This window comes from Alteromonas sp. R7 (assembly GCF_055755235.1).
Genome location: NZ_JBVTQX010000013.1, coordinates 57,672 through 115,342, shown reverse-complemented (window position 1 = coordinate 115,342; position 57,671 = coordinate 57,672). Strand labels below are relative to the sequence as shown.

The following is a 57,671-nucleotide window of genomic DNA, read 5'->3' as shown; positions in this document are numbered from 1 at the left end:
ACCATTAAGAAAGCCTCATAAATACAGAGAGCATTTTTATTTCTTAAGCGGTCGACTTATTATTGCATCAATAAGGTATAAGCCAAGCAAGGTAGAAGCAAAAATGAAGTTTAACCGCTTAGGAAATAGCGACTTACAGGTGTCGGATGTGTGTTTGGGCACAATGACATGGGGCATTCAAAACACCCAGCAAGATGCAGACGAGCAAATAGCGTTTGCCCTGGATAAAGGTGTGAACTTTGTCGATACGGCGGAAATGTATCCTGTTCCCCCAAATGTAGATACCTATGGCGATACAGAGCGCATTATCGGTAATTGGATTTCGCGGAACGAATCAAAGCGCTCTGACATTGTTTTAATGACTAAAATTGCTGGCAGCGGTTTGAATTACATTCGAAACGCAGGGCCCATTACAGCTGACGCTATCGCAAACGCACTCACCTATTCATTAGAACGCTTAAAAACGGATTATATCGACGTTTACCAGCTTCATTGGCCGAATAGAGTTACACCTCATTTCGGTAAGCATTGGCCGGATGGTGCTGATCCAACCAAAACCAATCGAGAGAAAGAACTGGATGGTATGCGTGATATCCTTTCAGGCATTAAGCGCGCGCTGGATGAAGGGAAAATTAGACACTGGGGGCTGTCAGATGACACGCCTTGGGGCATTCACGCCTTTCTTACACTTTGCAAAGAGCTGGATATGCCGCTTCCAGTTTCTATCCAAAATGAGTTCAGTTTACTTCATGCGAAAGACTGGCCTTATTTAATTGAAATGTGTGAACTAGAGAACATTGCTTACCTTCCGTGGTCGCCGTTAGCAACGGGTATGTTAAGTGGTAAGTATCAGGATGGAGCCAGACCGGAAGGTAGTCGTTGGACACTAGCTCAGCGTATGGGGTTATTTAGAGATAAAGCGCCAGCGCAGGCAGCTACAGCTGAATATATGAAGATTGCAGAAAAAGCAGGAATAACACCTTCGCAGCTCGCGTTGGCGTGGTGTAAGCAAGTGCCTGGTGTTACCTCAACAATTATTGGCGCTACCACTGTGCCTCAACTTAAAGAAAATATAGACGCGTTTGATATTTCACTTTCGAAGGAAACATTAGACGACATTCACGGTGTACTAAGGCAGTATCCTTTAGGCTTCTAAGCGAATTTTTTCTTCCTAAGAATGGCGGGGTAGCACTTCACTCCCCCGTCATTTTTGTGTAATACGCACGTCATATTATGTGTTTTTCAAGTATGAATTTGTGCGTATTATGTCAATGATTGACCCTCAACTAGCCCAGAACAGCGTGCTAGAAAAAGCACATAACTGGCGTAAGTGGCTTCTTTTAGCCTTGTTAGTCTATGTGATGTTATTAGCTGTCAGCATGATTGGCAGCGGATTCAAATTTGCTACTGGCGACCACGCGAAATCTCTTTTTAGTTTTGCTTCTAATCCTGTCATGGGATTGATTATTGGTATGGTGTGTACCGCACTTATTCAGTCTTCAAGTACGGTTACCTCTATTATTGTCGGAATGGTAGCGGGTGGTTTACCCATAACTATCGCTATACCCATGATGATGGGCGCCAACATTGGGACCAGTATTACCAACACCTTGGTGAGCCTTGGTCATGTTGCAAAAAAAGATGAGTTTCAAAGAGCCTTCAATGCGGCCACTATTCATGACTTCTTCAATGTACTGTCGGTACTAATTTTCTTACCTCTTGAAATGGCGTTTGGTATTTTGGAGTTTTTAAGTGCCCAATTGGTTGCGCTTATCCATACAGGTGAAGCCATCGGTGTGTCTGGTGTTAATCCTATTAAAGCGATGACGCAACCGGTAACAGACATAGTTACACAAGCATTCTCCTTTTTACCTTCTATTTATCCGGGCGTAGCGAAAATAATTCTTGGTATCGGCCTTATTATGTTTTCAATTACCTACATGGGTAAAATTATGAAATCACTTATGGTAGGCAAGGCAAAGGCGTTATTGCATACCAGCATAGGAAAAGGGCCACTCTCTGGAATAACGTCGGGTGCTGTGATGACAGTGCTAGTGCAATCCTCGTCAACCACCACATCGCTCATGGTTCCTTTGGTTGGCAGTGGAATTTTAAAAGCTAAGGATATCTATCCGTTCACATTGGGCGCAAATATAGGCACATGTATCACTGCGCTTATCGCAGCGTTGGGTGTAGTGGGGGTTAATAGTGGATTTGCACTACAAATAGCGCTTGTGCACCTGATTTATAACGTTCTGGGCGTTACGCTTATTTACGGGCTGCCTTTATTGCGCAATATTCCGCTCAATTTGTCTTATCAATTATCAGTGATAGCGGCAGAGCGGAAAATGTACGGCGCAGCTTATATCGGTGGCTTATTCTTTATTATGCCTTTGGGTATTATCTTCACTACTATGTAGCTAATGTAGCGCGCCATTCTATTTTTCTGTATGCACAAAAAAACGGCGCTGATGAGCTCAGTGCCGTTTCTCTTTTTTAACTTAGTGCATGTATTAGAATGCGTATTTTGCTGAAACTTGGAAGCGGTTCATGTCGCCTTCAAGGCCGGCTTCAATTTCACGCTTTGCGAAAGCGTATTCAGCGCCAACGGTTAGCGCTTTAGTTGGCGAGTACAAGTAGTTTACACGTGTGCTATAAGTGCTTTCAGTGGTAGCTAAACCCGTTAATGATACGTCATTGTCTGCTTCAAACGCCGAGAACATGATGCTACTGCGCGCTTTTTCGCTCCACTTGTGACGATACGCAACGCCGTAACCTGTTGAGTCTATGGCTTCAAGGTCGCCGCTTTCGGTAAGTACTGCACCATTAACTGCGTTTAGCGCAGAGTATCTGCCTAAACCTTTACCCGTGTTGAACGTGAAGCGAATATCGTCGCCATTAGACAAATTGTATTTACCGGTTACCGATACACCAAAGCTGGTTTCGTCCGCATCAATGCCAGCGGCATTATCGTAAGACAACTGTCTTAATAAGCCCGCTACTTTTACATAACCCCAGTCATACTTTGACGTATAGGCAGCTACAAAGTCTGGAACGCTGCTGTCGTCACTCGTAATTCGGCTACCACCGCCAAATGGCGTAATGGTTGATTCTGGGTTTTCAAGCGCAAGCTGTAGGCCGCCGTTGGTATATCTCACCATAACTTGACGGGCAAAGGTGATGCCGTCAGTGGTACCAATAAAATCAAGTGATTCTGGTAATGAACCTACGTCCATAAAGGTCGTCCATGTTTGGCCCACCAACCAATTCTTGTAAGTTAAGTACGCGTGGCGTACTCGCGGAGTGTAGGAGTTACTGATGCGCTCATCGCCGCCATCGGTCACTAAAAAGTCGAGCTCGAAAACACCGTTAATGGTATCGCCTTCAGCGGTTGGTGTTGAAGTAGCAAAGCGGAATCGCGATGTTCTAATGTGAGCATCAAATTGTGGATCTTCGTCAACGCCACCAACAGGTGTTAGTGAAGGAATATAGAAATCGCGACCTACGCTACCCGATGCAATGGTGCCATCTGAGTAGTCACTGACCATAGCGTCGACTTTAATGTAGCCTGTGAATTTCACACTTGTGTCGCCGATTGTTGCTGCTTGCGCTGCACCGGTAGATGCTGCTAGGCACAGCGCTACTGCTGTAGCCGTATTTTTTATTTTAGCTTTCATCGTGTCTGTTCCAAAAAAGTGGTTAAATAAATGTAAATTCAACGTTAACATTGCTGATTGTGTACTTATTATCTCAAAATTAAATAAGCCAATGGTCGCATAAGACTATAGTCGTAATACTTTTCTAGTAGAACCTTAGTTGTATGCTGCTAAGACCAAAGTCTCATTTTGCTTTGTGGGTGAATGGCTAGAGTGTTTCACCATACAACAAGAATTTACATCATTGATATTGGAGGCAATCTATATGACCGCCAGCAAAACTTATCCTGTGCCTGAGAACATTCTTCAGTCTACCCATTTAACCGCATCTCAATACGACGAGATGTACAAGCAATCTGTAGAGCAACCTGAAGCGTTCTGGGCTGAGCACGCATCCATGCTTGAGTGGTATCAAAAGCCAACCAAAATTAAAAACACGATGTTTGGCGAAAACGATGTGTCGATAAAATGGTTTGAAGATGGTGAGCTAAATGCCAGCTATAATTGTATTGACCGCCATCTGGCTAACAATGCCACAAAAGTTGCCTTTCACTGGGAAGGCGACTCACCAGAAGATAGCCAAGATATCACGTATCAACAAGTACACTACGAAGTTTGTAAACTAGCGAATGCACTTAAAGATATGGGCGTAACAAAGGGTGACCGTGTCGCCATTTACATGCCTATGGTACCTGAAGCTGCCTATGCCATGCTAGCGTGTGCCCGCATTGGTGCAGTACATTCGGTGATTTTCGGTGGTTTCTCACCAAACGCAATTGCCGATCGTATTAATGATAGCAACGCGAAAGTGGTCATTACGGCAGACGAAGGCCGCCGTGCTGGAAGAAGCATTCCGTTAAAAGCGAATGTAGATAAAGCGCTGGCTGGCGATGCATGTCCATCTATCACTCACGTTTTAGTTCACAAGCTAACGGGTGGAGATGTTGATTGGAATGACAAGCACGATGTGTGGTGGCACGATGCTGTAGAGGGTAAATCTGCGCAATGTGAGCCAGAGGTTATGAATGCGGAAGACCCGCTGTTCATTCTTTACACATCAGGTTCTACCGGAACACCAAAAGGTGTAGTACATACCACAGGCGGTTATCTACTATATTCCGCTATGACCTTCAAATATGCTTTCGATTACAAAGACGATGACGTTTACTGGTGTACCGCTGATGTAGGCTGGATCACTGGCCACAGCTACATGGTTTATGGCCCAATGGTGAACGCCGCATCACAAGTGTTCTTTGAGGGTGTACCCACCTATCCAGACGTTAAGCGTATTGCTCAGGTAGTGGAAAAATACAAAGTAAATAGTTTATATACCGCGCCAACTGCGATCCGCGCATTAATGGCCCACGGAGATGTTCCAGCTGAAGGGTGTGATGTCTCATCGCTTCGTCTGTTAGGAACAGTAGGTGAACCTATTAATCCTGAAGCATGGGAATGGTACCACCGCGTAATTGGTATGAGCCGTTGTCCTATCATCGATACATGGTGGCAGACAGAAACAGGTGGACACATGATCCTGCCTTTACCTGGCGCTACGGAGTTGAAGCCTGGCTCAGCGACTCGTCCATTCTTCGGCATTCAGCCTGCGCTATTTGACGCTGACGGCAAAGAGCTTGAAGGCGTAGCAGAAGGTAACCTAGTAATTAAAGACAGCTGGCCAAGCCAAGCGCGTACGGTTTACGGCGATCACCAACGCTTTATTAACACCTACTTCAGCGCATACAAAGGTGTGTACTTCACCGGTGACGGTGCTCGTTGCGACGAAGATGGCTTTTACTGGATCACCGGTCGTGTAGATGACGTGTTAAACGTTTCTGGACACCGTTTGGGCACCGCTGAAATCGAAAGTGCACTTGTTGCCCATCCTAAAGTGGCTGAGGCTGCCGTTGTTGGCTTCCCACATGATATCAAAGGGCAGGGTATCTACGTTTACGTAACGCCAAATGAAGGGGTTGAAGCAGATGAAGCCCTTACTAAAGAGCTTAAGGCGTGGGTGCGTCAAGAGCTAAGCCCGATTGCTACACCTGATATGATCCAATGGTCTCGTGGATTACCTAAAACCCGCTCTGGTAAAATTATGCGCCGTATTTTGCGTAAGATTGCCGCCAATGAGCATGAGCAATTAGGTGACACATCTACGTTGGCGGATCCATCGGTTGTTGATACACTGATAGAGGAACGTCTAAATAAGTAGAAACTAAGGATATAGACAATGATAACCCTTCTAATCGCTGATGATCATCCGCTGTATCGCGATGCACTAAGAGGCGCGTTGTCGTTGTCACTTCCAGCCTTAACCCTCAAAGAGGCGGGAGACCTTAACACTACAGTCGATATTCTCAACAACGAGGATATCGACTTATTGTTGCTTGATTTGCACATGCCGGGTAGCAATGATTTGTTTGGTTTGCTGCATATTCGAAAACTCTTTCCCGAACTTCCTGTTGCCGTAGTCTCTGGCACAGAAGACACCACACTTATTTCAAAGATTATTAGCGTGGGCGCGCTAGGGTTCATCCCAAAAACTGCCAGTGCCCAGGATATTGCAAACGCCGTAGAAGCAATTCTGGATGGCGATGTATGGCTACCTGATAACTTAAGCGAAGACGTTGATGAGGTGAATGAAGAGTTCTCTGAATTAGCGGACAAAGTTGCCTCGCTAACACCTTCGCAATACAAGGTGCTTTGTTACATGCGAGACGGCTTGCTTAACAAGCAAATTGGCTTTAATTTAGATATCGCAGAGGCCACGGTTAAAGCGCATGTTACTGCTATCTTTAAAAAGTTGGGCATAAACAACCGCACACAAGCGGTACTTATTGCTTCACAACTTGAGTTGGAGCCGCCGGTTCAGTAACGTCGAACTTAAGCACGGCTTCTGAGGTAGCAAATTCCGGTAAGAACTTTTCCAATGCCAAGCGGCTTTGTTCACTTAGCAAAGGGTTGTCAATTTCAATAACCGTTCGCCCTTCGCTAAGTGCCATACCTTCTCTAAAGTTATCGTGAGCTAACAGTAGCTCCTGAAACTTACCCGTTTCGAAGAGCCTTAACAGGCCTTCAGCTATCCGCCCGGCTAATGCCTGATTGTCGCTTCCTACAAAGAAAAAGATGGGGCTTGGATACGATATTATAAGGTGTTCATCAATAGTTAGGCCGCGAGAAAGGGTTTTGTCTGAAAGCTCCTCTTTGATTTCCATTACGCTTCTTGGAAACATATCGGCGAAGCCTTCTGAAACAATGCGAAATGACGCCCGGTAGGTCGTTTCTAACACTGGGATATCGTTTGCGCGAAATATCTTCGTATCGGGCCAGTCGTAGCCCAAAACCGCGCGGTATGCTCGTAACGCGTTTAATGACTTTACTTCTTTAAGTCGCGTATCGCCTTCTCTGACCAGCAGTGCACGCTTACCAAAAAGACCCGCCATAATGGGAATGCGAATGGGCAGGAACTGACGTTCACGCTCTGTCGAGGTAACGCTCCACGTCACGTCTAGCATGTTGTGTTCAAGGCTGCGTAGTTGACGCTCTTGCGCCGTTTCTTGGTCGCTGACAATCAGTTCAAAAGAGCCGTATTGAGGTTCAGTAACGCGCAGTGATTCTGTGAGAAGACGTTTAGCGTAGGCGTATACGGCGTCTCGCCCAGGATGAATATTTGGCAGGCGGAGAACGGTGTGAGGTAAGTCAGTACTTACCTCGTTTGTGTTTTGCTGCTGCGCATTAGCACTCAATAGTGTAAATACACTCAACAGCAGAGAGGCAACACTTAGGGCTTTTTTCGTAACGTCCATATTTTGTATTTCATGCACTAAACGCATGCCTTACTGCAAGTTGCCGCAGGTATTAACGCTGAATATCCATTGGCAAACTTGTATTGCTAGTCTTTTCCCGTCAGCAAAAAGTCGTGCTCGGGGTCTACAATAAATTGACCCCTCATCGCTTCTCTTCCGAGCAGCATCAAATAGGTCATTTCAGAGCGGTCCGTTAGGGTTAACTGAATATCCCACTGGTACCCGTCCATTATTATAGGCGTAATTATAACATAGCGCTTCTCAAGTGTAGCCGTTGAGCTTTTTACGCGTTTTTGCCCTTCTACACGTGCTTCTCTGCGAACCACGCGTTCAACGTTGTGAATGTCCGGATGAATATCAAATTTAATCCATAATTCACCGTCTTGATCAAACTCTTCAATGTTGTCAACATGAAGTGAAGACGTTGCCGCCCCTGTATCAACGCGTACGTTCAAATCAGAGATGGCGAGTTTTGGTAAATCGCACAGCTCTACCGCACCAACAATTTTTTTATTGTTCATCAGTTTTTCTACCAATATTATAAAACAGGACCCTGTTCTGGTGGCAATAAATTGTCTTGTAATAATTCTACGTGTTCTGCAACAGTATCAGGCTCTGAAAAGTATGCAATGTGGTATACCGCTTCACCTTCTTGGGTAAGCGGAATATTTTGTTTACCAATTACAACACCTTCTGCAGGGCTTTCAAGGCTGTCTAAATAATTGCCAAACGGATCAGCAATAATGGCCAGTTTGTCACCTTTCTCAACATGGTCACCTAGCTGTGCTAGATGCGTCACAAAGCCACTTTCTGGCGCGCGAACCCATCCACTTTGGCGCGCTATAAAACGCTCGATACTGTGGCCCTTGCTGCGGCTTTTATTCAGCATGCCCAAATGACGCATGGTATTAATAATGCCTCTTACGCCGGCACGAATAGAAAACTCGTCATAACGTAACGCTTGGCCTGCTTCGTAAAGCAGAATTTTAACGCCACTTTCACTGGCCGATTCGCGCAAAGAGCCATCGCGTAACTCTGCGTTAAGTAGTACAGGTACGCCAAACGCTTTTGCCATTTCCAGTACTTCTGGGTCGTCTAAGTCAGCGCGAATCTGTGGCAAGTTACTACGGTGTATAGCGCCGGTGTGAAGGTCAATGCCGACATCGCACTTACTTACCACTTCTTTGAAAAACAAGTTGGCTAACCTACCAGCAAGCGAACCTTTTTTACTCCCTGGAAAACTGCGGTTCAAATCGCGTCTATCGGGTAAATAACGAGACTGGTTTAGTACGCCGTACACATTAACCATAGGCACCGCGATAAGGGTTCCTCTTATCCGCTCAATCGCTTTTGAGCGGATAAGTCTGCCTACTATTTCGATGCCATTTAATTCGTCACCGTGAATGGCTGCGCTGACGAACATAATGGGACCTGGTCGCTTTCCTCGTTTAACGTAAACCGGAATGCTCATATTGGTGGCCGTGTACAGCGGCGGCATTTCTAACTCAATCTTTTTTGTTTCGCCAGGAGCAATGTTTTCACCCCCAATTCTTAAAACATCATTTACCACTAACGTTTTCCTATATTTACGTTATTGCATAGCAAAGGGTAAAGGGCGCTAGCCCTTTCCACGGGTTTTTGTTTTGTGCGGCTCTGCACTTTTTTCAATGAACTCAATGATCATACTGGCGACATCTTTATTGGTCGCCTTCTCAATGCCTTCAAGGCCCGGCGAAGAGTTTACTTCCATAACGACTGGACCGTTGTTCGAACGAAGAATATCTACGCCACAACAATTTAGTCCCATCGTTTTAGCCGCATCTACCGCTGTTTTGCGTTCCGCTGGACTTAGGCGAACTAAACTTGCATGACCGCCACGGTGAAGGTTAGAGCGGAATTCCCCAGGTGCTGCTTGGCGCTTCATCGCTGCTACAACTTTTCCACCTACCACGAAGCAACGAATATCTGCACCGCCCGCTTCTTTAATGAACTCTTGCACTAAAATACTGGCGTTAAGGCCCATAAAGGCTTCAATGATCGACTCTGCCGCTTTTTGCGTGTCGGCCAATACCACGCCAATACCTTGCGTGCCTTCAAGTAACTTAATAACCACTGGGGCGCCGCCAACCGTTTTAATAACATCGTCGATTTTGTCAGGGTGGTGTGCAAAGCCTGTTCTAGGCATACCTATGCCTTTACGTGATAAAAGCTGCAATGAACGCAATTTATCTCGAGAGCGGCTGATAGCAACCGACTCGTTAAGGCTGTATGTGCCCACCATTTCAAATTGGCGAACGACCGATGTGCCGTAAAAGCTAACCGATGCGCCAATTCGCGGGATCACTGCATCGTAATAGGGTAGTCGCTTACCGTTATAGCGAACTGACGGTCGCGCACTGGTGATATCCATGTAGCAGTGCATGGTATCGATAACGTCAACCTGATGCCCGCGAGCCTGCCCAGCTTCGACTAAGCGTGAAGTAGAGTAAAGACGAGGATTTCTAGAAAGAATTGCAATGCGCATTATAAAAAAGCCTGTAGTTTGTGTTTTATTTTGTCGTTTTATCGACCAATCTATTACCACGTTAGAACGTGATGATACCAATCCGTATAGATAATTGCCCATTCAGAAGGCGCTGGCAAGTTTCCTAGCGAAGCGTGGGAATGCAGGAATGGCTGTTCCCTTTCAAATTCCCAGAATGAAGCTAGGAAGCTTGCCAGACCTTCCCGAAGGGCGAGTTTAAAATGTCCGTACTCTTTGTTGTGTCACCTTGATGTAGAACCACTATACCTGCGGTAACACGCCGCGATTACGAACATTTTAACTCTCGCTGAGTGGGTAATTATCTATGCGGACTGGTATTAATTAGACAAGTCATTTTTGCGCGCATACTAATGTAAGTGTTCGGGGGTGTCTTACGAATAATTCTTGTTGTGTCGATTGCTTTTAATGCATGAACTTGAGTGTTTTTCACGTTAGCATTAGAGCGCGTTGGCCTTTCTAACGTAAAATCAGAATTTAAGGTCAGTCTGCTTAACGAAAAAATGTAAGGATTTGGGTTAATGAATGAGTGGTGGCATGGGTTTTTGGCGTGGTTAACTCAGTACCAGTCAAATGTCGTGTGGAGTGGTTTGGTTTTACTAATTTATTTGGCGATGTCTCGTAAGTTGCTACCAAAATTAGAAACCAACATCGTAAAGTCAAAGCTAAAATCAAATAGTGCTATTAAAGGACTTTTTGCTGCACGGGTTATTGTCGCTACAGTATCGTTAGCCTTGTTGTTGCTAGCATGGGGGATCGATTTTTCTGGGCTCTTAGTGCTTTCCACTTCTATCATCACGGTAACCGGTGTTGCGCTTTTTGCTAGTTGGTCACTCATCAGTAACATCACTGCGTATTTTATTTTGCTCACAAACGTAGCGTATCGCAGAGGTAATTATGTGCGCATTCTCGACGGCGATAACTTCATTGAAGGTGTGATTGCCGATGTAGGGCCGTTTAGCACGCGCTTGCTTACCGCTGAGCGTGAAACCCTCATGTATCCTAATAACCTGATTTTAACCCGTCCTGTTTTGCTCAACCCTAAAGAGAAGTGGGGAGCAATGGGAAAAGTGGTGGCGAAGTCGAGCGTAGAAACGCAGGTGGTTAAAATTGAAGAAAGTAAACCACACGACGAATTACTCTAGACGTCTTTCTTTGCTTCCATATAGCGAAAAACCTGCAGCGAGCTAATAGCTACACGTTTTTCGCCTCCCTGATGTAGCGCGTCATACTTTGAAGTAGTGCACGCAGTTTCGCTGGTTTTAGCGGTTTGGCTAAGAAGTTTACGCCTTGGGCTTTACACTGTGTAACTAAGCTTTCATCTGGTGTCGCCGTTATAAGCGCTGCTGGCACCACAATGTTAAGTCGATGTCTTATCTCTTCAATCAAAGCCAGCCCATTTTTTTCGCTGTCGTGACTGAGCTGATAATCCATAAGTAAGATTTGAGGCTGAATAGTCTCACAGACTTTCAACGCGTCATCCCAATTGTTCGCAAGCACCACATTGATTCCCCATTTCTGTAATAGGGTCTGCATGGCATCTAAGTTCTCTCTTTGATCGTCCACGCAAAGCACGTCCATGCCTGTAAATGTTGTACTGCGGGGCTTTGCTGTAACGTTGGATACCTGTTTTGGCTCAGCTTTATCCAAGCTAAACGCAAAGCAGCTGCCTTTGCCTATTTTCGAGGTAACACTAATATCGCTGTTCAACTGCAGACTTAAACGTCGAACAACCCCCAAGCCAAGACCAATACCGTGTTCCTTACTTTCGTTTGCGCGGAAAAAGTCACCAAAAATGCTGTCTTTTTTATCGGTAGATATGCCAATGCCCGTGTCGATAACTTTGAAATAAACGGTGTCTTTGACAGGCTTGATAATGAACAAGACGCGGCCATTTTCCGTGTATTTCACCGCATTTGAAAGCAAGTTTTGCGTTATTCGATATAAGTACGTTTTGTCAGCTTTTACCCAGCACGGGCGTATAATCGCTTTAAAACCAAGTCCTTTTTCCCGCGCGCGCATTGCCATTTCGTCCACAAGTGGTGACAGCAGGGTCCTTACATCAATAGGCTCAATATCGGGTTTCATTTCACCTTGATCTAAGCGTGCAATATCCAGCAAAGTGCCAATGAGTGTTTCGCTAGACGTCACGCTATGGCTAAGCTTTTGAATAATGGCTAGCGCTGACTCAGTCAGTTCTTGTTCTTCAAGGGCGCTCACGTAGAGCTTGGCCGCATTTAGCGGCTGCAAAACATCATGGCTTGCGAGCGCCAAGAAGCGGGTTTTACTGGCATTGGCATCTTCTGCAGCCTTTCGTGCCCTTATCAGTTCTTTCTCGGCATCAGAGCGCCGTTCTATTTCAAGTCGAAGCTCGGCGTTTATGGAGTGTACTTCTTCAGTACGCTTCTTAATACGAGCCTCAAGATCAATGTTTGATTCTTCAAGCGCTTGCTGTATTTCCACGTGTCCGGTGATGTCGTTGAAGCTTGTTACGAAGCCTCCGCCAGGTAAAGGATTACCTACCATCTCAATAACCCGTCCATCCATTCGTTGTCGCGTGAAACGATGGGGCATACCAGAGCGCAAATGAGCCAGCCTTTTTTCTACTTCACCGTCTACGTTATCTGTGCCGAACTCACCTTGTGAAGCGTTATACCGAATAAGCTTTTCTATGGGCGTACCTACTGCCAACAAGTTATCTGGGTAAGGGTAGAGGTTGGCATAGCGTTTATTCCACGCTACTAAATTTAAGTGTTTGTCGACTACGCTAATGCCTTGGTCCATGTTTTCAAGTGACGTGAGTAGTGCAGTCATATTAAATTGCATGGCTTGCGTTGTGTCATCGAAGAAGTTGATAACCTCGGTAAAGTCCATCTTCTTACCACGCAATGCGCTGTCTAGTAGTACTTTGGCACTCGACGCGCCAATAACGCCACCCAAGGCGCGTTCGCAAAATGATAAAAACGACTCATTTGGCGTATCGTCGTGCTTTAATTGGCAATTATTGAGTTGCTGATATTGTTCCAACAATTGTTCACAACGACCGGATCCCATAAAGGTCGACAATAGCGTTATAAGATCGGAGACGGTCACGTTAGTTGCCTGCGCTTTAACGGTATTGTTAGTGGAAATGGCAGGAGACACAAAGGCTTCAGCTTGCATTCTGTCGATAAGACGCTGCGGTGCAAAGTGTGAAAAGAGTATGTAAACAAAGCTGTTTGCCGCTAAGCTAATCATAGCGCCTTGGCTAATGAGTTCGTTTTGTTCCATTTGTGAAACTTGCTCGCTCACGATGGGAAGTACAAGCCACAACACCCAAATCACTAGTCCCACCATTAGCCCTGCGTAAACCCCGTGCGCATGCGCGCGCTTCCAGTAAAGTCCGCCAACAATGGCTGGCATAAGCTGGATAACTAACGAGAACGCAATAAGCCCAATTGAATGAAGCGAGCGGCTGCTGGTCATTTGCTGGTGGTACAAAAACGCCATAAGCAAGATAAACGCGATGACGATACGGCGAATAAGCCTGATTTTGCTCGACACGTCCTGTTTGTCATCGGTATTGCCTGTAAATGCAAGAATACGCGGCAGAATCACATCGTTGGTGAGCATAGTACTCAGTGTGAGTGTTGCCACAATGATCATAGCTGTTGCGGCAGAGAGCCCGCCTACAAAAACAATCACTTGAAGAAGAACTGACTCTGAAAATACAGCCAGCGACAGTACGTAAGAGTCGGGCTCGATATTAGCGCCAGCAAAAATGGCTTTGCCTGCAATGGCGATAATAGGAATTACCGCTGAAATAATGGTCAGGTAGAGAGGGAATAACCACCTTGCCGTGCGCAGATGACCTAGGCTTAGGTTATCAATAATGGCAACGTGAAACTGCCTAGGCAAACAAACAATGGCCGCTGCCGCCATGATAGTTTGAGCGATGAAAGTAAACGAACCAAACTGCGCCAAGGCTATTTCATTGGTGAAACTTTCGAAGAATGGACCAGACTGGGTGCGCTTCCACGCACTATAACCAACAATGGCAACCAGCACTAACGCCAGCAATTTAATGGTCGACTCGAAGGCGATAGCCAGCATCAAACCCCGTCGGTATTCGGTGACGTCCGTTTGCCGGGTACCGAAATATATTGCGAATGCCGCGATGAAGCCAGTGGCGGCAATAATAATGCCGTTGCTGTTAGGCTGCTGAGTAAGAAGTTGGAAAGTAGCGCCCACTGCTTTTAATTGAAGCGCGATATAAGGAATAGTGGCAAGGAGCGCGATAAGCGTAACTACCAAAGCTACGGTTTGGCGCTTTCCATAGCGCGACGCGATGAAGTCGGAAATGGTAGTGATGTGTTGCTTCTTGCTGACGAGGGTTAACTTGTAAATAAACTTATAACCCAAGACGTAAACGAGAATAGGCCCAAGCATGATTGGCAGGTAAATCCAGGTGTCTCTACTTGCTTGGCCTACCATGCCGAAAAAAGTCCATGCGGTACAATAAATAGCGAGGGCCAGCGAATATATAGCGGGATGTGACGTTAGTGCTCTAGCGGTGGGCGAGTTCTTTTCACCCCAACTCGCCAGTGAAAACAGCAAGAAGAGGTACAGTACTGCAAGTGTTACCCAACCAAAAACCATAACGTTCCTTTTAACTTAGTTTTAACAATGCTGTCGCTATTATAATCATTTCGACCATGGTCTACCTACGACCATGGTCTCATTTTGAATTTTTCAAGGCAGGTCTAGAGTAATACGCGAGCTCCTAAATGCTTGACTTTGCTGCTTGTGATTGTCTTTCCTCAACCACGTAACACGCAGCAATAACGTTAACAAAGCCGGGCGTTAGGAATATGTAAAATCATAACAATCAATTAACCTGACATGAGGGTGAAACAATGGCATTTAGAAACGAAGAGGACAAAAAAGCGTATTGGAGGGAGAATCTCGCTCTTCTCGCCAAGCTTTTAGTCGTTTGGTTTATCGTATCATTCGGTGCCGGCATTATTTTTGTCGATATCTTAAATGAAATCCAATTCTTTGGCTTTAAATTAGGCTTCTGGTTTGCGCAGCAGGGCGCAATTTACGTATTTGTTGCATTGATCTTTGTCTACATGGCGAAGATGAACGCCATGGACAAACGCTACGGCGTAGATGAGGAGTAAATCATGGACGTTCAAACTTTAACGTTTATCATCGTTGGCGCATCGTTTGCGCTTTATATCGCTATCGCTATTTGGGCTCGCGCAGGCTCAACTAACGATTTTTACGTTGCAGGTGGCGGTGTACCTCCCGTTATGAATGGGATGGCAACGGCAGCAGATTGGATGTCGGCAGCCTCGTTCATTTCAATGGCGGGTCTTATCTCATTTATGGGGTATGACGGTGCAGTATATCTAATGGGGTGGACAGGTGGTTATGTTCTACTTGCGCTTTGTTTAGCTCCCTATTTACGTAAATTTGGCAAATTCACGGTACCTGACTTTATTGGGGATCGTTATTACTCACAAACCGCGCGTACGGTTGCTGTATTTTGTGCAATCTTCGTTTGCTTTACATACGTTGCAGGTCAAATGCGTGGCGTAGGTGTGGTATTCAGCCGCTTCTTAGAGGTTGATATTGTGTCTGGCGTGGTTATCGGTATGGTTATCGTGTTCTTCTACACGGTACTTGGCGGTATGAAAGGCATTACTTACACGCAAGTTGCACAGTATTGTGTAATGATCTTCGCCTACATTGTACCAGCGGTATTTATCTCAATGATGGTAACAGGACATATCCTGCCGCAAACCGGCTTTGGTGCAACCTTAGCAGACGGTTCGGGGGTGCATATGCTGCAGAAACTCGATAATTTGTCTGTCGAGTTAGGCTTTAACGAATACACCTCAGGAACAAAAAGTACCATTGATGTATTCTTTATCACCTTTGCGTTAATGGTAGGTACAGCGGGTCTTCCACACGTAATCGTTCGCTTCTTCACCGTGCCTAAAGTTCACGATGCGCGTAAATCTGCAGGCTATGCACTAGCGTTTATCGCAATTCTATATACCACAGCACCGTCACTAGCAGCGTTTGCCCGTGTGAATATGATCGAAACCATTAATGGGCCTGAAATGACGGGAACAAGCTATGAAGAAGCGCCGTCGTGGATTAAAAACTGGGAACAAACTGGCCTTATCTCATATGAAGATAAGAACGGTGATGGCAAGATGTTCTATTCGGGTGACGAGCGCAACGAAATGAAAGTCGACCGCGATATCATGGTATTGGCTAACCCTGAAATTGCGAACTTACCTGCGTGGGTTATTGCACTCGTTGCAGCGGGTGGTGTGGCAGCCGCACTGTCAACGTCTGCAGGCTTGCTGCTGGTTATTTCAACCTCTGTTTCCCATGATTTACTGAAACGAAACTTTATGCCAAACATAACCGATAAAGCCGAGCTCATGTATGCGCGACTTGCTGCTGGGGTGGCCATTGTCATAGCAGGTTACTTCGGTATCAATCCGCCAGGCTTTGTTGCACAGGTGGTGGCATTTGCCTTCGGCTTAGCGGCGTCGAGTTTCTTCCCGGCAATTATTATGGGTATCTTCAGCAAGCGCATGAACGATAAAGGTGCTATTGCTGGTATGATTTCAGGTATTGCCTTCACTGCGGCTTATATTATTTACTTCAAATTTGTAAACCCAGCGGCCAATACGCCTGACAACTGGTGGTTTGGTATTTCTCCTGAAGGTATTGGTACCTTAGGTATGATGGTGAACTTCATTGTGGCTTTCCTTGTGTTCAAAGCAACAGATGAAGCGCCAGAAGAAATCCAAGAACTGGTTGAAAGCATTCGTTATCCTAAGGGTGCGGGTGAAGCATCAGCGCACTAAACTAATGTTGCCTTAAGATAGGCTTTAGCAAAATAAAACCAATCTACTGGCGAAAGTGAGTAGGTTGGTTTTTTCTTTTTGTGAACTGGACATTCCCTATGACTGCGATGGCTAAACAAGTTGAAGACTTTCTCAACACTTCAGCACCTTTTGACATACTGGATAAAGAGCAAAAGCTTGAGCTAGTAAAACATACTGAATTGGTTTACCTGACAGCGGATAATGTGGGCGACCTGCAAAAGGGAAAAGCGTCACTTTTTCTTATTCAAAATGGACAGTTTTCCGTCCAAGATTCAGATGCCCCTTTACGCCATTTAAGTGAGGGCGACTATTTCGGCTACACCAATATAATGGAAAAACGTAATTTTTCATTAAGCATCAGTGTAGACAGTCCAGGTCTGGTTTACTGTTTTGAAGCGTCTGCTGTTACCCCGTTATTTGAACTGCCAGCAATTCGAAATTTTTTTGATGGGCTGCGCAATAATGCCCTTCAAAACCATGCTATTTCCGATAGCAACTCCATGTGGCTTTATAAAGGGCTTGAGGATGTTATTAATAAGTCTCCCGTGTCGGTGGACGTAGAAACCTCAATTACAGCTGCGGCGCAGCTTATGACAACTCAAAAGGTATCGTCATTACTGGTTACACGAGAAGATAAGCTTATTGGCATTATCACCGACCGAGACTTACGTTCAAGAGTGGTTGCCGCCTCTCTCGATATTCATCTTCCAGTCAGCCATATAATGACGCCTAATCCTGCGCAGATAATGGGAAATAGAACGCTATTTGATGCCTTGGCGCTTATGACCGAAAGGAACATCCATCACCTACCGGTTATCGACCAGCAAACCCTTGTGCCATTGGGTATGGTGACAGCCAGCGATATTATTCGTCATCAGCGTGGTAACGTTCTTTTTATAATTGGAGAGCTAAGCAAAGCGGAAAACCTTTACGAATTAACACGGCTATCCTGGCAATTGCCGCATTATTTCTCTGCTCATGCGAAAAAAGCGGGGGACTATGACATTGCTGGCAAAATTTTGTCTCAAGCTACCGATATTATGACAAGAAAGCTTATTGGCTTTTTCCAACAGGCTAACGGTAAAGCACCCATGATGTTTGCGTGGCTTGTTTATGGCTCACAGGCAAGAGAAGATCAGACGATGGGTTCGGATCAAGATAATGGACTGCTTCTTGCTGAGCGGCCAAGCGAAGCGCAAGCAGAATATTTCGCAAAAATGGCTGATTATGTGTGTAACGGTTTGGCCAAATGCGGCATTAAACTGTGCGATGGTAATATTATGGCGAGCAATCCTAAGCTTAGACTCTCGCTTGAAGAAGCCATTGAAGAAGCTAAGCGATGGGTAAAAGCACCAACTAAAGATGCGATTATGCACTTTAATATTTTTCTTGATGTTCGCTGCGCAGCCGGGGATATAAGTTTATTTAAGCAGTTGCAGCGTCAAAGGGCCCCCTTGATGAAGCAAAATATGTTCTTAGCAGCGCTTACGAGAAATAGTAACGAAATATCGGTTCCGCTTTCCATGTTTCAAAAGTTCATTTATGAAAAAGGCCGTAAAGAGAAGGACGTGATCGACCTTAAAACCCGAGCCGTGGCCTTAATCAACAATATCGCCCGTATATACGCGCTAGCTGATGGCGTGACGTTGCCTAATACACTTGCCCGGTTAGACGCGCTATCGGAAAATTCACAGCTCTCAAAAAGAGATGCGACTAACCTACGTGATATTTGGCTGTTCTTAAATCGTTTGCGTTGGCGTCATCAGTTGGAAAATAAAGTAACGGACAATCGTGTGTCGGTTTCAAGTTTATCATCGATAGAAAAGCATCAGCTAAAAGCCGCATTCAAGGCTATAGAGCGAACCAATCAAGCAATGGTTATGAAGTTCTCTGGCGGCGTAAGTTAACGCCATGATAACGCGAATAATCGAAGCCTGTGCATCGGTACTGTTTGGGAAGCGTCAATTCAGAAAGTCATTACGTGATAAAACGTTGGGCGACACCCCTGTGGCGTCTGTTGATTTAGAACTCACATCATTAGACCCTGTGACAACGCAAATTACATCGATTGGCTATGTAAGTGGTTCAACTGGAAAAATTACGCTTTCCTCCAGTGGCTATCACGTTATTAAGACGTCAGCGGACTTAGGGCAAAGCCCTGTAATACACGGATTGACCTTAGATATTTTGCAACAAGGCGAAGGCTTAGCAGACGCCATCAATTCATTGCTACCACTACTGAAGACACATGTTCTAATTTTTCACAATGCGCGATTAGATTTGATGGCGCTTGATAGTGCCTTCAAACGGTGTGGATTACCGCAGATGGAAGTGCTCTATATTGATACGCTTCAGCTCGCACTTTATCAGTTAAACAAACAACATCAGGTGCTACCGAGTAATAGTGCAACGCTAACGGTTTGTAGGCAACGGTTAGACTTACCCGCGTTTCCTGAACACAACGCACTAGATGACGCGCTAGCGACAATGCAGTTGTTTTACGCCCAGCTAAATGAATTGGGAATTACTTTGGAGAATTCACTCGAGTCTTTGGCTCACACGAATGCCGTTGGCCGTTTTAAGCTGGGAGTACCGCATTAGCGTCTAAAGCAAGGCAATGCTAATTATAGTGCCTAGGCCTTAAGTTTTGTGGGATGACTCGGTGCTTTTATTTTGCCAGCGCTTACTGCTGTCGGCGCCACGAGTTGATTTCGCCCAGAGGTTTTGGCCACATACAGATTTTTGTCTGCTTCTAACATGACGTAGTCGATAGTTTTATTGTCATCAGCATGCTTGACGGCTAAGCCTGCACTTAGCGTAACGCGCTCATACTCAGATGCCGCATGAGGAATATTCAGATCATAAACCGTTCGCAATAAGCGCTCAGTGACGGCCTTCGCGCCGTCTACATCGGTGTTAGGCAGAATAACCAAAAACTCTTCACCGCCAATTCTCACTAATTTGTCCATAGGTCGAAGTAGGGCGTCGTTAATCGTTTTACTGACCTTCCACAAACAGCTATCGCCATCTATATGACCATACATATCATTGAACAGTTTAAAGTGATCAACATCAAAAATAACCAAGGAGAGAGGAGTAACGTTACGTAACCCATCTCTCACTAAACGGGGTAAATAGTCGTCTAAATAGTGGCGATTGTAGGCACCTGTTAACTTATCTACATAGATAAGCTTTTCGAGCAAATCGTTTCTAAGCTTGTGATTGATGTGTGATTTTACACGGTTGCGTAGGGTACAAGCGTTTACCGGCTTCACCACAAAGTCAACGCAGCCAGATTCCCAACATCTCGACTCTTCTTCATCACTTGACGAAGAGGTCACGAAAATAATAGGAATGTGAGCACACAACGGCTTTTTTCTTAACAATGCGGTGGTCTGATGCCCGTCTATTTCGGGCATTGAAACATCCATGAGGATTAGGTCAGGCGTATGGTACTTGCAATATTCAATTGCTTCTTTACCTGAGCCCACAGAGGCGCAGGCGACTGTGTCTTCAAGTAAAGTTTCCAGAACAAGTCTGCTGCTGGCTTGGTCGTCGACAATCAGTACTTTGCAATCTGCTAAAGTTCGGTCGCCAACTTGTTCAATATACACAAGTACTCCTAAACACAAAGGTGAGTGTTCAGGTTCAAGAGTACGCCTAATTTTAGAAAATGTGGATTAACCAAAAGTTTAATATTTAACCATTTGGTTCAATTTCACTCTTATCTTCTTACTTTATATCGTTTCTAGGAAAACAAATTAAACACTGCAAGACCAAATACGCCGAAGGTACACAGCGTGCCTATCATATAAAAATAGCTTCTTGGGCTTGGATTTTTTTCTGTAGCGATTGCGTAATACAGCCCCATATGAATAATGCGACTTAGCGCGTATATCCAAACAAGAGCCGCAAGTATACTCGTTGATGCGCCAAGAAAAATGCAAAGAAGAGCTGGGAGCGTAAACTGATGAATATTTTCGAGCGAATTGTGAAATGTTCTGTGGCTTCTGAATACGAAACTATCATGACTCAATTCCTCGCTGACTTTCCCTGGAATATAGCGAGACTGTTTTCTGTGAGCGATAGCGGCAACGATGTTTTGCACGAAAACGGTAAAGCTTATAAGCAAAAGGCCCGCAATACTATATGTGTAGACTGTGAACACGTGAACTCCTTTCTTTATTCCTTGAATGGATTCAGACGACTGGTTAGATGACAACGAAGGCCTGTTTAAACATGCGTATGTTAAACATGCCCGTGACCAACTAACCGTTTAATGTTTCTACGCCCAGACTTGTTGAAGAGATCGAAGCACATGCATAAATCGATGAACGAAAGCACTAATTTTTAGTGCTTTCGTTTTCAGCGCTTTTCTTTGCAAGAGGGATTACAGCGCCGCTTTAACATCGTTTGGAAGCAACACAGTATCGATCACGTGAATAACACCGTTACTCGTCATGATGTCGGCTTTAATCACATTTGCGTCGTTTATCATAACCTTATTCATATCAGTTGAGACCATTACCTTGCTTCCTTCAACGGTAGTGGCATCAGATAGCCCAGCTACATCTTTTGCTGTGACTTTACCCGTTACTACGTGATAAGTGAGAATTTTAACAAGGGTTTGTTTATTCTCAGGTTTCAATAGCATTTCAACGGTGCCTGCCGGCAGTGCAGCAAAAGCTTCATCGGTGGGAGCGAATACAGTGAATGGCCCATCTCCCTTTAGTGTAGTAACCAAGTCGGCAGACTTAACTGCGGTGACAAGTGTAGAGAACATGTCGTTGCTTGCAGCGGTGTCGACAATATCTTTATGTCCATCCTTGGCATGATGGCCAGCAACCGCTGAGGCACTCAATACAACTAAGAAGAACGCACTAATTAACTTTTTCATACTCTTTCCTTTTACCTATTAAATTACGTTAAGTGAAATTCAACATCCTTCGTTTCGCCAACTACTGACCTACGCCACTGAAAGCTACTGAATTGAGAATTGTTACGGCACTTCAGGGAAATTTGATGATTAACTTTGTGTAATGCCAAGTAGCAATTTATGAGCACCTAAGGAAGCGAGTAAAATTATGCGTTGAACGAGCTTTAAACTGAGTTGTAAATAAAATGTAAATTCATGGTGCGCTGCTATACTTAATCTATCGAGTAAATAAGAAAGGTGCCTATTATGAATGCTCGACTCGCTGTTCCTTTGTTGTTATGCATAGTGCTTTCCGCTTGCCAATCTACTGATAATCAGCATGTAAAAGCTGCGCCCACTTTGTTAAATGACAGTCTCTTTCCTTCCTATACGTTATTTCCCGTAGAGTCTTCAGATGAAATTTTTTACTTAGACGAAGACGCACAGTTTTTTGCCGAAAGGGCAGTTTACGAAAAAAGTATCCTGCAAAAGAATGTAAAAGGGTTAGTAAAAGCAATTTTCGATCATTCTGATCATGGGATGCTTTATCGTAACAGCGCAAACACCACAGCAAATACTACGTTCAATAATAGAGCCGCGAATTGCTTGTCTCTTTCCATTATGACGTATGCTTTGGCTAAACATGTAGGGCTACAAGCCAAGTTCTACGAAGTAGAAATCCCTGAATACTGGACTCGTCGAGAAGGGTACAGTTTACTAAATGGTCATATCAACTTACGAGTTCAACTTCCAGAAGATCCCAATGTCGTCTCTATTGGAGGAAGTTTTGCGGACGTGGATTTCGACCCCCAAACCCTCAGAAGTTACTTTCCTAGAATCGCTGTGTCAGAGGAAAAAGTTATAGCGATGTTCTACAACAATAAGGGAGCTGATGCGCTTGTTGCCAACAGTTATACCAAGGCCTATAGCTATTTTAGGGCTGCTGCTACCATCGCACCGGAACTGGCTCAAAGTTGGGTCAATCTTGGAGTACTCTATCGAATGGCCGATGCGTACGAACAAGCAGAGGCGGCCTACAGGCATGCTTTATCTTTGAATAGTGAAAACCTCACAGCATGGGAAAATTTATCGATACTTTATCGTTATCAAGATAGATTTGAAGAGGCGAAAGCAATCAACCAAATGGTGGATACTAAACGCCAAAGCAATCCCTTTTACCACTATATATTGGGTGAGCAAGCTTTCGATAATGAAGAGTACGAGGCAGCGATATCATATTATTTAAAGGGACTAAAACTTGATAACACCCGTCATGAAATTCTGTTTGGATTAGCGAAAACGTATTTTGAAAGTGGAGACATAACCAACGCTGAGCAATACTTGTCTCGGGCTATCAAGCATGCAAATAACAGGCAAGACAAGTCTCGTTATCAGTCCAAATTATCAACTTTAGCGAATAATCAATGAAGTGGGTGTTGAGAGGGTAGGCGGTATAATTCAGGCAAAAAAAAGCCGCAGACTAGCTGCGGCAAAAGAATAACACTACAAAAGGAACTTAATTTATATAACGCCCAGCTCACGAAGGCGCTCTTGCAGGTATGACCCTGCGGTATGACGTTCTGAAAGAACAACATCTGGTCTAGGGTGTAAGAACAGTGGCAATGAAATACGAGATTTCGTCATGTCAGCACCATCTGGGTTTACAACCCTATGCGTAGTTGATGGGAAGTATCCGCCAGACGCTTCTTGAAGCATGTCGCCAATATTCACAATCAAGTTCCCGAAATCACAAGGAACTTCAATCCAACTACCGTCTTTAGCTTGTACTTGCAATCCAGGCTCGTTGGCTGCAGGCAAGATAGTAATCAAATTAATATCTTCGTGAGCAGCTGCGCGAATTGCGTCTACTTCTTCATCACCTTTTAGCGGTGGGTAGTGCAGTATACGTAGCAAGGTTTGATCAGAATCTTTGATCATGTCACCTAGCGGCTGACTGTACTTATCGCTCACCTCTGAAGGAGAATATTTTTCTATCCAACCCAATAGCTCTTTCGCTAGTGTATTTGCTTCCTCATAGTACTGAGAAATCTGCGGGTGTAGCGCTTCTGGACACTGACCCCACGGATAGAAATGGTAATACTCTTTAATGTCTTTTTTCGTGAAGCCTTTGGCTACCTCAGATACGCTCTGAGGGAAAAATCCATCTTGTTTACCCTTGTTATACAGGTAATCGTTCTTCTCTTCACTGTCGAAGAAGCCCTGCCAATTGTCGTAAATACCTTGAACTAATGACTGTTGGATAGGGTGATTTTTTAAAACACCGAACCCTGTCTCGCGAAGTGACTTCACGAATTCTTCTTGTGCGTTTTCCGCTTGGTAATCAACAGCAACTAATTGCATAACTTTATCCCGTATATTTTGACTGCGGCATTATAAAGGTAGACGGGCTACAGAAAAAAGTCGCAGAAATTGACATAAATCAACCCCGCGAGGAATTTGCGCGTAATTTACAGAAACCTGACCAGTTAGTCTAGTAAAATCTTGACCAACTGGTCCAAATTAATGAAATTTAACCAAGAGAGAGGTAAAAGCCCGCTAGCGCGGCACTCATTAAGTTAGATAACGTTGCAGCAATAACAGCTTTTAACCCCAGTCTCGCAATTTCTTTTCTGCGTGTTGGTGCCATGGCACCAATTCCACCCATCAAAATAGCGATAGAAGAGAAGTTTGCAAAACCACAAAGTGCAAAGGTGATAATGGCCTGAGATGCTTCAGATAGCTGTGATTGGTTCTCTAGGAAGTTTAGGTAGGCAACAAATTCGTTAACTACCATTTTCTGACCAATAAAGCTGCCTGCAAGTTGCGCTTCCTCCCATGGTACGCCGATTGCCCATGCAAGAGGTTGAAGCACATAACCCAGGATCCCTTCAAACGTCACGTTTTCATAGCCAAATAATCCTGCTGTCCAGCCAATAAGGCCGTTAAACATGGCAATAAGTGCTATGAAAGCGAGTAGCATTGCACCTACGTTTAACGCAAGTTGCATGCCTGATGCAGCGCCACTGGCGGCTGCATCAAATACATTGGCGTAGCCGGTATCTTCCGCATCTACGTCATGTAAATCTTCATTTGGCTTACTGGTTTCTGGCAACATGATTTTTGCCATAAGTAAGCCACCTGGCGCAGCCATAAAGCTAGCTGCTAGCAAATACTTAAGATCTACCCCCATGCCAGCGTAGCCCGCCATTACTGAACCAGCAATTGACGCCAAACCACCCACCATAATGGCAAATAGCTCAGAGCTCGTCATGTGTGGAATAAAAGGGCGAACCACAAGAGGCGCTTCTGTTTGGCCCACAAAAATGTTGGCAGCAGAAGACATGGATTCAGGTCGGCTAGTTCCCAGCGCTTTCTGTAAAAAGCCACCGATAACCTTGATGATCAAACCCATTACTTTGAGGTGATAAAGAACGGCAATAAGCGCCGAGAAAAACACGATAACTGGAAGCACGTTAAAGGCAAAAATAAACGCGATCGACTTGTCACCAATAGGACCGAACAAGAAATTAATGCCTTCTTGGCTATAAGCAATGATGTTGGCGACAAAACGCGTTGCGCTCAACAATACTTCTTTACCAGGTTCAGAATACAGGACAAACGCGCCAACGGATGCTTGAATAGCAAATGCGCCACCAACGGTGCGCCAATTTATATTGCGTTTCGCCGATGATAACGCGAAGGCAATACCCAGAAGGACTGCAATGCCCAGTAAACTCACCATAGTAATGTTCCCTTAAAGAAGCGCTTGCTGAATGTGTGATTTGATCACATCTAATGCAATTTGGTTTTTGCCACCTTGCGTCACTACTACGTCGGCAGTGAAGCGGCTAGGTTCGATAAATTGATGATACATAGGCTTAACAGTTTCTTCGTACTGTTTTGCCACAGATTCAATACTACGACCGCGTTCTTTTAGGTCGCGCATCATTCTGCGCATCAAACAAATATCAAGAGGAGTATCAATGAAGATCTTCACGTCGTACAAAGGAAGTAGATCAGTACGAGCAAGTAGCATGATACCTTCAAGAATAATGACTGGCGCAGGATTTAGACGCTCAGTTTCAGGCAAACGCGTATGCGTTTTATAGCAGTAATGTGGATAGTCAATAGGCTGACCATCGCGCAATGCTTGCAAGTGTGCTTTCAAAAGCTCATGTTCAAAGGCATTCGGGTGATCATAGTTGTTCTTCTCACGTTGCTCCATGGGAAGATGATCTTGCGCACGGTAGTAGTGATCTTCGCGCAGCACTTGAACAGGGCGGCCTTGAGCACTGAAGCCGTTAAACAAATTTTTTGTAAAAAGAGACTTCCCAGAGCCAGAAGCTCCAGAAATGGCAATAATAAGTGGCGATTGCATAGTACTATAAAGCTGATTTTGTTGGTGCAAAGATACGCGTTTAGGCCTCGCGAATCAATGTTATATTCACAAGTTCTCGGTTTTTGGATCGGTCTTTGCTAGAACTTTATCGTATTTTCAAGGTATTGCAGGGTGTTTAGTCAGCATGCAAAAAATACCAAAAAGTTCTCCAAGTGGTCAGTTTTTAACTGAACAAGTCAAAATATCGCTAGTTACCAATTATCTCTATATCGTCGTCCTTAATACTCGGTAATGCATACGAATGCTGCTTTGAGCGAGAGCCCTCACCTTGCGCTCTGGGTGGGTAGTAGGTCTCTTTTTCATCAACATAACCAGAAAATACATCGTCAAGTGCTGCGCGTATTTCGCTGAGGGTTTTATCTAAATTTGCATTGAAATCTGGGCGTTTTCGCTTGGTATGGCCCAATTCGATTAATCGACCAAAACTCTTGTTGGCCAGAGCCAGTAGTTCAGTCGGAACGTCTTTATGTGGCTGTAGAGGCTGATCGGGGTGCTCTATACAATATTTTACTAGAGCCGTGTAAAAGCACAGTGGTTTATTCTGCAACGTGATGGCTTTGTCATCGATTCCGTTAGAAATCGTTTTATCTTTTAAGTTGATTACGAGTTTTGGGGAAGGAGGGATAACTTCTTCTAAGGTTGCGCGTTTCCTTTTGGTTTTACTCGAAACAGCAAAAAATGGTGTAACGAGTAATGATGCGATAAGCGCAGTCCAACTAAAAGCAAAAGTACTGGTGACGGCTTTACTTCGCATCTCTACCTTAATGACTTGTTCAGCGTTGACGAAATTTGCCGTAAAAGACAAAGGGTAACCCGTAAAGTCTTCATTGCTCGTCACAATATCTTGGATTCCTCTGACTAGAACGGGGTAGTTTTCGTCCTTAAGCGTGCCGTTTAGTTTTCCAAGATAACGGTAAATGGCGAACTGATTTACAGGCGTGTTAAGGGTGTTGTTTCCAACGTCTAAAAACGCGCTGTCTAGGCTTACCCTTCGCTCTACCTTATCAAGTGCACGGTGAAGAGAAGTATGGTGTGAAAAGTATTGTGCAGTCAAAGCGATGCATTGGAAACATGCTAACAAGACAAGACCATTAAAGATGATAAAGGCTTTGGGCTTAAAATATATTCTCTTACTACCCATTAGTTACACCCTTCCTCTAATGTAATAGTTTTGTAATAAGGTCTAGGATGAGACATTGCAACTTCATGAATTACCGACTGTATAGCGCAAAATAAGTCTGTGTTTTGCGTCTGCATTTTCAAATACCATTGCATTCCACTTACACTTTCCTGCAGCGGCGTTGCATAGTTTCTTGAGAAGTTGTCTTTGTCTTCTTCTGCCCAATATGAGGAGATAATATCAATATCACCCGCGAGCAAAGCTCGTCGCAGTTCTTGGTGAGAACTGAAGTAAACAATATCTAAATTGGAGTCACTGAGTCCGAGGTTCTGCAAAACAGTTTTGGGAACAATATGACCAGAACGGCTGCTCGGATAATCGAGCAATCCTATCTTTTTACCTAGCAAGTACTCTTTAGATAGTAGAGGTCGTTCTCTTAGCGCGATAAAAAAAGCTGAGTAGTCAGGATGCGATGCTACTTTGGTTAATCCATAAATTTGGTCAGCCCCGAACGCATCTACGACATTACTTTTCACCAGCGCTAAATCAACAACGCCATGATTAATGTATCGAAAGGTATCGTAATCACTTTGGCCTATTGTAACTTTAACTTCACCGTATTGGCGCTTAATCGTTTTATCATTGCATAGGCGCTCGCTTGCCATTTCAGCAATTCTACCGTCAGTAACATACACAGAAAAGACGTCGCTATTGCCCTGTAAATCAGTTTTGCAGGTCAAATATTGACCGGTTTGTGGGGCGATGTCACTATACTCATCGGAATTTTGAAAATAGTTTATCGAACCGCACACAAGTGCAGCTAAGATAAAAATTATCCACTTTCCGGTAGCAACAATTCTGAAATTCGTCAAAAAAACGACCAAATGAATTAACGATTTATATAGTGATTTCATCAGTTAAGGTTATTTATTGCAATAGGTAAATTTATTTTATTGTGTTAACTCATTGAAAAGTTATGTATTTTTATGAGTAAACCTGATTTTTATTAAACGCTGTTTATTAGTAGCATATCTGCCAAGAATAGAATCAGCTATTCGTCGCAGATTGACAATAATAATAACAAGTAAATTAACCTGACCATATGGTCAAGTATTATTTTGCAAACTCAATAGCCTCGGGCGATTGCTGTTAAATAAAAATATAAAATTGTAATAAATTTGACACGAACCTTTACGACAATTTGTCGGGTTCAGTGAAAGTCATAGGTTTTATGTAGTACTTTTTGCACTACACTAGGCCGAGTAAAAAAGAATTTTAAACAAAAGGGAAACACACACATGAACTTCAAAGCAAAGCTAAGTCGCGTAGCGATCGCTGTTGCTGTTGCTGCAGGTTTGGCTGGTACAGCCACGGCACAGACAACAACGTCGTCTATTCGAGGCAATGTTGTCACTGAAGCTGGCTCAGACCTTTCTGGCGCGACAGTCACAATTAAACACGAACCTACAGGTACTTCCTCGGTCGCGACCACAAATGAAAACGGCACTTTTTCTTCGCGCGGTCTTCGCGTGGGTGGCCCTTATACTATCACTATTTCAGGTGATGGTTTCGTTCCTGCGAAAGTAGAAAACGTTTATCTTTCTCTAGACCAAGCGTTGGATCTTCCAATTCAACTTGAGTCGTCTCGTAGCACTGAAGTTATTACTGTAACTGGTAGTACTGCAGGCACTGGGTATACTAATGAAGCTCTTAGCACAAGTCTAGGTCTTCAAGCGCTTCAGCAAGTAGTATCGATTGACCGTGATATTACAGATGCGGCTCAACTTGACCCTTTTGCATCAGTAAACGTTCAAAGCGGTGGTTCAAAAGAGCTTAGCATTGCGGGTGCGAATAATAAGTTCAATTCTTTGACAGTGGATGGTGTAGCATTAAACGACCGTTTCGGCCTTAACGCTAACGGTTACCCTACTCAGCGCTCTCCAATTTCTTATGATGCAATTGAATCTTTGTCAATCCAGACCGCGCCGTTTGACGTTGAGTATAACGGGTTTACCGGTGGTACAATCAACGCTGTAACCAAATCAGGCACGAACGAATTCCACGGCTCAGTTGGTTACTATTACACTGACGATTCATTCGCTGGCGATAACAATGGTGATGAAGAATTCAATCTTGATTTCGAAGAAGAAACGTTTGTTGCCACTTTAGGTGGTCCGTTAATAAAAGATAAGCTCTTTTTCTTTGTAGCTTACGATAAATTTGAATCTGTAGCACCGCTTAATCGTGGGCCTGCTGGGTCAGGCGCCGTTAATGAAGTTCCAAATATCACGCTAGATGATGTTGCCCAAGTTTCTCAAATCGTTTCTGACGTTTGGGGCTTTGACATAGGCAACTTCCAGAAAGACGATGTACAAGACGAGAAAGTTCTTGCAAATATCGATTGGAATATCAACGATGATCACCGCGCTAAGTTTACTTATATGCTTACCGACGGTAACTCAATCAATGAGCAAAATGGTAACAACTTCCTAGCGCAAGACGAAGTACTTGGCGCATCTTCTGCGTGGTATGACCGCTCAGAAAAGGTTGAAAGTTTCATTGCACACGTCTTCTCTGACTGGACTTCAGACTTCTCTACACAGTTCAAAGTAGCAAAAACAACGCAAGCTACAGGCCAAGAGTCGCTAAATGGTTCTGAGTTCCCTAACTTTGCCGTTTTCCTACGTGAAGTCGATGGCGATGAAAATTACTTGACGATTGGTCCAGACCGCTTCCGTCACGGTAACTCTCTTGATCAGGACTTCTTCCAAGTTAAACTAGTTGGTATTTACACAACTGGCGACCACATCATGAAGTTTGGTTATGAGCGTGAAGAAGTTGACGTAAATAACCTATTTGCACAAAACTCTGAAGGTTCATACCTATTTAACAGCCTAGAAGACCTTGCAAATGCTGAAGCTTCTGCGCTGCTTTACAATAATGCTATTACAAACGATGAGAACGACCTTCGTGCGATCTGGGGTTACAACTACAACTCACTTTACTTCCAAGATTCTTGGGAAGCGACAGCTGAGTTAACTATTGACGCTGGTATCCGTTATGACTGGTATGAAGCTGAAGGCTCTATCCGCGAGAACCAAAACTTTGTAGACCGCTACGGCTATTCAAACACCAATGATGTTGATGGGCTGGATGTAATTCTTCCTCGTGTGTCATTCCAGTGGTATGCGTCTGATTATACAACTGTACGTGGTGGTATTGGTCGCTTCTCTGGTGGGGCGCCAAGCGTTTGGGTATCAAACAGCTACTCAAATGACGGCGTAATTTCTGACAATTATCAAGACTTTGGTTCTGGTCAGACATACCAAGTTCCTACTACACCAGATGCTGCTACAGGCCAGTACATTCCACAGAACATTCTTGACCAGCTTGCTAACATTGACCCAGATGGCGATGTGAACGCGCTGGCAGATGACTTTGATATACCTACAACTTGGAAAGTAAGCTTAGGTGTTGCGCACGAGCCAGAGATGGAAGAACTAGAAGGTTGGTTGTTCTCTGCTGATGTGCTTTACAACAAGCTTGAAAATGCTACTTACTGGTATGATCAACGCTGCGAAAACCCAGTTAGTACAGCGCCTGATGGTCGTGGTGTTTATGACTGTAGCGAAGGTCCAGAAGCTATCGTAACAAGCTCAATTGATGAAGGTGATTCAATATTATACGCCTTGTCTGCTTCAAAAGCTTGGGATACCTCTTATGGCTCATTCGACTTCTTTACAAGTTATACTTATGCTGACGTAGAAGATATCGGCTATGGTACATCTTCAACTGCGACATCTAACTACTCCGACTTTGCTGCTTATGATCGTCAACAACCACAAGCTGGCACGTCTAACTTCCAGACCGAGCACCTTTGGAAAATGCGCTTCAATTGGAAGAAAGAGTTAATTGACGGCTATGAAACGACTGTTTCAATCTTTGCCGAGCGTCGCTCTGGCCAGCCTTATAGCTACACATTCGATGAAAACAACGCATGTGTGCTAGATGTTGGTGGTGGTCGTTGTGCGCGTGAAAGCCGTAACGATGATGCAGGACACCTGCTTTACGTTCCAGATGGCATCAATGATCCATTGTTTGCAGCAACTTCATTTGGTGGTGACCTAGCAGCTCAGCAAGAGTTCATCGACTATATTAATAGTTCAGAGCTAGCTCAGTACAAGGGTGGAATTGCTGAACGTAATGGCGACAACTCTCGCTGGTCAACAATCATTGATGTGCGTATTCAACAAGAACTACCAGCGCTTTACCCTGAGCATAAGTTGACGGTTTTCTTTGATATAGAAAACTTCGGTAACCTACTGAATGACGATTGGGGCCGCATCGAGCGTACTCGCTATGAATATGAGCGTGCTGTAGTTTCTGCAAATATCGTAGATGGTCAATATGAATATTTTGACTTGAACAGTGATTCACGTATTAAAAACCTAGAAGTGCTTGACCAATCAGTATGGCAAGTTCAGTTCGGTATTAAATACGACTTCTAATTACTTAGTTTAAAAAAGTTGTAGTGTTAGGTGCCACTCTCCTTAACAGGAAGTGGCACTTTTTTATGTCTGCGATTTATCTCACACACCTGTTACTTACCGCGCATAGCCTTTGCTTATGATCTAAGTCCCTCCACTACACGAATTAACTGACGAGAAAATTTTTTAAATGCTCGCAAGGAGGGCTTATGACAAAACGTATGCTAATGGTAATGACGTCTCATGAAATAATGGGTGATACGGGTAAGAAAACAGGCATGTGGTTAGAAGAGTTCGCAGCGCCATATTACGCATTTAAAGATCAAGACTATACGATTACCCTTGCGTCGCCAATGGGAGGCCAAGTACCTATCGACCCAAATAGCCTTGCAGATGATGCGATGACAGACGACGCAATAAGATATACAAAAGATGAACTGGCGCGAAGTGCAATGGCGTCGACCATACCGCTTGAAGATGTGCGTGCTGAAGAATTTGACGCCGTATTTTACCCGGGCGGTCACGGCCCTTTGTGGGACCTTTCTGACAACGCGCACTCGATTAAGTTAATCGAAGACACAATTGCAGCGAATAAGCCTGTTGGTGCAGTGTGCCACGCTCCAATCGTGCTTAAGGACGTTAAAACTCCAGATGGCAAGTACTTAGTTGATGGTAAACAGGTAACTGGATTTTCAAACAGCGAAGAAGCGGCAATGGAACTCACTGACGTAGTGCCTTACTTAGTTGAAGATGAGCTAGTCAAAAAGGGTGGAAAATATGAAAGTGCCGACGATTTCGCCGTAAAAGTGTGTACTGATGGCTTGTTGGTAACGGGACAGAATCCACCATCGTCACGCCCCGCAGCAGATGCGCTAATTAAGCTTTTATCTTAGGAAAGCTTCAGTTAATTACCGAGTCAGAAACCGCATCTTGTATGCGGTTTCTTATTTTTTGATTGTCAGCTTTTGGAGCCATGGCTAAACGTTTTCAAATAAATCTTCAACGCGTTGTCTTAATTCTTCAATTCTTGTCACGTCAGCAGGGGCAATAAAAATCGTGTCATCACCCGCAATCGTCCCTAATACGCCATCTTTTTTACTCAATGAATCAAGTAGACGAGCAATAAGCTGTGCAGCACCAGGGCTGGTTCTAATGATTACCATTACGTTGTTGTGAACGATATCCAGTACTAGCTGTTTAAGAGGGCTTTTAGCCGTAGGCATACCTAGCTCTGGAGGCAAGCAATACACCATGTCACCTCGGGCATTTCGCGTGCGTACCGCGCCGAATTTGCTTAGCATTCTAGAGATTTTAGACTGGCTGATATTGTCGAAGCCTTGTGCTTTTAATGCATCAACAATTTCACCCTGTGAACCGTAACTTTCTGCTTTAAGAATTTCTTTAAAAGCTTTGATGAGTAGCTCTTGTTTTGCGTTTGCCATTAGCGCTCTTTTCTTTTTTGAGGGTTATCGTTAGGAATTATATTTAGTATGCGTATATTGTGCCGTACAGGTAGACTTTGCGCAATTTCTTTGCATAATCATTCATGATAATGAATATCGAGATAAAATCGCCATAAATAACGTTAATAAGACGATCCGGTGATTGAGTTTTCCCCCGCGTTGCATTAGTGTGACGTTCCGTTTAAATACGTGAAGTAATCCCATAGGAGAAATGGTATGAAAGTAGCCGTGTTAGGTGCTGCCGGTGGTATTGGTCAGGCGCTGTCTTTGTTGTTGAAAACACAATTGCCAGCAGGTTCAGATTTAGCGCTTTACGACGTAGCGCCAGTTGTTCCTGGTGTTGCCGTTGATTTGAGCCACATCCCCACTGCGGTAAAAGTAACCGGTCACGGTAAAGATGACCTAGCTGATGCACTAACTGGAGCAGACGTTGTTCTAATTCCAGCGGGTATGCCTCGTAAGCCAGGTATGGATCGCTCTGATCTATTCAACATCAACGCCGGCATTGTTAAAAACCTAATCGAAGGTGTAGCTGATAACTGCCCGAACGCGTGTGTTGGTATCATCACTAACCCAGTTAACACTACTGTTGCTATTGCAGCTGAAACGCTTAAAGCAAAAGGCGTTTACGACAAGAATAAGCTTTTCGGTGTAACGACACTAGACGTTATCCGTGCTGAAACGTTTGTTGCTGAACTTAAAGGTGTAGACGTATCTTCTGTGCACGTACCGGTAATCGGTGGTCACTCTGGTACAACTATCCTTCCTCTACTTTCACAAGTTGAAGGCGTAGAGTTCACAGACGAAGAAGTTGCTAGCCTAACTACTCGTATCCAAAACGCGGGTACTGAAGTTGTTGAAGCTAAAGCGGGCGGCGGTTCTGCAACCCTATCAATGGGTCAAGCAGCGGCACGCTTCTGTCTATCTCTAGTTGCAGCAATGCAAGGTGAGAACGTTGTTGAGTACACTTATGTACAAACTGACGACAGCGACGACGCAGCATTCTTTGCACATCCAGTTCGCCTAGGCGCAAACGGTGTTGAAGAAATCTTGCCATACGGCGAGCTAAGCGCATTTGAAGAAAAAGCGAAAAACGACATGCTTGAAGGCCTACGTGGCGACATCAAGCTAGGCGTAGACTTCGTAAACGGCTAGTAACGCCTGAAGCGGATGTACTAGCATCTGCTAGAAAAGGCTGGATACGTTCTTACGTACCCAGCCTTTTTTGCATTTAAGACATTACAAAAAAAGCCTGCTCAATGAGCAGGCTTTTCATTATAACGTTACGCGTTCATTGGGCTCTAGCCTGTATTACGCATACCAATTGCAATACCCGCGATGGTAACCATCATGGCACGCTCTAGGCTAGTGTTTTGTGCATCGTCACCGGCTTTACGAATACGATCCAGAAGCTCAATTTGCAGGTAGTGAAGGGGCTGAAGATATCCTGCACGGATCTCCATAGACTCTTTACCCTGCGGGTCGTTCTTCATGATGTCGCCGTCACCGGTTATAGCCAACAGCGACGAGATGCTTTCTTTAAGCTCGCTACGCAATGCTTCACCAAAGTGTTTAAGCTCTTTGGGTACCAAGCGCTCATCATAAGCTTCGCTGATTCGCGGATCGGCTTTATGGAACACCATGTCCAGCATTGAAAGACGTGAACGATAGAACGGCCATTCGCTGAACATCTCGTTAACCACTTTTTCATTTTCCGGTGTCTTCACGCTATCGATAGCGCGCATAACGCCTAACCAGCTTGGCAGTACCAAACGGGTTTGTGCCCAGGCAAATATCCATGGAATCGCACGTAGGCTCTCAATACCACCTTGTGGCTTACGCTTCGCTGGACGACTACCTAGTGGGAGTTTGCCTAACTCTTGCTCTGGCGTTGCAACACGGAAGTAAGGTACGAACTCTTTATCGTGACGCACGGTTGCACGGTAGTTATCGCGACCTTGGGCTGCCATTGCAGTTATAAGCTCTCGCCATTCTTCTTTTGGTGCCGGAGGCGGGAATAACATGGCTTCAATTATGGCGCTGGCGTAAATACCTAGGCTGCGTTTAGCCAGCTTAGGCATACCGAATTTATAGCGAATAGTTTCGCCTTGCTCAGTTACACGGAAGCCGCCGTCTAGCGAGCCAGGAGGCTGAGAGTAAATGGCAGCATGTGCTGGCAAGCCACCACGACCAATTGTACCGCCACGGCCGTGGAATAGCGTCAGGCTTACGTCAAACTCATCAGCAATCGCAACCAAGGCTTCTTGTGATTGGTATTGAGCCCAGCCCGCAGCAAGTGCACCTGCGTCTTTGGCTGAATCTGAATAACCAATCATAACGAATTGACGACCTTTAACGTAACCGCGATACCAGTCGATAGACAGAAGTTTGCGCATTACGTCAGGCGAGTTGTTCAAATCGTCTAGCGTCTCGAACAATGGCGCCACTGGCATTGGCCAATCTACACCACTTTCTTGAAGTAGCAGCTGAACGGCCATAACGTCCGATGGCTCACTGGCCATAGAGATAATATAGATACCAAAACCGTGTTTGCTGTGCTTCGCAATTACCTTACAGGTATCAAGCACTTCTTTCACGTCATCAGACGCATCCCATTGAGCAGGGAATAGCGGGCGTTTTGAGCCAAGCTCGCGCAATAAGAACGCTTGCTTGTCGGCTTCGCTCCACTGAGCATAATCACCAAGACCTAGGTAGCGTGTTAGTTCGCTGAAAACGTCTGCATGACGTTCAGAGTCCTGACGCACGTCAAGGCGCAGAAGGTGAATGCCAAATACACGAGCACGACGAATAGTGTCTAGCAGCAGACCGTTTGCTACAACTTGCATTCCGCAGTCTAACAGTGACTGGTAGCAAAGCATCAGTGGTTCAATTAGCTCATCATCACTTTCAACCCAGTTTGAAGTATCTGGGTTTTTACCTGCTAAGTAGTCGCTAATGCCATCGCGGGTTGCGATGAACTTGTCCACAAGTGGACGAAGAAGGGCGCGGTATGGCTCGTTGGCGTCGCCGACTTTTTCGCGTAACGCGTCGTTGCAGTCGTACATTGAAAGCTCAACTTGCAAGCGATCAAGATCAATCGCGAAAAGCTTGGCCGCACGTTTTCTAGCAAGTAATAATACTTGCTCAGTCACTTTTGACGTTACAAATGGGTTGCCGTCTCTGTCGCCGCCCATCCAAGAGCTAAACTGAACGGGAGACGCATCTAGTGGCAGTGATACTTCATAATCTTCGTTTAGGCGACCATCAAGCTCGCGCATAAAGTCTGGCACTGCTTCCCATAATGAGTTTTCAATAACAGAGAAGCCCCAGCGTGCCTCATCAACCGGTGTTGGACGTACTGAACGAATTTCTTCAGTGTGCCAAGCCTGTGCAATAAGGTCAGCAATACGGGTTTCAATTTTCTTACGCTCAACATCATTAAGCGACTCTTGGTGAATAGCCTGAAGGCAGTTCGCCAATTCTTTATGTTTGTGAATAAGTGTACGGCGCGTAACCTCAGTTGGGTGCGCGGTCAGTACAAGATCGATGTTCAGTTTTGCAACCGCATCCTGCACTTTTTCAGCTGTTAATTCAGCTTTATCTAGGTGTTTAAATAGTGCATCAATAGACGCATCAACATTCATTGCCGCATTGTATTCTTGCTCAGCAATGTTGCCCAAATTCAAGAATTGTGCGAATGCACGGCCAACAGTAAGCAAATCGCTGTCAGACATTGTTTTGAAAGTTTCTTTCAGTTCTTCGCTACATGTAGCGTCTCCCTGATAAGAAGCTCGGCCGCCTTTACGAATCTTTTCAATACGGTCTAGCCACTCTTGACCCAATTGATTTTTGATTGTTTCACCTAAGGTTTTACCTAGGTATCGAACGGTATCTTTCAGTTCAGCATCGTAGTGTGTTTGCATGCTATCCTCCTAAATATATGGCCTTAACCATACTGTGTCCTTTGCGACTTGTCTAACCACTTTCGGTTATAATTTACAACATTTTGATACTTTTGCACCCTAGTTAACATTGCTCAAAGCAAGATATTTTGTGGTGTGATACACTCTTGCACCGGAAAATGCAGAAACATTCTCGCGTTATGCGTTTTGTTTGAAATTTGTACTGCATTTGTAATTTAATTTCAGGAGTTCTTGTGACTGATACATTCAATACAGTAGAAACCCAAGCAAGTTACGGCATTGGTTTTCAAATGGGTCAACAATTACAATCAAATCCGTTTGACGGACTAGCGATTGACGCTGTTGTAGCTGGCCTAAAAGACGCCTTCGCAGGTCAAGCGCCTCAGGTTGATAACGACACACTACGTGATGCGTTCGGCGAAATTCACAAGCGTATGCAAGCGGCTAAAGAAGAAGCTAGCAAAGCGGTTATTGAAGAAGGCACAAAGTACCTTGAAGAAAATGCGAAGCGTGACGAAGTAACCGTTACTGAATCTGGTCTTCAGTATGAAGTTATTGCTGAAGGTGACGGTGAAACACCAGTTGCGGCTAGCACTGTACGTGTTCACTACCACGGTACACTTATTAACGGTACCACTTTTGACAGCTCTTACGAGCGCGGCCAGCCAGCTGAATTCCCAGTAGGCGGCGTTATTAAAGGTTGGACTGAAGCACTTCAACTTATGAAAGTAGGTGCTAAGTACCGTTTATACGTGCCACATGATCTTGCTTACGGTGAGCAAGGTGCGGGTGCAGCTATTGCACCATACAGCACGCTTATCTTTGACGTAGAGCTTCTAGACGTTCTAGGTTAATGTGTTGTTCACAGGTGTGCAGTTCTGTACACCTGTGTTCCATTTTTTCTTATTCATAGTTCATAACGTTTTAAAAACTAGCCCGCACTTCGTTGAATTTAGCGATATGGCCTAATGTTTCTTTTTCCTATCTCTTTTCTTCTCTGTCTTTTCTCGTAAATACAAAGCAAAGCTAAATTTGGCACGTTGTTTCATTGGTGTCGCCTTGCGTTTGCGATATGCTAGGTTTCATCTGCTCCGAGTTGTTATCAGTGGCTTCGGCATTACAATAGCCCCACGCTCAAATAAGGAAAATTATTATGGTTATAAAGCCTAAAGTGAGAGGCTTCATTTGTACAAACGCGCACCCTGTTGGCTGTGCAACGGCGGTTGACGAACAAATTGCTTATGTAGAAGCAAAAGGCGACTTAGGCGAAGGCCCTAAAAATGTATTGGTTATTGGTAGCTCTACGGGATACGGCCTAGCATCACGCATTACTTCTGCGTTCGGCTATGGCGCTAAAACGCTGGGTGTGTGTTTTGAAAAAGCACCAACGGAACGTAAAACGGGTACTGCCGGTTGGTACAACACCGCTGCATTCCACGAAAAAGCCAAAGCAAAAGGCTTGTATGCAGAAACTATTAATGGCGATGCGTTTTCCGATGAAATCAAAAATGAAACCATCGAAAAAATCAAAGCTGAAATGGGCAAGGTTGATTTGGTCATTTATAGCCTTGCATCCCCGCGTAGAACCGACCCAGAAACAGGCGTAACGTATAAATCTACGCTTAAGCCTGTAGGGCAGGCGTACACTACGAAAACCTACGATACTGATAAAGACAAAGTGCATGAAGTATCGCTAGAGCCAGCCAACGACGAAGAAATCCTTAACACCATCAAAGTGATGGGCGGTGAAGATTGGGAACGTTGGATGGACTTTTTACGTGAAGCCGATGTGCTTGCTGAAGGCTGTAAAACCACCGCATATACCTATATCGGTAAAGAACTAACATGGCCTATTTATGGTCAAGCGACGATTGGTAAAGCGAAGGAAGACCTGGATCGCGCTGCCGCAGCCATTATTGGTAAAAACAGTGATTTGCTTGTGCAAGCCAATGTGAGCTCGTTGAAAGCACTGGTAACGCAAGCAAGCTCGGCTATTCCTGTAATGCCTCTGTATATTTCACTTATTTACAAAGTGATGAAAGAGGAAGGGACGCATGAAGGGTGTATTGAACAGATTTATGGCTTGTTTACACAGTGCCTATACGGCAATACACCAACGTTAGATGAAGCAAATCGCTATCGCATGGATGGCAAAGAAACTAACGACGCAACACAGGCAAAAATTAAGGCGCTATGGGATCAAGTGACACAAGAGAACTTTCATGACTTAAGTGACTACAAAGGTTACAACCATGAGTTCTTAAAACTGTTCGGTTTTGACATTTCAAGTGTTGATTACGACAGTGAAGTTGACCCAATGGTTAATTGGTAAAACCTAAACTTACCATTAATTAACCTAATGCTTATATGCGCAAAAGCCGTCTGATTTGACGGCTTTTTTGTACCTGATTACAAGTTGATACGGCATATGGATTTGCAAAATGTAAATGAATAAGACCAAAGGTTTACATTAAATTGTAGAAAAATTTGCCTTTATCTAGAAATAGCGTGGCACAAACGTATAGGTTAATGCTAAAATCCCGAAATTAAGTAGGGGTCTTTTCTGCCTCTACCGAAACAGCAGTAGCGATTGCAGCTACACAAAAACAATAATAAGCGTAAATTTCTGCTGGTGGTCTATAAAGAAAGGGCGAATTAAGCGTCCGCAAAAGGAATTATGCGTTACGGCTTCATAACAGGCTGACCGTAGCAATTGCAGCAAGTTCCATCAATCAACAACGAAAAGGTGTTCTACACCTGTTAATAGTGCGCTTTTGCATGCTGACAGGCAGGTTTTCTGCGGTCATGCAAAAGGGTATTTCTATTAGAGTAGTGCGATTACATATGATAAAAATCAAGAAAGGTCTCGACCTCCCAATTGAGGGAGCGCCAAAGCAGGAGATTGCTGATGCATCTGCTGCAACGCGCGTTGCCATTCTGGGAGAAGAATATGTGGGTATGCGCCCTACCATGCACGTCCAAGTTGGCGATGTAGTGAAGAAAGGTCAGGTTCTTTTTGAAGATAAAAAGAACCCTGGCGTTAAATTCACTGCCCCAGCAGCGGGTGAAGTGGTAGAGGTTAACCGTGGTGCAAAACGTGTTCTTCAGTCTGTAGTTATCAAAATGAACGGCAGCGATGCTGTGACATTTGATAAAATTGCAGCTGACCAGATCGCGAGCGCAACACGCGAGCAGCTTCAGTCAATCCTTGTAGAGTCAGGCATGTGGACAGCGTTCCGTACACGTCCATTTAGCAAATCTCCTAAGCTAGACTCTGTTCCAAGTTCAATTTTCGTTACAGCAATGGATACCAATCCACTAGCCGCAGATCCTGCAGTGATTATTGCTGAGCGCCAAGACGATTTCGTAAATGGTCTTAAAGCATTAACGCAATTGAGCGGTGGCAAGACTTACGTTTGTAAAGCGGCAGGTGCATCTGTTGCTACTGGCGATGCGGCAGTTGATGTTGAAGAATTTGGCGGTCCTCACCCTGCGGGCCTACCGGGTACTCACATCCACTTCCTTGATTCTGCTGGCATGAACAAAACGGTTTGGCACATCAACTACCAAGACGTTATGGCAATTGGTGCATTGCTGACTTCTGGCGAGCTAGATAACCGTCGTGTTATTTCACTAGCAGGTCCTGCAGCAACTAACCCACGCCTAGTGCGCACCGTAATGGGCGCAGACTTGACCGAGCTTACTGCTAGCGAGCAAGTAGACGGTGAAGTACGTGTTATCTCTGGTTCTGTACTTAGCGGTACCACAGCGATGGGCGTTCACGGCTTCCTTGGTCGTTTCCACACCCAAGTTTCACTACTAAAAGAAGGTCGCGAGAAGAAATTGTTCGGTTGGATCCTACCTGGCTCAAACCAACACTCAGTGACTCGTGCTTACTTAGGTCACCTAAGTGGCAGCAAGAAATTTGATATGACAACAACTACCAATGGTTCTGAACGTTCTATGGTTCCAATTGGTAATTACGAACGCGTTATGCCCCTAGATATCATTCCTACGCTTCTGCTTAGGGACCTGATTTCTGGTGATACTGACGGTGCTCAGACGTTGGGTTGCTTAGAGTTGGACGAAGAAGATTTGGCATTGTGTACTTATGTATGCCCTGGCAAATACAACTACGCTCCTATCTTACGCGACCGTTTGACCACGATAGAGAAAGAGGGTTAAGTCATGGGTTTAAAAGCGTATTTAGAAAAGATCGAACCAAACTTCGAACCAGGTGGTAAGCATGAAAAGTGGTATGCGCTTTACGAAGCTGCGGCGACCATTTTCTACACCCCAGGTAAAGTAAATAAAGCTAACACGCACGTGCGTGACAGCATTGACCTTAAGCGCATCATGATCATGGTATGGATGGCAACATTCCCAGCTATGTTCTTTGGTATGTATAACATTGGTTTCCAAGCGCAAGAAGCTATTGCTGCTGGCGCAGGAACACTACCTGATACGTGGCAAGCAGGCCTATTCGCTGCCCTTGGCGGTGACTTGGCAAATGCGGGTACACTAGGTCTATTCTTCTATGGCGCATGTTTCTGGTTGCCAATCTACGCGGTAACGTTCGCGGTAGGTGGTTTCTGGGAAGTATTATTCGCGTCTGTGCGCAAGCACGAAGTTAACGAAGGTTTCTTCGTTACATCGGTACTGTTCGCACTAACACTTCCAGCTACTATTCCTCTATGGCAAGTTGCACTAGGTATTACCTTCGGTGTTGTAATTGCTAAAGAAGTATTTGGTGGTACAGGTCGTAACTTCCTTAACCCAGCATTGTCTGGTCGTGCATTCCTTTACTTTGCGTATCCTGCACAAATTTCAGGTGACCAAGTATGGGTAGCGGCAGATGGCTATTCTGGTGCAACGTCTCTAAGCCAAGCGGCTTCTGGCAACCTTGATTACGCGAACATGGATCAGTGGATGAACAGCTTCATCGGTACTATCTCAGGTTCAGCGGGTGAGGTGTCTACCCTTGCTATTATTCTTGGTGGCTTGTTCATCATGTACATGCGTATAGCAAGCTGGCGCATTGTTGCTGGTGTAGCAATTGGTGTGGCGTTCTTCGCAACCTTGCTAAACCTAATCGGCAGCGATACGAACCCTATGTTTGCTATGCCTGCTCATTGGCACTTTGTTGTTGGTGGTCTTGCTTTTGGTATGTTCTTTATGGCGACAGACCCAGTTTCTGCGTCGTTCACAAACCAAGGTAAGTGGGCTTACGGTATCTTCATTGGTTTCATGACGGTACTAATCCGCGTCCTAAACCCAGCCTTCCCTGAAGGTGTAATGCTAGCAATTCTATTTGCTAACTTGTGGGCGCCACTGTTCGACTATTTCGTCGCACAAAGCAATATCAAGCGGAGGGTAGCACGTGTCGGCTAAGAAAGAATCTTTAGGCAAAACGGTAGGTATTGTTGTTGCCGTATGTTTAGTTTGTTCAATTGTTGTTTCTGGCGCGGCTGTTGGTCTTCGCTCTTTACAACAAACAAACGCAGCTCTAGATAAAAAGAGCAACATTCTTAATGCTGCAGGCCTTTATGAAATGGGCATGAGCAATAGCGCAATTGAAAGCACGTACAGCGAGCGAGTAGAGCAGCGTTATGTAAATCTTGACGAAGGTACTTTCGTAGAAGCGCCTAAGCCAGATTACGATATGTATAAAGCAGCCAAAGAAACTGAGTACAGCACTAAGGTGACTAACAGTAATGTTGGTTTTCAACGCCGCCCTAACGTGGCAAGTGTTTACTTAGTTCGCGACGACGCAGGTGATGTATCTCGTATCATCCTTCCTGTGCACGGCAGCGGCCTTTGGGATCTTATGTACGGTTTCTTAGCGGTAGACGCAGACGGCCAAACGGTTCGCGAGCTTATTTACTATCAGCAAAAAGAAACGCCAGGACTAGGTGGTGAAGTGCAAAACCCTGCATGGCAGGACAAATGGGATGGCAAAGAGCTTTACGAGAATGGCGAAGTTGCTATTCGCGTAGTGAAAAATGCTAACCCTAGCAATCCTCACACTATCGATGCGCTTTCAGGTGCAACCCTAACCAGCAACGGTGTTGAAAACACTATTCGTTACTGGGTAGGCGAGCAAGGCTTCGGCCAGTTCCTGAAGAACCAAGCATGGCGTTCATAAGGGAAGTCTCATGGCAGATACTAAAGAAATGAAAAAGGCCCTCTTTGGGCCAATCCTGGACAACAACCCGATCGCCCTACAGGTATTGGGTATCTGTTCAGCACTGGCAATTACCACTAAGCTGGAAACAGCATTGGTAATGTCGCTTGCGCTTACAAGCGTTGTAGCGTTCTCAAACTTGTTTATTTCACTAATTCGTAACCAGATCCCATCTAGCGTTCGAATTATTATCCAGATGACTATCATTGCGTCGTTGGTAATCGTTGTTGACCAAATTCTGAAAGCGTATTCGTATGAAATATCGAAGCAGCTGTCGGTATTCGTTGGTCTGATTATTACTAACTGTATCGTAATGGGTCGTGCTGAAGCTTACGCCATGAAGAGCCCACCTCTGATGAGCTTCCTTGATGGTATTGGTAACGGCTTGGGTTACTCTTTCATTCTAATTGTTATTGGTACAATTAAAGAGCTATTTGGTTTCGGTACTATTTTAGGTTTCGAAATCCTTCCACTGGTTCAAAACGGTGGCTGGTATCAGGGTAACGGTTTGTTAATCCTACCATTCAGCTCATTCTTCTTAATCGGCGGTATGATTTGGTTTATCCGTACTATCCGTCCAGAGCAAGTAGAGCCTAAGGAGTAAGTCATGGAACATTATTTGTCGTTATTTGTTCGCTCAATTTTCGTTGAGAACATGGCGTTATCACTTTTCTTAGGTATGTGTACATTCCTAGCGGTATCTAAGAAAGTTAAAACTGCTATGGGTCTTGGTGTTGCAGTTATCGTGGTACTAGGTATCTCTGTACCCGTTAACCAAGTTATTTATGTAAACATTCTTGCTCCAGGCGCACTAGCATGGGCAGGTTTCCCAGAAGCTGACCTAAGCTTCCTTAACTTCCTAACGTTTATCGGTGTTATCGCGGCGTTGGTACAGATTCTAGAGATGAGCTTAGACAAGTTCTTCCCTGCGCTTTACAACGCACTAGGTATCTTCCTTCCGCTAATTACCGTTAACTGTGCAATCTTCGGTGGTGTGGCGTTTGCGGTACAGCGTGAATACAACTTCACTGAAAGCATCGTTTACGGCGTTGGTAGTGGTATGGGCTGGGCACTAGCAATTGTATTGCTAGCGGCAGTACGTGAAAAGCTGAAGTATGCTGATATGCCTGATGGTGTTCGTGGTCTTGGTTCTGTATTCATGATCGCGGGCCTAATGGCACTTGGCTTCCAGTCATTCACTGGTATTCAGCTGTAATAGAGCTCGGGAGCATATAAATGAATAACGTAGAAATATTTCTTGGCGTCGGCATGTTTATTGCCATCGTATTGGCGCTAGTATTTATCATTATGTTTGCCAAGTCTAAATTGGTACCAAGTGGTGATGTAACTATCACTATCAATGGTGACCCAGACAAGGCAATCAAAACTGCACCGGGTGGCAAACTACTTGGTGCACTAGCTGACGCAGGTTACTTCGTATCGTCTGCGTGTGGTGGCGGTGGCTCATGTGGCCAGTGTCGTGTAGATGTACACTCAGGTGGTGGTGAAATCCTTCCAACTGAACTAGACCACATCACTAAAGGTGAAGCGCGCGAAGGCTGCCGTCTTTCATGTCAGGTTGCTATTAAGCAAGACATGGAAATCGAGCTAGAAGAGTCGGTATTTGGTGTTAAGAAGTGGGATTGTGAAGTTATCTCTAACGATAACAAAGCAACCTTCATCAAAGAACTGAAGCTTAAAATTCCTAACGGTGAAAGCGTACCTTTCCGTGCAGGTGGCTACATTCAGATTGAAGCGCCGGCTCACCACGTTAAGTACAAAGAGTTCGATATTCCTGAAGAATACCGCGGTGACTGGGAGCGTTTTGGCTTCTTCGACATCGAGTCTAAAGTCGACGAAGAAACTATTCGTGCGTACTCAATGGCGAACTACCCAGAAGAAGAAGGCATTATTATGTTGAACGTGCGTATCGCTACGCCGCCACCTAATAACCTAAGCCTACCTGCTGGTAAAATGTCATCGTACATTTGGAGCCTGAAAGAAGGTGACAAAGCGACTATCTCTGGTCCATTCGGTGAATTCTTCGCGAAAGAAACTGAAAACGAAATGGTATTCGTAGGTGGTGGTGCAGGTATGGCCCCAATGCGTTCTCACATCTTCGATCAGCTTCGTCGCCTTAAGTCTAAGCGTAAGATGAGCTTCTGGTACGGTGCACGTTCACTTCGTGAAATGTTCTATACAGAAGACTTCGACGAGCTAGCAGCAGAAAACGATAACTTTGAGTGGCATGTAGCACTTTCTGATCCTCAGCCAGAGGACAACTGGGAAGGTTACACTGGGTTTATCCACCAAGTACTTCTTGAGAACTACTTGAAAGATCACCCTGCACCAGAAGACTGTGAGTTCTACATGTGTGGACCACCTATGATGAACGCGGCCGTAATCAACATGCTTAAAGATTTAGGTGTTGAGGACGAAAACATCATGCTAGATGACTTCGGTGGCTAGGCGTTTAATTTAAGAACTACTCGCTTAAAAGTTATTAAGCATATTAAAAGGGGCGTAAGCCCCTTTTTCGTTGAAGCAAAACGCAGAATGCACATAATAGCGATTGAATAATGTGCATATTAGCTAAGGACAACATCGTGATTCGATTTGCTATTCGAATTTTCCTCGCCTTTGTTGCGGTAGGTATTCTACTTCTCGCAAGCTGTAGCGACGAAAAAACGCCTGTAGTACACCTGCAAGGGCAGACAATGGGCACAACCTACAACGTTAAGTACCTTGTAGCGGAGACACCGGTAGAAGGCTTACAAGCTGAAATAGATGCCCGTCTTGTTGAGGTTAACAAGATGATGTCTACTTACGACCCAACGTCAGAACTATCAAGGTTCAATCAATATCGCTACACCGACAATTTCGCCGTATCACCAGATACGCTAACCGTAGTTAACGAGGCATTACGCTTGGCTAACCTTAGTGGAGGAGTACTTGATGTTACCGTTGGCCCATTGGTTAATTTATGGGGGTTTGGACCAACTAAGCGCCCTGAAAAAGTACCAAGCCAGACAGACATCGACGATATTCGCGAATATGTGGGTTATAAGAAGCTGTCAACCACGCCTACAGGCTTAAAGAAAAGTCACCCAATGCTTTATGTCGACCTGTCGACTATTGCAAAAGGCTTTGGCGTTGATGAAGTGGCGGAGATCCTTGAAAACCACAACATTGAAAACTACCTTGTAGAAATAGGTGGTGAAATGCGCGTGAAAGGTGAACGAGGCGACGGCAGTGAGTGGCTGATTGCCATTGAAAAGCCAGTTACCACTGAACGTGCTGTTCAAAAAGTTGTCTCAATAGGAGAAAACGCGGTTGCTACATCAGGTGACTATCGCAACTATTACGAAGAAGACGGCGTTCGTTATTCGCATCTAATCGACCCCACAACGGGCAAACCTATCTCACATAACCTGGTTTCGGTTACGGTAATTCATCCTTCTTCAATGACGTCTGATGGTTTGGCTACGGCGTTTAATGTAATGGGATGGGAACAAGCGATAGCGGTTGCTGAGCAAGAACAACTCGCTGTATTCCTCATTCGTCGCACAGAAGACGGATTTGAAGAGTATGCATCGCCAGAATTTGATAAACTGGTCACAGTTCATAATTAGGGGGTAGCAATGTCTACATTCATTCTTGCTTTTGGTTTCTTTCTAACAATGGTACTGGCTATGGCCGTAGGTTACCTTTTTCAGAAAAAATCAATCTCTGGAAGCTGTGGTGGCTTAGGTGCACTAGGTATTGAAAAAGCCTGTGACTGTCCAGAACCGTGTGACCGTAAAAAGTCGCGCATGGAAAAAGAAGAAGCCCGCCAGAAAAAACTAAACGAGTGGAAGCAGAACCAAATTTTGTAATGCTTAACCCATCGTTGGTTTAAGGTTTAAAAGCGCTGTTTGATACTAATCGACAGCGCTTTTTTGTTCTGTGAGTATATCTATCTAGCTCGTTAACGTTGAGTTCTATTGAAGTTGCCGAACGATATCCATTGATTGATGAAGAACCCTAATTATTCTGATACCGTATTTGAACTTTCTAAAAACGATCATATGTTTATTCACATAGCTAGAAAAACACCCCCATTTAATATCATTTCTCGGTATAGCTAACGCCGAGTTGGCATCGTTTGCAAGCTCGATAAATCTTGACTCAAGGTCATCTAAATAATTATTGCGTTGCTCCTTGCCCAGTACTCTTCGGTATAAACACCGATCTCATATAGATCATTGGCAGCAGCTTTTGAAACGCGGAATTTAGTCACTATCTACTATCTAGCCGTTTCTTAAGAGAGTCCATTGAAAAATTAATGTCGTCTTCACTTTGTTCTCCTTCTTCAATCAAGAGCCTCAGCGCATTTAACTTTGACGATGCGTCTTGTTCTTGAAGCAGTCTCAATGCAGCGCGAATTACCTCGCTTTGATTGTTATAATTGCCTGAACTTACCATCGCTTCGATAAATTCGCTCATACTTCTACTTGGTTGAAATGTAATTGTTCTAGCCATATGACAAACCCTGTAAGTAAATTACTTACAATATAGCCGGATCGTCTCACACTCGCAATTACGCCTAAGTAAAAGTAAGCGTTATTAATGGGCTTATTTGTATTAATTCCTGTTCAACATTGCCTTGAATCATGCGTGTGAGGCATCAATCTTATCAAGAATCGACAACGACATAGTGTAATTAAACGCTTTTAATAATATACTGTCTTTTTATACAGTTTTGCGTAAGCACGTAAAGAACAAAGGCAGGTAATGCGAAAAATTATCCACGTCGACATGGATTGTTTTTACGCCGCAGTTGAAATGCGCGACAACCCAGCCTTGCGCGATATTCCCATTGCGATAGGCGGCAGTGCCGACCGTCGAGGGGTTATTTCTACCTGTAACTATCCCGCCCGAAAATTTGGTGTGCGCTCAGCTATGGCTACAGCGTATGCTTTAAAGCTATGCCCAAACTTGACCCTCGTAAAAGGGCGCATGGATGTGTACGCTGCCGAGTCGCAAAAAATACGTAAGATATTTGCTGATTATACCGACCTCATTGAGCCTTTATCATTAGATGAAGCCTACCTAGACGTGACTAACAGTGAATTTTGCGGTGGCAGCGCCACGTTAATTGCTGAAGAAATACGTGAACGCATTAAAAATGAACTTGGGCTTACAGCTTCAGCAGGTGTTGCGCCTTGTAAGTTTGTGGCAAAAGTGGCGAGCGATGAAAATAAGCCTGATGGAATTTGTGTTATTACTCCTGATAAGCTCGATGAGTTTGTACGCGAAATGCCACTAAAAAAAATACCGGGCGTAGGCAAAGTCACCATGCAAAAGCTTCAGCGTATGGGGCTTAATACCTGCGACGATGTTCGCCAATACCCTTTTGAGCGCATTCAAAAAGAGCTGGGTAAATTTGGCAGTGTGCTGTGGGAGCGTGCTCACGGTATTGATGAGCGTGAACTATCGGTATCTCGTGAGCGAAAGTCTATCGGCGTAGAGCGCACGCTAAGCGAAGACATTCACACCTTCGAGCAATGCATAGATTTTTTGCCACATTTATTTGAAAAGCTTCAAGAGCGAATGGAAAATCACAAGAAGCGTACGGGTAAGCCGGTACGTATTCGCACGCAGGGCGTTAAGCTTAAGTTTAACGACTTCCAACTAACCACGGTAGAACACCGCTGTGCCACGCTTGATGAAGCGTATTTTCGCACGTTAATGCAGGAAGCCTTCGAACGAGCAACAGGGCGGGGTATTCGTCTTGTTGGCGTTCACATAGGCCTTGCTGCCGACCAATCAACACAGCAATTGGTGTTGCCTTTTGAACCGATTTAGCCAATAAGCTCAGTACTTTTTGAGTACTAACATGCAGTAGCCTCAATCTAACCACTTGTTATACTTAACGCACTGATACTATGCGATAGACTGACGCTTTTGTATTACCCGATAAAAGGCCAATCCCACAGAGTTTAGTTTCTAAGACCATTTAATCTTTGGCAAATGAAAGCGATTGGCTAACCCTTACTATTTTTTTCCACTTTAATGAAGGACGTTATGGACTCGAAAGAACTTAAAACCCCAGGTCGCTACAAGCATTACAAAGGTAATTTATACGATGTATACGAAGTGGCGACGCATTCAGAAGATGAAAGTAAGCTAGTGGTTTACCGCCCATGCTACGGCGAAAAAGCGCTTTGGGTTCGTCCACTAGATATGTTTGTTGAGTCGGTTGAAAAAGACGGAGAAACACTCCCCCGTTTTGCCTATGTTGGCAATATTCCAGGTGATGAAAAAATGATCTAATTGTGAAATTAGGTCATAGTGTAAGAGGTCTTTAATAAACAGGCTTCTTACAAGGAAATAATAATGAAAACTGCACCTCGTTTTAGCGCACACATTTTGGCTGCGTTTATTGCTGCGAGCCCTTTGGTTTATTCAACGATTAATCCCGCAAATGCACAAGATAGATTTGCCGATGTCGAAGTTAAAGCGACAGCGATAAAAGGCTCAGTGCACATGCTTACAGGTGCAGGTGGAAATATCGGCGTATCTGCTGGGGAAGACGGTGTTTTGATCATCGACGATCAATTTGCGCCGCTTGCAGAAAAGATAGCGGCCCAGCTTGGTGAGCTCGGGAGTGACAAGCCAAAGTATGTGATAAACACGCACTATCACGGCGATCACACAGGCTCTAATGCGTTTTTCCACAGCCATAAAGGTGCGACCATTCTGGCGCACGAAAATGTGCGTGTTCGTCTAGCTAACGATGAAAAGATAAAACCGGAAGCGCTGCCAACTATCACCTATGAAGACGGAATAAAAATTTACTTCAATGGTGAAACCCTTCACGTGCTGCACTTAGCAGTAGGCCACACCGACGGCGATAGCGTAGTGTGGTTCGAGCAACCCAACGTTATGCACACCGGCGACTTGTTCTTTAATGGTCGCTTTCCCTACATCGACCAAGGTGCTGGCGGTAATGTGGAAGGCTATATGGACTCAGTAAAACAGCTGCTTGCTAAAATAGACGATGAAACCGTTATTATTCCTGGCCACGGCGACATCAGTAACAAGCAAGAATACAGCGCATTTTTAGCTATGATCTCTGAAACGTTCAGCTACGTTAAGGCACTTAAGCAAGACGGCAAAACCCTCGATGAAGTTAAAGCGATGGGCTTAGACGATAAGTGGGCCGACTGGAGCTGGAATTTCATCAATGAAGAGAAGTGGATAACTACACTCTATACTGATGCCTAAATAGTAATGGTTACACTTTAATATCGAGCGAGTGTGCAGGGGAGTTTTCTTTACGACCCTGCAATTTCGTTAAAATGGCACTATCACTGGGTTTTTGAGGACTAACTTCAAAGGCAATAGGTTAGGAAACGCAGGTTTACGAGCACCAAGTCTAGGGGCTAAAGCTGCCAAACGTCTACTAAGCGGTTTCTCGTATTTTAAGCTCAAAAGGTAGAACTTGGCTCGCTTGTTCAACGTCTTCGCCCTCTATTAGCGATATCAATGATTCAGCTGCCATTTCTGCCATCTTACGGCGCGGGACTGATACGGTGGTTAGGGTAGGGTAAATTGAGCGCGCAAAACTCAAGTCATTGAAACCGCAGATATCGATATCCTTACCAGGCTTGATACCTCGTCTATTACATTCCATCACCGCGCCAGCAGCAAGCTCGTCACTCACAAAAAATAGCGCATCAGTGTCCGGCCATTTATGCAGTGTTTCTGAAAGAAGCTCAGCACCAGCTTGAAATGTGGCGTCGGCTCTAGAGGAAACATATCGCTCGGCGGACAACTCAGCATTGTCCAGTGCGGTTGCCCAGCCCTGCTTTCTCAATATTGCACGCCAATCTAAATACAATGAGCAAAAAGCAATGTTGCGACGCCCTTTGTCGATAAGATGCTGGGTCATAGACTGGGCTGCTAATTCGTTGTTTACCCCGTAGTTAATATCAAAAGGCTCACTAGAAATATCCATAATTTCGGCTACAGGCGTCCCTGTGGCTAGCAGCATTTTTCTCGTTTCTTCAGTGTGGCGCGTAGAAGTAAGAATGAATCCACTCACGTTCTGTTGAATGTAAGATTCGACAGTACGCTCCTCGCCAAGCTCGGTATAGGTCGAGTCGCCAATCATCAACGCATAATTGGCTTTGTCGGCAATGGCCTTCACGCCTAACATCACATCGTTAAACACGTTGTTTCCAAAAGACGGAAGCAATAACGCGATGGTTCTATTATTGTCTGAGCATAATGATTGGGCGGCGCGGTTCGGAATATAGTTTAGTTCTCGCGCTGCATTTTTGATCTTAAGGGCGAGTGATTTAGAAATGCCACTAGAATTATTAAGCGCACGAGATACGGTAGTTTTGTGAACGCCCAAATGATTGGCTACGTCTGATATTTTTGTGCGTGACTTTTTTACCTTACTCATTTTTCGATCTTTTTATGTGCTGCTAGGTCCGCTATTCCGCGCGGAAGTGAGTGTTAATGTCGTGATGTTTAATTCGATATCAAAGGGCGTATAAAGTCTTCCGCCTGCTGAGAAACACACTCGAAAGTTTGTGTAACATCAATAATGAATGCGTTGTCTTTAGAAGGCAGCTCTAAGGCTGCAAACTGGCTTTCGAGCATAGCATCACCGTTAAAAAAATGCTCCCGTTGTTTTAATCGCGCACTAAGCACAGACTGTGACGCATGAAGGTAAATAAAGTGGCAGTGAGACGCGATATCTTTGGTTAGCACGTCTCGATAGGCTGAGCGCAGCGCTGAACAGCTTATAACCACGTTCCGGTCGGCGTGAATGTGTTGCTTGGCAATCATGTTTAACGTAATTAACCACTCCCATCTGTCTGCATCCTGCAGTGGTATACCTGAAGACATTTTCTCTACGTTTGCCTCGCTATGGTAACGATCTCCTTCTTCGAAAGGCATGTCAAAACGTTGGGCTAAATGCTGGCTCAATGTCGATTTTCCCGTCCCTGAAACTCCCGAAACGAAAAATACATGGCAATGGGTCATAAGCTTATCTCTCACATTAAAATTCAGGAGTACATCAAGAGCGAGTTATTTGGTCTCCATCTTACTCATAAATATTAGTTTGGGAACCGGTTGCGTTCAAGGGGTGATTATAATAGTGTTACCAGATAGCTATCTTGTATTAATAAATATTTAACATTGGCTGGGTTTTTCAACTTAGCTTGTAAAGGTAGCGGGTGATTTCCGTATTATGGCTTCGTCGACATGAAGACAATGTCACTAACAGGTACCAGAGAGCACGTATGACCGATACTTTTTCCCTTCTTTTTGTCGCCATTTGTAGCATTGTGCTTCTCACATATTTAGTTGTAGTTAGAAAAGTTCATGCTTTTATCGCTATTCTTGTGGCAGCAGCGTTTGTTGGCCTGGGTACGGGAATGCAAGCGGCCGACGTACTGGCTTCCATGCAGTCAGGCATGGGCAACACGTTGGGATTTGTAGCGACCATTGTTGGCCTTGGTGCTATGTTCGGGCAATTCTTAGAAGAATCCGGCGGCATTGATAGGCTTTCGCAAACTATCAACAATAAATTTGGTAATAAGAATAGTCAGTGGGCGGTTGTGTTAACGGGGTTTCTTGTTGCTATACCTGTCTTCTTTGAAGTGGGGCTTATCATATTAATGCCTCTTATTTACTCGTTAGCAAAGAAATCAGGAAAGTCGCTTATTTATTACGGAATCCCGCTCACAGCAGGGCTCGCTGTCACTCACGCTTTTATTCCTCCAACACCAGGACCTGTAGCGGTAGCCTCAATTTTAGGGGCAGATATCGGTTTAGTCATATTATTCGGCTTTATTGTGGGCGTACCTTGCGCATGTTTAGCCGGTCCAATTTATGCAACGTTTTTGGCCAAGCGCTTGTATGTTCCGGTTCCTGCTCACATTTTAGAGGCGTCGCACAATAAACCAGCACACCTTCCAAGTTTTACCTCAGTGGCTGCGCTACTGATATTCCCTCTGGTGGCTATTTTGATTGGAACATTAGCGAAGTTCACGTTGCCCGATAGTTTCTTGAAAGAGGCGTTGCTATTTATTGGGCATCCCTTTATCGCCCTGACCATTGCAACCATTGCTTGTTTTAAAGTGCTAGGGAAGAAGCAAGGCTTATCAAGCGAACAAATTAGAAACATTGCATCAAGAGGGTTAGAGCCGGTTGCCTTAGTCATACTGGTGACAGGCGCGGGTGGCATGTTTAAACAAGTGCTCATCGATTCTGGGGCGGGGCAGGCCTTCGCCGATGTTGTCGCATTATCGCCGCTCCCACCATTGGCAGCCGGGTTTCTTATCGCAATTTCAGTCAGAATTATTCAGGGCTCGGCTACGGTGGCCATGTTAACGGCTGCTGGTTTAATGGGCCCTGTAGTGCAGGAACTGGCGTTTTCACCATCAGTACTCGCCCTGATGACAATTGCAATAGCGGCAGGCGCTACGGCCATGTCTCACGTGAACGATACGGGGTTTTGGATCGTAAACCGTTATTTTGATATTTCTGTGAAAGACACGTTTGTGTCTTGGACGTGTATGGCAACCCTAATAGGTTTTATTGGGCTTTTTCTCGTACTAATGCTTGGTTTATTTGTCTAATGTCCCAAGCGGCTCAGACCCACTTGAATCGTTTTTGTGGAAACCGGTTTCAAGTTTTGGCGGCTCAAATGGCTTTAAGATTCACTATTTGAGGCATTATTACTAAACGTCTGTATATAAAGCTGCTCTACTTTATCTCGCGCCCATTGGGTTTTTCTAAGAAACTTAAGTGACGATTTAATCGAAGGATCGTTATTAAAGCAGTTCACTTTGATGCGGTAATACAATCCATCCCATCCGTAACGCTCGTGAAGTTGCGTGACGATTTTCTCTAGCGTTAAGCCATGTAAGGGGTTATTGGGTTGTTGATTCATAAAGTGCCGCTGCTTGTTCTAGATTAAGACCCTATTCTAGCACGAACCCACTTGCTGCGTATCAATGCGCTAGGCTTTACTTTCAATTGTTTCACCCGTAGGTATTTGTTTTGTGTTCGGTATCAAAGGTTGGCTAGCATCGTTCACTTTCGTCGATGGAATGTGCACTACTCTAGGCTTTCGTGGTGTTTTATAAAGCGGCCAAATAAGCTGTTCTTTCCAGTTGGCGTAAAACACCCCCTCAATACCGTATTGCGCAGGATACTGCCTGGTGATCTTAGCGGTACCAAATAGCACATCCCAAAAGAACAACAGATTTCCATAATTACCTTTATAGTTGGTCACGCCGTCATCGGCTTTTAATCCGTGATGCGCACTATGTGTTGAAGGCGTTGATATCGTGCGTTCAATTACCCAGGCCACAGGATGTAACCTCCGAATATTGTAAAGTCTCTTATCCCATTTCCACTCCGCGTGGGCGCCAGTGATAACGGTAAGTTTAATCACCAAGTAAAAGGCATAGGTCCAACCCAATCCTAGGTAAATTAGTGCACCGGAAAACCATAGCGAAGGCATAAACAGGTAATAGAAAAAGTTATTTCTGTAAATAATGCGAACGCTCATGTACTTAGCGTTATGGTGGGCTCTATGTAAGTTGTAAAGAAATCGGGTGGAATGTGAGAGCCTATGCCACCAATATTGCATCATGTCATCGAAAATCAAAAGTAGCGCTATGTGCAAGAGAATAGGGGAATCTACAAGTATTCCCTGATATTGGGGAAATGCTAGTGCCATCATTGTTGCAGAACAAAATAGAACCAGTGGCTGGGTTACAATAAATAAGAGTAACGTACCTATCAGCTCTACTTTTCCATCATCGCTTACTTCTGTCGCTTTTTTAAATAGCTTACCATTCTTCGCTTCCAGCAAAGCAAACATGATAAAAACCGCTAAAATTGCCCATTGATAACCCATTGTAATGACTCCTACCAAGAGATTGTTGAGAGTGAATTTACATTGCGTTAACATGTAAGAATATATACTTGTATAGATTTGAATGTCATGTCTTACATTCACGGCAAGCAGCAAACCATTATGCCTGACGACTACGTCGAGCTTTGTTTGCCTTTTGGAACGCTAAGAACCTATGCGGCTACCTCGACAATTCACGATAGGGGAAGTAAAAACAAAGGGCTGTCTGTTGTGGTATCAGGAGAAGTAAAGATTGGTAATTATGGCCTGGACGGCAGTTATCAAATTACTACTGTATTGCAACGAGGAGATACGTTTGGCGAGTTCACATTGTATGCATCACTTGCAAGAACGCATCACGCTGAAGCGCTAACGGAATGTAAGGTATTACAAATATCTGAACCTGCTTTTCGTTCTCTGACAAGCCAACATCCAGCGATTGCTGAATTCATCACCCGGTCACTGGCAATAAAGCTTCACTCGGCGCTGGAAAGGTTGGATGATATTCGACGCTTACCCACTCACGTCCAGTTAGCTAAGCTAATTTATCAATCGTATCTTACCTCTAAGCACGTCTTTATACCGTTAAGGCAAAGCGATTATGCTGAAAGATTGGGCGTTACCGTACTTACCGCACATAAATCATTAACGAAGCTGTATGATTTAAAGTTGATTGAAAAGCGCTACGGGGGCGTGGCAATTACCCAGGTCGAGCGACTGGAAGGTTTTTTGAAAGAAAGTTCGTCACTATTACCATTGTAAGAGTGGTTAATGTCCTCCACATGCGAGAGCGCCAAAAGACCCTCCCTCAAATTTATTCCACGCCCATGGCAACTCATGCATCAAGTATTACGCTGGCTTTAGCCCGCCTAAAATAATGTGCTGAATGTTGCTTAGCGTGCTCTCGAAGAAAGCGGGATCGCTTAAATCTTTACCGGTTACGGCTTTGATCTGCACGCTGAAATCGGCGTAATGCTGAGTAATGGCCCAAATGCTGAATATCAAGTGTATAGGGTCAACAGGCTTTAGCTTACCCGCTTCAATCCATTCGATAATGACGGCGCTTTTCGCGTCCAGCAGTGTTTTGAGCGGCGTTTCTAATTCCTTTATTAAAAGAGGGGCACCTTGTACCACTTCCATACAAAAAAGCTTAGATTCAGCTGGATTGTCCCTCGACATTTCAAGTTTTACTTTAATGTAGTCGCTCAGGGTTTCTATAGGGTCTTGTTCTGCTGAAAAGCTCTGAAGGGGCGTTAACCACACATCTAAAAGGTGGGTAATAACCGATAAGTACAAACCCTCTTTACTTTTAAAGTAATACAGTAAATTACTTTTTGAGACATTCGCTAGTTCCGATACTTGCTCTACAGTGGTGCCACTCACGCCGTTCTTTGAGAACAAGGAAAGGGCAGCATCCATAATGCGAGTACGCTTTTCTAATAACGCTTTTTCTCTTCGCTTTTGCGTGGTCGGGCTAAATGCTCTCGCTGATTTCGTAATTGTTTGACCTTCAGATTTACTCACTACTCGTCTCTTCTTTACCGGAATTTCCGTGATCAGGCGCTTAGTTTACGTGGAGTTCTCGTCGCTATAAACCCATTTGCACAAATATGCACCAATTAAGTTCAATTGCACTGGACTTGGTGTTCTAAATTGAACCAATAAGTCCAATTTGGGTTGCTGAATTTTGTAAGTTGCTGAAATTTATAGATTAAATGAATTGGCCTGCTTTATGCTGTTCACTAAGTATACCGCCACTTCAATGTTTTGAATTCGGCAACCTTAAAAAAAGCGGGATAAACCGCTTAAAACGCATACAAGCAGAGGTACAACATGGATATAGGTGTATTTATTCCGATTGGGAACAACGGCTGGCTAATTTCGAAAAATTCGCCTCAGTTCAAACCTTCCTTCGATCTCAACAAAGAGATTGTAATGAAGGCTGAAAAGTACGATATGGATTTTGCGCTCTCTATGATCAAACTGCGAGGGTTTGGCGGTGAAACCGAATTTTGGGACTACAACTTAGAGTCGTTTACGTTAATGGCAGGCCTTGCTGCTGTTACCTCAAAAATTCAACTATATGCCACGGCTGCCACACTAGTCTTGCCGCCTGCAATCATGGCGCGCATGGCCAGTACCATCGACTCTATCTCCAACGGACGTTTTGGCGTAAACCTAGTCACTGGCTGGCAACGCCCTGAATACTCGCAAATGGGTATGTGGCCGGGCGATGAATTTTTCGGTAACCGCTATGAGTATTTGGATGAATACATTCAGGTAGTCAAAGAATTATGGGAAACCGGAAAAAGCGATTTTAAAGGCGAGCATTTCCAAATGGATGATTGCCGAAT

Annotated in this window: 52 protein-coding genes (1 of these 52 only partly in view); 29 read left to right on the top strand and 23 right to left on the bottom strand. The window is 44.5% G+C overall.

The annotated features are described in order from the left end of the window. The first annotated feature begins 103 nt into the window (after positions 1–103). Positions 104–1,156 (top strand): aldo/keto reductase, encoded by a 1,053-nt coding sequence (locus tag AC0J2X_RS18155; RefSeq protein WP_187447298.1) that lies wholly within the window; start codon positions 104–106, stop codon positions 1,154–1,156. A gap of 109 nt (positions 1,157–1,265) precedes the next feature. Then, on the top strand, positions 1,266–2,420 hold the full coding sequence (locus tag AC0J2X_RS18150) for a Na/Pi symporter (RefSeq protein ID WP_014977486.1): 1,155 nt from the start codon (positions 1,266–1,268) through the stop codon (positions 2,418–2,420). A gap of 93 nt (positions 2,421–2,513) precedes the next feature. On the opposite strand, the gene AC0J2X_RS18145 is transcribed toward AC0J2X_RS18150, so the two are convergent. Further along, positions 2,514–3,677 carry a DcaP family trimeric outer membrane transporter gene (locus tag AC0J2X_RS18145; protein WP_472996270.1) on the bottom strand — a complete coding sequence of 388 codons (1,164 nt, stop codon included), beginning with the start codon at positions 3,675–3,677 and terminating at the stop codon, positions 2,514–2,516. Positions 3,678–3,921: 244 nt separating this feature from the next. Between AC0J2X_RS18145 and acs the strand changes: the two genes are divergently transcribed. Then, positions 3,922–5,868 carry an acetate--CoA ligase gene (acs, locus tag AC0J2X_RS18140; RefSeq protein WP_278347150.1) on the top strand — a complete coding sequence of 649 codons (1,947 nt, stop codon included), beginning with the start codon at positions 3,922–3,924 and terminating at the stop codon, positions 5,866–5,868. A gap of 18 nt (positions 5,869–5,886) precedes the next feature. Then, positions 5,887–6,531, top strand: coding sequence for a response regulator transcription factor (locus AC0J2X_RS18135; protein WP_014950824.1), 645 nt, complete (start codon positions 5,887–5,889; stop codon positions 6,529–6,531). Here AC0J2X_RS18135 and AC0J2X_RS18130 read toward each other — a convergent pair. The 4 genes from AC0J2X_RS18130 to rimK are packed head-to-tail and all read right to left on the bottom strand — an operon-like array spanning position 6,491 to position 9,986. Next, the gene (locus AC0J2X_RS18130) at positions 6,491–7,489 is read right to left on the bottom strand and encodes an amino acid ABC transporter substrate-binding protein (RefSeq protein ID WP_472996269.1); all 999 of its coding nucleotides are present in this window, start codon (positions 7,487–7,489) and stop codon (positions 6,491–6,493) included. The two genes, AC0J2X_RS18135 and AC0J2X_RS18130, sit on opposite strands and share 41 nt — an antisense overlap. Positions 7,490–7,548: 59 nt before the next feature. Further along, positions 7,549–7,983, bottom strand: coding sequence for an ATP-dependent zinc protease family protein (locus AC0J2X_RS18125; RefSeq protein ID WP_014977481.1), 435 nt, complete (start codon positions 7,981–7,983; stop codon positions 7,549–7,551). A gap of 17 nt (positions 7,984–8,000) precedes the next feature. Then, on the bottom strand, positions 8,001–9,032 hold the full coding sequence (locus AC0J2X_RS18120; RefSeq protein WP_472996268.1) for a succinylglutamate desuccinylase/aspartoacylase family protein: 1,032 nt from the start codon (positions 9,030–9,032) through the stop codon (positions 8,001–8,003). A gap of 48 nt (positions 9,033–9,080) precedes the next feature. Continuing rightward, positions 9,081–9,986: a 30S ribosomal protein S6--L-glutamate ligase gene (gene rimK, locus AC0J2X_RS18115; RefSeq protein WP_061095924.1), complete on the bottom strand. Its 906-nt coding sequence runs from the start codon at positions 9,984–9,986 to the stop codon at positions 9,081–9,083. A 539-nt stretch (positions 9,987–10,525) separates the two neighbouring features. On the opposite strand from rimK, the gene AC0J2X_RS18110 reads away from it, so the two are divergent. Further along, positions 10,526–11,149, top strand: a complete 624-nt coding sequence (locus AC0J2X_RS18110; RefSeq protein ID WP_110289492.1) for a mechanosensitive ion channel family protein — start codon at positions 10,526–10,528, stop codon at positions 11,147–11,149. 49 nt (positions 11,150–11,198) lie between these two features. On the opposite strand, the gene AC0J2X_RS18105 is transcribed toward AC0J2X_RS18110, so the two are convergent. Beyond that, positions 11,199–14,642, bottom strand: coding sequence for a PAS domain-containing hybrid sensor histidine kinase/response regulator (locus AC0J2X_RS18105; RefSeq protein ID WP_039228591.1), 3,444 nt, complete (start codon positions 14,640–14,642; stop codon positions 11,199–11,201). 257 nt (positions 14,643–14,899) lie between these two features. Between AC0J2X_RS18105 and AC0J2X_RS18100 the strand changes: the two genes are divergently transcribed. The 4 genes from AC0J2X_RS18100 to AC0J2X_RS18085 all read left to right on the top strand — a co-directional run bounded on the left by AC0J2X_RS18100 (position 14,900) and on the right by AC0J2X_RS18085 (position 19,498). Beyond that, positions 14,900–15,166: a DUF4212 domain-containing protein gene (locus AC0J2X_RS18100; RefSeq protein ID WP_014950817.1), complete on the top strand. Its 267-nt coding sequence runs from the start codon at positions 14,900–14,902 to the stop codon at positions 15,164–15,166. A gap of 3 nt (positions 15,167–15,169) precedes the next feature. Next, on the top strand, positions 15,170–16,876 hold the full coding sequence (locus AC0J2X_RS18095; protein WP_014980378.1) for a sodium:solute symporter family protein: 1,707 nt from the start codon (positions 15,170–15,172) through the stop codon (positions 16,874–16,876). Between the two features lie 98 nt (positions 16,877–16,974). Further along, positions 16,975–18,804, top strand: coding sequence for a putative nucleotidyltransferase substrate binding domain-containing protein (locus tag AC0J2X_RS18090; protein WP_269351294.1), 1,830 nt, complete (start codon positions 16,975–16,977; stop codon positions 18,802–18,804). 4 nt (positions 18,805–18,808) lie between these two features. Continuing rightward, entirely contained in the window at positions 18,809–19,498 is a 690-nt protein-coding gene (locus AC0J2X_RS18085) for a 3'-5' exonuclease (RefSeq protein ID WP_472996267.1), read from the top strand. A 32-nt stretch (positions 19,499–19,530) separates the two neighbouring features. Here AC0J2X_RS18085 and AC0J2X_RS18080 read toward each other — a convergent pair whose 3' ends face one another. The 3 genes from AC0J2X_RS18080 to AC0J2X_RS18070 form a co-directional block, all read right to left on the bottom strand. Further along, the gene (locus tag AC0J2X_RS18080; protein WP_039228605.1) at positions 19,531–20,511 is read right to left on the bottom strand and encodes a GGDEF domain-containing response regulator; all 981 of its coding nucleotides are present in this window, start codon (positions 20,509–20,511) and stop codon (positions 19,531–19,533) included. Between the two features lie 134 nt (positions 20,512–20,645). Further along, complete coding sequence (locus AC0J2X_RS18075) at positions 20,646–21,065, bottom strand: MAPEG family protein (protein WP_014950813.1); 420 nt, start codon at positions 21,063–21,065, stop codon at positions 20,646–20,648. A gap of 222 nt (positions 21,066–21,287) precedes the next feature. Beyond that, positions 21,288–21,794, bottom strand: coding sequence for a fasciclin domain-containing protein (locus tag AC0J2X_RS18070; RefSeq protein WP_075177936.1), 507 nt, complete (start codon positions 21,792–21,794; stop codon positions 21,288–21,290). Positions 21,795–22,079: 285 nt separating this feature from the next. Between AC0J2X_RS18070 and AC0J2X_RS18065 the strand changes: the two genes are divergently transcribed. Beyond that, positions 22,080–23,240, top strand: a complete 1,161-nt coding sequence (locus AC0J2X_RS18065) for a tetratricopeptide repeat protein (RefSeq protein WP_342325978.1) — start codon at positions 22,080–22,082, stop codon at positions 23,238–23,240. A 93-nt stretch (positions 23,241–23,333) separates the two neighbouring features. On the opposite strand, the gene AC0J2X_RS18060 is transcribed toward AC0J2X_RS18065, so the two are convergent. From AC0J2X_RS18060 to AC0J2X_RS18040, 5 genes are all read right to left on the bottom strand, one after another. Continuing rightward, positions 23,334–24,173 (bottom strand): isopenicillin N synthase family dioxygenase, encoded by an 840-nt coding sequence (locus AC0J2X_RS18060; protein ID WP_269351296.1) that lies wholly within the window; start codon positions 24,171–24,173, stop codon positions 23,334–23,336. Between the two features lie 169 nt (positions 24,174–24,342). Continuing rightward, positions 24,343–25,554, bottom strand: coding sequence for a NupC/NupG family nucleoside CNT transporter (locus tag AC0J2X_RS18055; protein ID WP_014950809.1), 1,212 nt, complete (start codon positions 25,552–25,554; stop codon positions 24,343–24,345). Between the two features lie 12 nt (positions 25,555–25,566). Continuing rightward, on the bottom strand, positions 25,567–26,190 hold the full coding sequence (gene udk / locus AC0J2X_RS18050) for a uridine kinase (RefSeq protein ID WP_014950808.1): 624 nt from the start codon (positions 26,188–26,190) through the stop codon (positions 25,567–25,569). A gap of 208 nt (positions 26,191–26,398) precedes the next feature. Further along, on the bottom strand, positions 26,399–27,352 hold the full coding sequence (locus AC0J2X_RS18045; protein WP_014977472.1) for a hypothetical protein: 954 nt from the start codon (positions 27,350–27,352) through the stop codon (positions 26,399–26,401). Continuing rightward, positions 27,352–28,245, bottom strand: a complete 894-nt coding sequence (locus AC0J2X_RS18040; protein WP_014977471.1) for a PhnD/SsuA/transferrin family substrate-binding protein — start codon at positions 28,243–28,245, stop codon at positions 27,352–27,354. The genes AC0J2X_RS18045 and AC0J2X_RS18040 overlap by 1 nt, the downstream gene beginning before the upstream one ends. A 384-nt stretch (positions 28,246–28,629) precedes the next feature. Here AC0J2X_RS18040 and AC0J2X_RS18035 point away from each other — a divergent pair, with 384 nt between their 5' ends. Both AC0J2X_RS18035 and AC0J2X_RS18030 read left to right on the top strand, forming a co-directional pair. Further along, the gene (locus tag AC0J2X_RS18035) at positions 28,630–31,839 is read left to right on the top strand and encodes a TonB-dependent receptor (RefSeq protein WP_014977470.1); all 3,210 of its coding nucleotides are present in this window, start codon (positions 28,630–28,632) and stop codon (positions 31,837–31,839) included. 188 nt (positions 31,840–32,027) lie between these two features. Then, on the top strand, positions 32,028–32,711 hold the full coding sequence (locus tag AC0J2X_RS18030; RefSeq protein ID WP_014977469.1) for a type 1 glutamine amidotransferase domain-containing protein: 684 nt from the start codon (positions 32,028–32,030) through the stop codon (positions 32,709–32,711). A gap of 84 nt (positions 32,712–32,795) precedes the next feature. Here the strand turns inward: AC0J2X_RS18030 and argR are convergent, their stop codons facing one another. Next, the gene (argR, locus tag AC0J2X_RS18025; RefSeq protein WP_014977468.1) at positions 32,796–33,260 is read right to left on the bottom strand and encodes a transcriptional regulator ArgR; all 465 of its coding nucleotides are present in this window, start codon (positions 33,258–33,260) and stop codon (positions 32,796–32,798) included. Between the two features lie 237 nt (positions 33,261–33,497). Between argR and mdh the strand changes: the two genes are divergently transcribed. Continuing rightward, positions 33,498–34,436 (top strand): malate dehydrogenase, encoded by a 939-nt coding sequence (gene mdh, locus AC0J2X_RS18020; protein WP_014950802.1) that lies wholly within the window; start codon positions 33,498–33,500, stop codon positions 34,434–34,436. A gap of 146 nt (positions 34,437–34,582) precedes the next feature. On the opposite strand, the gene ppc is transcribed toward mdh, so the two are convergent. Continuing rightward, complete coding sequence (gene ppc / locus AC0J2X_RS18015; protein ID WP_014977467.1) at positions 34,583–37,204, bottom strand: phosphoenolpyruvate carboxylase; 2,622 nt, start codon at positions 37,202–37,204, stop codon at positions 34,583–34,585. A 233-nt stretch (positions 37,205–37,437) separates the two neighbouring features. Here ppc and AC0J2X_RS18010 point away from each other — a divergent pair, with 233 nt between their 5' ends. From AC0J2X_RS18010 to nqrM, 10 genes are all read left to right on the top strand, one after another. Next, the gene (locus AC0J2X_RS18010) at positions 37,438–38,058 is read left to right on the top strand and encodes an FKBP-type peptidyl-prolyl cis-trans isomerase (RefSeq protein ID WP_014950800.1); all 621 of its coding nucleotides are present in this window, start codon (positions 37,438–37,440) and stop codon (positions 38,056–38,058) included. A gap of 299 nt (positions 38,059–38,357) precedes the next feature. After that, positions 38,358–39,536 carry an enoyl-ACP reductase FabV gene (gene fabV / locus AC0J2X_RS18005; RefSeq protein ID WP_014977466.1) on the top strand — a complete coding sequence of 393 codons (1,179 nt, stop codon included), beginning with the start codon at positions 38,358–38,360 and terminating at the stop codon, positions 39,534–39,536. Between the two features lie 512 nt (positions 39,537–40,048). Next, a complete protein-coding gene (locus AC0J2X_RS18000; RefSeq protein ID WP_014977465.1) occupies positions 40,049–41,389 on the top strand; it encodes a Na(+)-translocating NADH-quinone reductase subunit A in 1,341 nt (446 codons plus the stop codon). A gap of 3 nt (positions 41,390–41,392) precedes the next feature. Continuing rightward, a complete protein-coding gene (locus AC0J2X_RS17995) occupies positions 41,393–42,595 on the top strand; it encodes an NADH:ubiquinone reductase (Na(+)-transporting) subunit B (RefSeq protein ID WP_014950797.1) in 1,203 nt (400 codons plus the stop codon). After that, positions 42,585–43,349 carry a Na(+)-translocating NADH-quinone reductase subunit C gene (locus tag AC0J2X_RS17990; RefSeq protein WP_014977464.1) on the top strand — a complete coding sequence of 255 codons (765 nt, stop codon included), beginning with the start codon at positions 42,585–42,587 and terminating at the stop codon, positions 43,347–43,349. Before AC0J2X_RS17995 ends, AC0J2X_RS17990 begins: the two co-directional genes overlap by 11 nt. A gap of 10 nt (positions 43,350–43,359) precedes the next feature. After that, the gene (locus AC0J2X_RS17985) at positions 43,360–43,992 is read left to right on the top strand and encodes an NADH:ubiquinone reductase (Na(+)-transporting) subunit D (protein ID WP_014950795.1); all 633 of its coding nucleotides are present in this window, start codon (positions 43,360–43,362) and stop codon (positions 43,990–43,992) included. A gap of 3 nt (positions 43,993–43,995) precedes the next feature. After that, positions 43,996–44,604, top strand: a complete 609-nt coding sequence (nqrE, locus tag AC0J2X_RS17980) for an NADH:ubiquinone reductase (Na(+)-transporting) subunit E (protein WP_014950794.1) — start codon at positions 43,996–43,998, stop codon at positions 44,602–44,604. 20 nt (positions 44,605–44,624) lie between these two features. Beyond that, a complete protein-coding gene (gene nqrF, locus AC0J2X_RS17975; RefSeq protein ID WP_014950793.1) occupies positions 44,625–45,857 on the top strand; it encodes an NADH:ubiquinone reductase (Na(+)-transporting) subunit F in 1,233 nt (410 codons plus the stop codon). Positions 45,858–45,994: 137 nt separating this feature from the next. Then, positions 45,995–47,020: an FAD:protein FMN transferase gene (locus AC0J2X_RS17970; RefSeq protein WP_014950792.1), complete on the top strand. Its 1,026-nt coding sequence runs from the start codon at positions 45,995–45,997 to the stop codon at positions 47,018–47,020. Positions 47,021–47,029: 9 nt separating this feature from the next. Further along, complete coding sequence (gene nqrM / locus AC0J2X_RS17965) at positions 47,030–47,263, top strand: (Na+)-NQR maturation NqrM (RefSeq protein ID WP_014950791.1); 234 nt, start codon at positions 47,030–47,032, stop codon at positions 47,261–47,263. A gap of 105 nt (positions 47,264–47,368) precedes the next feature. On the opposite strand, the gene AC0J2X_RS17960 is transcribed toward nqrM, so the two are convergent. After that, on the bottom strand, positions 47,369–47,596 hold the full coding sequence (locus tag AC0J2X_RS17960; RefSeq protein ID WP_472996274.1) for a type II toxin-antitoxin system RelE/ParE family toxin: 228 nt from the start codon (positions 47,594–47,596) through the stop codon (positions 47,369–47,371). A gap of 70 nt (positions 47,597–47,666) precedes the next feature. Further along, on the bottom strand, positions 47,667–47,909 hold the full coding sequence (locus AC0J2X_RS17955) for a type II toxin-antitoxin system ParD family antitoxin (protein WP_044583775.1): 243 nt from the start codon (positions 47,907–47,909) through the stop codon (positions 47,667–47,669). A gap of 252 nt (positions 47,910–48,161) precedes the next feature. Here AC0J2X_RS17955 and dinB point away from each other — a divergent pair, with 252 nt between their 5' ends. The 3 genes from dinB to AC0J2X_RS17940 all read left to right on the top strand — a co-directional run bounded on the left by dinB (position 48,162) and on the right by AC0J2X_RS17940 (position 50,657). Then, positions 48,162–49,235, top strand: a complete 1,074-nt coding sequence (dinB, locus tag AC0J2X_RS17950) for a DNA polymerase IV (protein WP_014950790.1) — start codon at positions 48,162–48,164, stop codon at positions 49,233–49,235. A 219-nt stretch (positions 49,236–49,454) separates the two neighbouring features. Then, complete coding sequence (locus tag AC0J2X_RS17945; RefSeq protein ID WP_462573632.1) at positions 49,455–49,703, top strand: DUF1653 domain-containing protein; 249 nt, start codon at positions 49,455–49,457, stop codon at positions 49,701–49,703. A 63-nt stretch (positions 49,704–49,766) separates the two neighbouring features. Next, positions 49,767–50,657, top strand: coding sequence for an MBL fold metallo-hydrolase (locus AC0J2X_RS17940; protein ID WP_472996266.1), 891 nt, complete (start codon positions 49,767–49,769; stop codon positions 50,655–50,657). A 178-nt stretch (positions 50,658–50,835) separates the two neighbouring features. On the opposite strand, the gene AC0J2X_RS17935 is transcribed toward AC0J2X_RS17940, so the two are convergent. Both AC0J2X_RS17935 and AC0J2X_RS17930 read right to left on the bottom strand, forming a co-directional pair. Beyond that, on the bottom strand, positions 50,836–51,843 hold the full coding sequence (locus tag AC0J2X_RS17935) for a LacI family DNA-binding transcriptional regulator (RefSeq protein ID WP_472996265.1): 1,008 nt from the start codon (positions 51,841–51,843) through the stop codon (positions 50,836–50,838). 68 nt (positions 51,844–51,911) lie between these two features. Continuing rightward, on the bottom strand, positions 51,912–52,430 hold the full coding sequence (locus AC0J2X_RS17930; protein ID WP_472996264.1) for a gluconokinase: 519 nt from the start codon (positions 52,428–52,430) through the stop codon (positions 51,912–51,914). A gap of 260 nt (positions 52,431–52,690) precedes the next feature. On the opposite strand from AC0J2X_RS17930, the gene AC0J2X_RS17925 reads away from it, so the two are divergent. Further along, complete coding sequence (locus AC0J2X_RS17925) at positions 52,691–54,031, top strand: GntP family permease (protein ID WP_472996263.1); 1,341 nt, start codon at positions 52,691–52,693, stop codon at positions 54,029–54,031. A gap of 74 nt (positions 54,032–54,105) precedes the next feature. On the opposite strand, the gene AC0J2X_RS17920 is transcribed toward AC0J2X_RS17925, so the two are convergent. Together AC0J2X_RS17920 and AC0J2X_RS17915 are read right to left on the bottom strand one after the other, a co-directional pair. After that, a complete protein-coding gene (locus AC0J2X_RS17920) occupies positions 54,106–54,345 on the bottom strand; it encodes a VF530 family protein (protein WP_278344130.1) in 240 nt (79 codons plus the stop codon). 69 nt (positions 54,346–54,414) lie between these two features. Beyond that, a complete protein-coding gene (locus AC0J2X_RS17915; RefSeq protein ID WP_278344129.1) occupies positions 54,415–55,320 on the bottom strand; it encodes a sterol desaturase family protein in 906 nt (301 codons plus the stop codon). An 87-nt stretch (positions 55,321–55,407) separates the two neighbouring features. On the opposite strand from AC0J2X_RS17915, the gene AC0J2X_RS17910 reads away from it, so the two are divergent. Next, complete coding sequence (locus tag AC0J2X_RS17910; RefSeq protein ID WP_278344128.1) at positions 55,408–56,079, top strand: Crp/Fnr family transcriptional regulator; 672 nt, start codon at positions 55,408–55,410, stop codon at positions 56,077–56,079. Between the two features lie 87 nt (positions 56,080–56,166). Here the strand turns inward: AC0J2X_RS17910 and rutR are convergent, their stop codons facing one another. Next, the gene (gene rutR / locus AC0J2X_RS17905) at positions 56,167–56,841 is read right to left on the bottom strand and encodes an HTH-type transcriptional regulator RutR (RefSeq protein ID WP_014950781.1); all 675 of its coding nucleotides are present in this window, start codon (positions 56,839–56,841) and stop codon (positions 56,167–56,169) included. Between the two features lie 309 nt (positions 56,842–57,150). Here rutR and rutA point away from each other — a divergent pair, with 309 nt between their 5' ends. Then, positions 57,151–57,671: the 5' portion of a pyrimidine utilization protein A gene (gene rutA / locus AC0J2X_RS17900; protein WP_278344127.1), read on the top strand. It continues 568 nt past the right edge of the window; the window shows 521 of its 1,089 coding nt (coding positions 1–521); the start codon lies at positions 57,151–57,153; its stop codon lies off the right edge, out of view.

What these genes read in the sequence shown, in the direction of transcription:
- AC0J2X_RS18155 (WP_187447298.1), top strand. Translation starts at nt 104, where the DNA reads ATGAAGTTTAACCGCTTAGGAAATAGCGACTTACAGGTGTCGGATGTG.
- AC0J2X_RS18150 (WP_014977486.1), top strand. Translation starts at nt 1,266, where the DNA reads ATGTCAATGATTGACCCTCAACTAGCCCAGAACAGCGTGCTAGAAAAA.
- AC0J2X_RS18145 (WP_472996270.1), bottom strand. Translation starts at nt 3,677, where the DNA reads ATGAAAGCTAAAATAAAAAATACGGCTACAGCAGTAGCGCTGTGCCTA.
- acs (WP_278347150.1), top strand. Translation starts at nt 3,922, where the DNA reads ATGACCGCCAGCAAAACTTATCCTGTGCCTGAGAACATTCTTCAGTCT.
- AC0J2X_RS18135 (WP_014950824.1), top strand. Translation starts at nt 5,887, where the DNA reads ATGATAACCCTTCTAATCGCTGATGATCATCCGCTGTATCGCGATGCA.
- AC0J2X_RS18130 (WP_472996269.1), bottom strand. Translation starts at nt 7,489, where the DNA reads ATGCGTTTAGTGCATGAAATACAAAATATGGACGTTACGAAAAAAGCC.
- AC0J2X_RS18125 (WP_014977481.1), bottom strand. Translation starts at nt 7,983, where the DNA reads ATGAACAATAAAAAAATTGTTGGTGCGGTAGAGCTGTGCGATTTACCA.
- rimK (WP_061095924.1), bottom strand. Translation starts at nt 9,986, where the DNA reads ATGCGCATTGCAATTCTTTCTAGAAATCCTCGTCTTTACTCTACTTCA.
- AC0J2X_RS18110 (WP_110289492.1), top strand. Translation starts at nt 10,526, where the DNA reads ATGAATGAGTGGTGGCATGGGTTTTTGGCGTGGTTAACTCAGTACCAG.
- AC0J2X_RS18105 (WP_039228591.1), bottom strand. Translation starts at nt 14,642, where the DNA reads ATGGTTTTTGGTTGGGTAACACTTGCAGTACTGTACCTCTTCTTGCTG.
- AC0J2X_RS18100 (WP_014950817.1), top strand. Translation starts at nt 14,900, where the DNA reads ATGGCATTTAGAAACGAAGAGGACAAAAAAGCGTATTGGAGGGAGAAT.
- AC0J2X_RS18095 (WP_014980378.1), top strand. Translation starts at nt 15,170, where the DNA reads ATGGACGTTCAAACTTTAACGTTTATCATCGTTGGCGCATCGTTTGCG.
- AC0J2X_RS18090 (WP_269351294.1), top strand. Translation starts at nt 16,975, where the DNA reads ATGACTGCGATGGCTAAACAAGTTGAAGACTTTCTCAACACTTCAGCA.
- AC0J2X_RS18085 (WP_472996267.1), top strand. Translation starts at nt 18,809, where the DNA reads ATGATAACGCGAATAATCGAAGCCTGTGCATCGGTACTGTTTGGGAAG.
- AC0J2X_RS18070 (WP_075177936.1), bottom strand. Translation starts at nt 21,794, where the DNA reads ATGAAAAAGTTAATTAGTGCGTTCTTCTTAGTTGTATTGAGTGCCTCA.
- AC0J2X_RS18065 (WP_342325978.1), top strand. Translation starts at nt 22,080, where the DNA reads ATGAATGCTCGACTCGCTGTTCCTTTGTTGTTATGCATAGTGCTTTCC.
- AC0J2X_RS18060 (WP_269351296.1), bottom strand. Translation starts at nt 24,173, where the DNA reads ATGCAATTAGTTGCTGTTGATTACCAAGCGGAAAACGCACAAGAAGAA.
- AC0J2X_RS18055 (WP_014950809.1), bottom strand. Translation starts at nt 25,554, where the DNA reads ATGGTGAGTTTACTGGGCATTGCAGTCCTTCTGGGTATTGCCTTCGCG.
- udk (WP_014950808.1), bottom strand. Translation starts at nt 26,190, where the DNA reads ATGCAATCGCCACTTATTATTGCCATTTCTGGAGCTTCTGGCTCTGGG.
- AC0J2X_RS18045 (WP_014977472.1), bottom strand. Translation starts at nt 27,352, where the DNA reads ATGGGTAGTAAGAGAATATATTTTAAGCCCAAAGCCTTTATCATCTTT.
- AC0J2X_RS18040 (WP_014977471.1), bottom strand. Translation starts at nt 28,245, where the DNA reads ATGAAATCACTATATAAATCGTTAATTCATTTGGTCGTTTTTTTGACG.
- AC0J2X_RS18035 (WP_014977470.1), top strand. Translation starts at nt 28,630, where the DNA reads ATGAACTTCAAAGCAAAGCTAAGTCGCGTAGCGATCGCTGTTGCTGTT.
- AC0J2X_RS18030 (WP_014977469.1), top strand. Translation starts at nt 32,028, where the DNA reads ATGACAAAACGTATGCTAATGGTAATGACGTCTCATGAAATAATGGGT.
- argR (WP_014977468.1), bottom strand. Translation starts at nt 33,260, where the DNA reads ATGGCAAACGCAAAACAAGAGCTACTCATCAAAGCTTTTAAAGAAATT.
- mdh (WP_014950802.1), top strand. Translation starts at nt 33,498, where the DNA reads ATGAAAGTAGCCGTGTTAGGTGCTGCCGGTGGTATTGGTCAGGCGCTG.
- ppc (WP_014977467.1), bottom strand. Translation starts at nt 37,204, where the DNA reads ATGCAAACACACTACGATGCTGAACTGAAAGATACCGTTCGATACCTA.
- fabV (WP_014977466.1), top strand. Translation starts at nt 38,358, where the DNA reads ATGGTTATAAAGCCTAAAGTGAGAGGCTTCATTTGTACAAACGCGCAC.
- AC0J2X_RS18000 (WP_014977465.1), top strand. Translation starts at nt 40,049, where the DNA reads ATGATAAAAATCAAGAAAGGTCTCGACCTCCCAATTGAGGGAGCGCCA.
- AC0J2X_RS17995 (WP_014950797.1), top strand. Translation starts at nt 41,393, where the DNA reads ATGGGTTTAAAAGCGTATTTAGAAAAGATCGAACCAAACTTCGAACCA.
- AC0J2X_RS17985 (WP_014950795.1), top strand. Translation starts at nt 43,360, where the DNA reads ATGGCAGATACTAAAGAAATGAAAAAGGCCCTCTTTGGGCCAATCCTG.
- nqrE (WP_014950794.1), top strand. Translation starts at nt 43,996, where the DNA reads ATGGAACATTATTTGTCGTTATTTGTTCGCTCAATTTTCGTTGAGAAC.
- nqrF (WP_014950793.1), top strand. Translation starts at nt 44,625, where the DNA reads ATGAATAACGTAGAAATATTTCTTGGCGTCGGCATGTTTATTGCCATC.
- nqrM (WP_014950791.1), top strand. Translation starts at nt 47,030, where the DNA reads ATGTCTACATTCATTCTTGCTTTTGGTTTCTTTCTAACAATGGTACTG.
- AC0J2X_RS17955 (WP_044583775.1), bottom strand. Translation starts at nt 47,909, where the DNA reads ATGGCTAGAACAATTACATTTCAACCAAGTAGAAGTATGAGCGAATTT.
- dinB (WP_014950790.1), top strand. Translation starts at nt 48,162, where the DNA reads ATGCGAAAAATTATCCACGTCGACATGGATTGTTTTTACGCCGCAGTT.
- AC0J2X_RS17945 (WP_462573632.1), top strand. Translation starts at nt 49,455, where the DNA reads ATGGACTCGAAAGAACTTAAAACCCCAGGTCGCTACAAGCATTACAAA.
- AC0J2X_RS17940 (WP_472996266.1), top strand. Translation starts at nt 49,767, where the DNA reads ATGAAAACTGCACCTCGTTTTAGCGCACACATTTTGGCTGCGTTTATT.
- AC0J2X_RS17935 (WP_472996265.1), bottom strand. Translation starts at nt 51,843, where the DNA reads ATGAGTAAGGTAAAAAAGTCACGCACAAAAATATCAGACGTAGCCAAT.
- AC0J2X_RS17930 (WP_472996264.1), bottom strand. Translation starts at nt 52,430, where the DNA reads ATGACCCATTGCCATGTATTTTTCGTTTCGGGAGTTTCAGGGACGGGA.
- AC0J2X_RS17925 (WP_472996263.1), top strand. Translation starts at nt 52,691, where the DNA reads ATGACCGATACTTTTTCCCTTCTTTTTGTCGCCATTTGTAGCATTGTG.
- AC0J2X_RS17920 (WP_278344130.1), bottom strand. Translation starts at nt 54,345, where the DNA reads ATGAATCAACAACCCAATAACCCCTTACATGGCTTAACGCTAGAGAAA.
- AC0J2X_RS17915 (WP_278344129.1), bottom strand. Translation starts at nt 55,320, where the DNA reads ATGGGTTATCAATGGGCAATTTTAGCGGTTTTTATCATGTTTGCTTTG.
- AC0J2X_RS17910 (WP_278344128.1), top strand. Translation starts at nt 55,408, where the DNA reads ATGTCTTACATTCACGGCAAGCAGCAAACCATTATGCCTGACGACTAC.